Annotated in this window: 36 protein-coding genes and 1 pseudogene; 30 read left to right on the top strand and 7 right to left on the bottom strand. The window is 65.8% G+C overall.

Annotated elements, in window-relative coordinates; genetic code table 11:
* Nucleotides 1-349: 349 nt before the first annotated feature.
* A complete protein-coding gene (mobF, locus tag ACYVLV_RS06360) occupies nt 350-3871 on the bottom strand; it encodes a MobF family relaxase (RefSeq protein ID WP_460808590.1) in 3522 nt (1173 codons plus the stop codon).
* 648 nt (nt 3872-4519) lie between these two features.
* On the opposite strand from mobF, the gene ACYVLV_RS06355 reads away from it, so the two are divergent.
* The 13 genes from ACYVLV_RS06355 (at nt 4520) to ACYVLV_RS06295 (ending at nt 19368) form a co-directional block, all read left to right on the top strand.
* A complete protein-coding gene (locus ACYVLV_RS06355) occupies nt 4520-4876 on the top strand; it encodes a hypothetical protein (RefSeq protein WP_460808587.1) in 357 nt (118 codons plus the stop codon).
* A 500-nt stretch (nt 4877-5376) separates the two neighbouring features.
* The gene (locus ACYVLV_RS06350; RefSeq protein WP_460808586.1) at nt 5377-5829 is read left to right on the top strand and encodes a hypothetical protein; all 453 of its coding nucleotides are present in this window, start codon (nt 5377-5379) and stop codon (nt 5827-5829) included.
* Nucleotides 5830-5854: 25 nt separating this feature from the next.
* Complete coding sequence (locus ACYVLV_RS06345; protein WP_460808585.1) at nt 5855-6529, top strand: SAF domain-containing protein; 675 nt, start codon at nt 5855-5857, stop codon at nt 6527-6529.
* Between the two features lies 1 nt (nt 6530).
* Nucleotides 6531-7298: a hypothetical protein gene (locus tag ACYVLV_RS06340; protein ID WP_460808583.1), complete on the top strand. Its 768-nt coding sequence runs from the start codon at nt 6531-6533 to the stop codon at nt 7296-7298.
* Nucleotides 7295-8791: a CpaF family protein gene (locus tag ACYVLV_RS06335; RefSeq protein ID WP_460808581.1), complete on the top strand. Its 1497-nt coding sequence runs from the start codon at nt 7295-7297 to the stop codon at nt 8789-8791. Before ACYVLV_RS06340 ends, ACYVLV_RS06335 begins: the two co-directional genes overlap by 4 nt.
* On the top strand, nt 8788-9636 hold the full coding sequence (locus ACYVLV_RS06330; protein ID WP_460808580.1) for a type II secretion system F family protein: 849 nt from the start codon (nt 8788-8790) through the stop codon (nt 9634-9636). The genes ACYVLV_RS06335 and ACYVLV_RS06330 overlap by 4 nt, the downstream gene beginning before the upstream one ends.
* Nucleotides 9633-10538, top strand: a complete 906-nt coding sequence (locus ACYVLV_RS06325) for a type II secretion system F family protein (protein WP_460808579.1) — start codon at nt 9633-9635, stop codon at nt 10536-10538. Before ACYVLV_RS06330 ends, ACYVLV_RS06325 begins: the two co-directional genes overlap by 4 nt.
* A gap of 47 nt (nt 10539-10585) precedes the next feature.
* A complete protein-coding gene (locus tag ACYVLV_RS06320) occupies nt 10586-10774 on the top strand; it encodes a hypothetical protein (protein WP_460808577.1) in 189 nt (62 codons plus the stop codon).
* A complete protein-coding gene (locus ACYVLV_RS06315; RefSeq protein ID WP_460808575.1) occupies nt 10743-11153 on the top strand; it encodes a TadE/TadG family type IV pilus assembly protein in 411 nt (136 codons plus the stop codon). Before ACYVLV_RS06320 ends, ACYVLV_RS06315 begins: the two co-directional genes overlap by 32 nt.
* On the top strand, nt 11150-11575 hold the full coding sequence (locus ACYVLV_RS06310; RefSeq protein ID WP_460808573.1) for a TadE/TadG family type IV pilus assembly protein: 426 nt from the start codon (nt 11150-11152) through the stop codon (nt 11573-11575). The genes ACYVLV_RS06315 and ACYVLV_RS06310 overlap by 4 nt, the downstream gene beginning before the upstream one ends.
* Entirely contained in the window at nt 11572-11997 is a 426-nt protein-coding gene (locus ACYVLV_RS06305; RefSeq protein ID WP_460808571.1) for a TadE/TadG family type IV pilus assembly protein, read from the top strand. Before ACYVLV_RS06310 ends, ACYVLV_RS06305 begins: the two co-directional genes overlap by 4 nt.
* Nucleotides 11994-15140, top strand: a complete 3147-nt coding sequence (locus ACYVLV_RS06300; protein WP_460808569.1) for a LysM peptidoglycan-binding domain-containing protein — start codon at nt 11994-11996, stop codon at nt 15138-15140. The genes ACYVLV_RS06305 and ACYVLV_RS06300 overlap by 4 nt, the downstream gene beginning before the upstream one ends.
* 616 nt (nt 15141-15756) lie before the next feature.
* Nucleotides 15757-19368, top strand: a complete 3612-nt coding sequence (locus tag ACYVLV_RS06295) for a DUF3376 domain-containing protein (protein ID WP_460808567.1) — start codon at nt 15757-15759, stop codon at nt 19366-19368.
* Between the two features lie 311 nt (nt 19369-19679).
* Here ACYVLV_RS06295 and ACYVLV_RS06290 read toward each other — a convergent pair whose 3' ends face one another.
* Complete coding sequence (locus tag ACYVLV_RS06290; protein WP_460808565.1) at nt 19680-20414, bottom strand: DUF2188 domain-containing protein; 735 nt, start codon at nt 20412-20414, stop codon at nt 19680-19682.
* 511 nt (nt 20415-20925) lie between these two features.
* Nucleotides 20926-21486 (bottom strand): hypothetical protein, encoded by a 561-nt coding sequence (locus tag ACYVLV_RS06285; protein WP_460808563.1) that lies wholly within the window; start codon nt 21484-21486, stop codon nt 20926-20928.
* A gap of 1003 nt (nt 21487-22489) precedes the next feature.
* Between ACYVLV_RS06285 and ACYVLV_RS06280 the strand changes: the two genes are divergently transcribed.
* Nucleotides 22490-22810, top strand: a complete 321-nt coding sequence (locus tag ACYVLV_RS06280; RefSeq protein ID WP_460808600.1) for a hypothetical protein — start codon at nt 22490-22492, stop codon at nt 22808-22810.
* A 155-nt stretch (nt 22811-22965) separates the two neighbouring features.
* On the opposite strand, the gene ACYVLV_RS06275 is transcribed toward ACYVLV_RS06280, so the two are convergent.
* Nucleotides 22966-24078, bottom strand: a complete 1113-nt coding sequence (locus tag ACYVLV_RS06275; protein ID WP_460808561.1) for a hypothetical protein — start codon at nt 24076-24078, stop codon at nt 22966-22968.
* A 1182-nt stretch (nt 24079-25260) separates the two neighbouring features.
* Between ACYVLV_RS06275 and ACYVLV_RS06270 the strand changes: the two are divergent.
* The 16 genes and pseudogenes from ACYVLV_RS06270 to ACYVLV_RS06195 form a co-directional block, all read left to right on the top strand.
* Nucleotides 25261-25767, top strand: a pseudogene (locus tag ACYVLV_RS06270) (bifunctional DNA primase/polymerase); the annotation flags it as partial.
* A gap of 111 nt (nt 25768-25878) precedes the next feature.
* A complete protein-coding gene (locus tag ACYVLV_RS06265; RefSeq protein WP_460808597.1) occupies nt 25879-26178 on the top strand; it encodes a primase alpha helix C-terminal domain-containing protein in 300 nt (99 codons plus the stop codon).
* Nucleotides 26179-26542: 364 nt separating this feature from the next.
* Nucleotides 26543-27382: a serine/arginine repetitive matrix protein 2 gene (locus tag ACYVLV_RS06260; RefSeq protein WP_460808559.1), complete on the top strand. Its 840-nt coding sequence runs from the start codon at nt 26543-26545 to the stop codon at nt 27380-27382.
* A complete protein-coding gene (locus ACYVLV_RS06255) occupies nt 27375-28361 on the top strand; it encodes a ParB N-terminal domain-containing protein (RefSeq protein ID WP_460808557.1) in 987 nt (328 codons plus the stop codon). The genes ACYVLV_RS06260 and ACYVLV_RS06255 overlap by 8 nt, the downstream gene beginning before the upstream one ends.
* A 34-nt stretch (nt 28362-28395) precedes the next feature.
* A complete protein-coding gene (locus ACYVLV_RS06250) occupies nt 28396-29088 on the top strand; it encodes a hypothetical protein (protein ID WP_460808555.1) in 693 nt (230 codons plus the stop codon).
* A 9-nt stretch (nt 29089-29097) separates the two neighbouring features.
* Nucleotides 29098-30705: a M23 family metallopeptidase gene (locus ACYVLV_RS06245; protein ID WP_460808552.1), complete on the top strand. Its 1608-nt coding sequence runs from the start codon at nt 29098-29100 to the stop codon at nt 30703-30705.
* Nucleotides 30706-30717: 12 nt separating this feature from the next.
* Nucleotides 30718-31008: a DUF6112 family protein gene (locus ACYVLV_RS06240; RefSeq protein ID WP_460808550.1), complete on the top strand. Its 291-nt coding sequence runs from the start codon at nt 30718-30720 to the stop codon at nt 31006-31008.
* A 134-nt stretch (nt 31009-31142) separates the two neighbouring features.
* On the top strand, nt 31143-31457 hold the full coding sequence (locus ACYVLV_RS06235; protein WP_460808593.1) for a DUF6112 family protein: 315 nt from the start codon (nt 31143-31145) through the stop codon (nt 31455-31457).
* A gap of 155 nt (nt 31458-31612) precedes the next feature.
* Entirely contained in the window at nt 31613-32800 is a 1188-nt protein-coding gene (locus ACYVLV_RS06230; protein ID WP_460808549.1) for a TrbL/VirB6 family protein, read from the top strand.
* Nucleotides 32801-32805: 5 nt separating this feature from the next.
* Complete coding sequence (locus ACYVLV_RS06225; protein WP_460808547.1) at nt 32806-34272, top strand: SCO6880 family protein; 1467 nt, start codon at nt 32806-32808, stop codon at nt 34270-34272.
* 170 nt (nt 34273-34442) lie between these two features.
* Nucleotides 34443-35018 carry a hypothetical protein gene (locus tag ACYVLV_RS06220; protein WP_460808544.1) on the top strand — a complete coding sequence of 192 codons (576 nt, stop codon included), beginning with the start codon at nt 34443-34445 and terminating at the stop codon, nt 35016-35018.
* Nucleotides 35019-35228: 210 nt separating this feature from the next.
* Complete coding sequence (locus ACYVLV_RS06215) at nt 35229-35633, top strand: hypothetical protein (RefSeq protein WP_460808542.1); 405 nt, start codon at nt 35229-35231, stop codon at nt 35631-35633.
* Nucleotides 35630-37165: an ATP-binding protein gene (locus ACYVLV_RS06210; protein WP_460808540.1), complete on the top strand. Its 1536-nt coding sequence runs from the start codon at nt 35630-35632 to the stop codon at nt 37163-37165. The genes ACYVLV_RS06215 and ACYVLV_RS06210 overlap by 4 nt, the downstream gene beginning before the upstream one ends.
* Nucleotides 37162-38217, top strand: coding sequence for an ArdC-like ssDNA-binding domain-containing protein (locus ACYVLV_RS06205; protein WP_460808538.1), 1056 nt, complete (start codon nt 37162-37164; stop codon nt 38215-38217). The genes ACYVLV_RS06210 and ACYVLV_RS06205 overlap by 4 nt, the downstream gene beginning before the upstream one ends.
* Nucleotides 38214-38732 (top strand): hypothetical protein, encoded by a 519-nt coding sequence (locus ACYVLV_RS06200; protein ID WP_460808535.1) that lies wholly within the window; start codon nt 38214-38216, stop codon nt 38730-38732. Before ACYVLV_RS06205 ends, ACYVLV_RS06200 begins: the two co-directional genes overlap by 4 nt.
* Nucleotides 38729-40492, top strand: a complete 1764-nt coding sequence (locus ACYVLV_RS06195; RefSeq protein WP_460808533.1) for a type IV secretory system conjugative DNA transfer family protein — start codon at nt 38729-38731, stop codon at nt 40490-40492. Before ACYVLV_RS06200 ends, ACYVLV_RS06195 begins: the two co-directional genes overlap by 4 nt.
* A gap of 314 nt (nt 40493-40806) precedes the next feature.
* Here ACYVLV_RS06195 and ACYVLV_RS06190 read toward each other — a convergent pair whose 3' ends face one another.
* The 3 genes from ACYVLV_RS06190 to ACYVLV_RS06180 all read right to left on the bottom strand — a co-directional run bounded on the left by ACYVLV_RS06190 (nt 40807) and on the right by ACYVLV_RS06180 (nt 45859).
* Entirely contained in the window at nt 40807-43752 is a 2946-nt protein-coding gene (locus ACYVLV_RS06190) for a hypothetical protein (protein ID WP_460808531.1), read from the bottom strand.
* A gap of 980 nt (nt 43753-44732) precedes the next feature.
* Nucleotides 44733-45692 (bottom strand): ISL3 family transposase, encoded by a 960-nt coding sequence (locus tag ACYVLV_RS06185; RefSeq protein ID WP_460808528.1) that lies wholly within the window; start codon nt 45690-45692, stop codon nt 44733-44735.
* Between the two features lie 26 nt (nt 45693-45718).
* On the bottom strand, nt 45719-45859 hold the full coding sequence (locus ACYVLV_RS06180; protein ID WP_460808525.1) for a hypothetical protein: 141 nt from the start codon (nt 45857-45859) through the stop codon (nt 45719-45721).
* Nucleotides 45860-46447: the final 588 nt, after the last annotated feature.

The following is a 46447-nucleotide window of genomic DNA, read 5'->3' as shown; positions in this document are numbered from 1 at the left end:
GGGCTGTAGCGACGCGTAGTCGGCTTGCCCGGGGTGTTGTTTTTCGGCATGAGTCCATCCTCGTTTCAAAACGATGGAGACTCCAACCAACCCAGGGCGATTCAATCAGCGCGACGGGCACCGCCCACTTAAGGCCGCGAGGGGTACGGAGTCGGTCGATGAACATGTTGGTGGGCATGTAGAAGCGGAGGTATCCGTGGAGCGCGGCGCTGAGGTTCCGCATCAGGGTAAACACGATCAGTTCTCCTTCGAGTCGGCTCCACCACCAGTACGCCTCGCCCCGGACGCACGCATCGATGAGTCCCGAGCCTGTGGAGAGGTCGACTCGGGCTGGGGCTGTGGACTTCATCTACCCGATCGCTGGCACCCCCGCTGCCACAGCTCGGGACTCGGGCGACAAGGTCGTCGCGCTTTCAGCCACCGCGCGAGCACGGCGTATCGCGTGCGATGCGTGAGCCGCTCCCCGCTTCTGTGCGTCGGTGCGCGGATCGTCGCCGAGGGCTGTCCGGTCACCGACCCGGTATCGATCTCGGTAGGCGGCGACCGTCCTAGCCTCACGCAGCCATCGCTGGCGGGCGTCCAGTTCGGTGGGTGGCTCACCCAGTCGGCGGAGCCATGGCTCACCGTGCTCAAGGGCTGCCTCGGCCGACGCGAGGGACCGCTCCTCGATGAGTACCTGACGTTCCTCCAGGGCACTGGCCATCGCTCCGCTCATCGGCCCACCCGCGACTGGGATCAACCCTGCGATCAAGTTCGGCTCGACCGGTCGCCTGCCTCGCTTGGGTCGCGACGTGTCGTTCCGGAGCCGGCTGATCAGAACGGCCCCAATGTTCTCGGCGTCGGCGACCGAGCGGCGTGCGACCAGCTCCGGCACCAGTGTGTCGACATCGTGATGGTTCGCCTCCGCGTGGCGAAGTTCTGCGGTGAGTGGCCCGAACGAGTCGGAGTCGAGCACCTGGTCGAGCTGCTTATCGGTAAGCGAGCAGTTCTTCAGCAAGCCGATCCAGCGGCCGCGCTGGGCGACTGCGGCGATGGTTTCGTATTCGGCTGCGATCTGGGCGATCGAGGACCAGCGCTCCTGCTCGGCTGCGATCATCTGGTGTGCGGATAGTTCGGCGCCTGAGTGCTGGAGGACGCCGTAGAGCACGGTTCTTGCGGTGACCTCGAAGGGCTCGGGGGGTGTGTGGGTCTCGTCGGGCTTGTCGAGCGCGACGTACGCGACGTTCGAGGTGCGACCTCGCGTCATCGAGACATAGAGGTTCTCGCGGGTCGTCGCGCCGGAGACGACGACGTGGGAGGTGTCGACGGTGATCCCCTGGGCACGGTGAGCGGTGACCGCGTAGCCCAGGTCGACGTGCTCGGCGACGTACGCCGCAGGGAGTGTCAGCCCTCCCCCGCTTCCAGCCTCGAGTCGCTCGACTCGGATGGACCCATCCCCGTTGACCGCCGATACTCGCCACCGGTCGCCGTTGCGAACCCAACCATCACGCAACCCACGCAGTCGTCGGTCGTTCTTCCGCGTGATGACGAGGTCACCCTCGGAGGCCTGCCCGTCCGCCAGGTCGACCTCGCGACCGGTGACCGTGTCGCCGTCCAAGAGCCGCTCAGCCCGGGCTCGCTGGTTGAGCGCGACCACCGACTGTGTTGCCTCGGTGATGAGAACGCTTTCCAGACCACTGCGGGTGTCGGCGCGCCAGGCGGCGTACGCGGCGTCGATCATCTCGGCCGTCGTTCCCTCGCGGATCCGGTCGCGTCGTTCGTAGGTGCCGATGACCTCGCTACGACCGAAGCGCAGGTCAAGGGACGCGAGTTTCTCCCACTCGTTCGTGAAGCGGTGCACTTCGGTCAGTTCGGGGGTGTCGGGACGGGCGGAGGCCAGGAGCGTGAACGCCCCTCCTGCATCAACGGACTGAAGTTGTGCCCAATCCCCGACGAGGAGCACCTTCGCCCCCGCATCGTTGGCCAGCGCGGTGAGGCGGTCCAGCGTGAGCGTCCCGGCGAGGGTTGCCTCGTCGATGATGACGAGTTGTCCAGGGCGGAACGTCGCCCGCCCGTGGTCGTTGTCGTGGAGCCACTTGGCGGTGTTCTCACACTCGATACCGAGGTCGTCAGCGAGGACCTGCGCGGCGACGGCGCTGGGGGCGAGACCGACGACGCTTCCGCTCCCCTGCTGCATGCGCCAAGCGTCATACAGCGCATGCATAGCCGTGGTCTTGCCGGCTCCCGCCGGACCAACGAGGAGGTCGACCTGACGTCCGGACACCACGATCTGCCTCAGGGTCTCGGTCTGCTCGCTGCTGAGCCGGAGTCCCTGTCCCTTCTGACGGGTGATGTGCTCAATGACATCCAGGTCGATGACCGGGGCTCTGGTGTTGGCTGATCGCTGCAGGAGTCGGCCTTCGGCTGCGAGGAGGTCCTCCGAGGTGAACACCGCCGAATGACGCGGACGGAACACGGTCGTGCCGTCGCTGCGCTTGAAAATCTCAGGACTCACGGCGAGTTCCGGTGGCGTCAAGGTGAGGGACTCCTGCTTGGCCGCATCCACGATCATTCCGACGACGGCCTCACGGTCCTGAATGCTCGCGAACCGCCACCCCATTGTCTGCCGGGATGCCTCGGCCCACAGGTTCCAGTGCCGCCAGGTCGAGCGCTTCTCGCTGACGGCAGCGACGACCGACGATCCGAGGGCGCCGACCGTGTCGAGGGGAATGTCGTCAGCGCGAAGGGTGGGGTGCACGGCACCGGCCGTCGACACCTGGCGTGCCCAAGCGGCTGCATTCGCCCCCAGCACCTGGTCCGCCCGACCTCGCCACTCGTGGGTGAGGTCGGCCAACGATCGGATCTGCTTCTCGGGTCGAGTCGTGAGTGTCGCTTGAGCTCGGAGGCGAATCAGCACATCGGAGGACGGGCGCCGCCCGCGTTGGGCGACGTACCGCTCGATGAGACGGTCGGTCTCGGCGTCGATGTCGCGGGACCTGCTGGAGAATTCCCCGATCAGCTTCTCGTTGACCGGAGCTAGCTCCCAGGCCGGATGGTGGTTCCGACCGCGGTCACGCTGCTCCCAATCGATGCCGAGGATGCGCGTGATGCGGTCTGCGAGGACCGCGTTGTAGTGCTCGGACAACGCGACGACGGCGGCGTGAAGTGGGCGCCCGTCCAGGCTGCGCCAGCGCCCGTCCTCGACGGTTTTGACCTTGTTCGAGATGACGACGTGCGTGTGGAGCTGCGGGTCGCCCATCCTTGAGTCCCAGTGATCGAAGGCGGTCGCGACGACCCCGACGATGTCGGCCTGGGCCACGGCTCCGTCCCCGGCTTCAACGCCCCTGCGCGTCGTGGCGATCTCGCGCTCCATGAACGCGATGACCTCTTCGACCGCTCCGTGGTGGGCTCGGAGGATGAGGGCTTGGGTGCCAGCGTCGGCAACGCCCCAGAGTGCCGAGACCGACTTGGGGACGCTGAAAGTGAAGTCGTAGCCCGCGACCGCCCGCCTACCTCCCGTCGCGACCTCCTCGGCTTCGATCTTGGTGATGGCGGCGATCCGCTGTTCGTCCGTCAGGGCGTCACTCAGCTCAGCAACGCGCGCCACAATTCGTGCCCTGACCGGCGCGTACTGCGGAAAGGACCGACCCAGCGGAACACCGGAGACAGGGTCTCGACCCATCCCCAGCAGGAGGGCGAGTTGCTGCTCGGAAACGAGGTCGTTCCTCTTTATGGCGCCGTCACCCATGGCGTGAAGCCCGGACCCTTGCCACCGTCCTGGCGGAGTCCCAACCTCGGTGTAATACCTCGTGAGCGGGGTCGACAGCTTTCGGTTGCCGTCGCCTGCGGCGACACTCTTGAGCAGGTACTGATAGCCATCGCCGGCTGACATCACACGCATCGAAACGGTCACGGCAGGCCACCTTCCTGACGGACAGGTGGTCAGGGAGTTCCACAGGCTCCCCCGTTGCACGGTCCATCCTCAGGCGAAACCCACTGAGCCCTCCTCGATCTGCAAGAGGTGTAGGACGGGATGAAGCGACGGAGACGGAGAGGCCGTGCGGCACGTGGGAACGGTGCGCACCTACGTCGTACGGGCGGCTTCGGCTACGTGGACCAGGGGGATATCGATGAGCAATGGTTGCGCTTCGGCCAGTAGTAGTGACTCAATGGATGTGACACAGTTCACATTCGCCCTAGGACGGGCGGCCCCGACGAGTCTCGGCTCGACGAGGGAAGCGAGGCACTCGGACCCATGAACTATCCACGACGTATCCCGACGATTGCGACCACAGTTCTGCTGTTGGTCGTCGCGATGTCGTGTTCGGGTGGCCCCGGTTCTTCGCCGAGCCCCAGTCGCCCGCCTAGCGCAAGTCCGCCGGTGAGTTCGCCGCCCAGTTCCACCCCGACTAAACCGACGACTCCGCCGTCTGAATCCGAAATCGCCTCCAAGTCCGCGTCTGAGTTGCTCCCGCGGTATTTCGCGACGGTCGACCGACTCCGTGAAGAACCGAAGCGACCGATCAGGAAGTTGAGAGATGTGGCGATCGGCACTCAACTGACCGCGCTGGAGAAACTCGTTCAGAGCCAACGCAGCGAAGGGCTACGCCAGACCGGCTCGACAACAATCGCCGCGTTCAAGGTGCGGTCGGTCAATCTGGACAACGCTGGCTCCGAGGCGGGCAAGGTGCCCATCGTTGACATCGATGTCTGCTACGACGTGAGCGGAGTCGATATCCTTGACCGCGACGACAAGTCCGTGGTCAGTCCCGACCGTCCCGACAGCGGCTGGGTTCGCTTCACGGTGGCGAACTACACGTGGAAGGCCAACCCACGTGGGGGATGGCGCGTCGCTGGCGGCGCTGATCTCGAGCGGGCGCCATGCGCAGCCTCCTGACCCAACTCTGTGTGGCCGTGACCCTGGCAGCCAGTCTGATCCTGGGTGGCGCGTCACCGGCGGCTGCGGATCCCGTCTGCCAGCAGACCGACACGGCGACCGGTCAGTGTCTGATTTGGGTCGACGTGCCTGGAATCCCTGGCAATCCAGGCACCCCGAGTGACACCGGCAATGACGGTCCGCAGGACACGGGGTCGGGCGCCTCCTGCTATCTGGGCGACAGCTCCCAGGGAGTCACCAACGAGTCCCCTGGGCCAGTCCCTTGCAGCAGTGATGATGGCTACTGGTCGAACAAGTATCAGTGCTACGTCCAGCACGTTGACCCGCAACCACCACCCGGTCACCCCTTCTGGGAAGGCGTCTACATCGACTCGGGCGCGGTCTACCGGTGCTTCCAGCCACAAAATGGCCTGCTTGTCTTGATCTGGCTTGCCGATCCGCCCCCTAACTCAGGTACAGGGCCGACCCCACGTGAGGTCGCCGAGCGTGCGGTCGACCAGATGGACCTGCAGGCCATCACCATCGGGATCACCCCCGAGCCAGGCGACGACAGCATCGGCCTGGTCGGCCTTCCCGTGTGGATGTGGGCGGCAGATCCCGACACTCACACGGTGGGCCCCACCACAGCCTCGGCATCCGCCGGCGGCATCACAGTCACAGCCACCGCACGGATCCACGACATCACCTGGGAGATGGGCGATGGGACCACCGTGACCTGCACGGGCCCGGGTACGCCCTACACAGCGTCGTACGGCAGCAAGGCGTCGCCGGACTGCGGGCACACCTATGAGAAGTCGAGCTCCACCGCGTCGGGCAGGAAGTTCCTAGTCACCGCTACCTCGGACTGGGTCATCACCTGGGCAGGGGCAGGTCAGACAGGAACCATCCGCCTGGATGGTTTGTCGCGTTCGGTCGAGATCGCGGTCGGGGAAGCACAGGTGCTCGTGCAGTAGCGAGCAGACGGAGAGGTAGCGAGCAATGAGTAGTACAGCCACCCGAGACGACAGGACGCACGACCACGAGTCGCGTCCCGCCGCTCCCCCCCTTGCCCCACCACCGAAGCTGAGGAGACGGCCCGCGCTGGCCGCAGGAGCCATTGCGGCCATCTGCCTCGGCGCCCTACTCGCCGCTTGGGCATGGACCGCGACAACGAACACCCAGGAAATTCTCGTCGCCCGTCAGACCATCGAACGTGGCGCCGTCATCGAGGCCGACGACCTCGCTCGCGTCCGGGTCAGCGCCGACCCGGCCCTGCGACCGGTGTCTGCGAGCGAGTTCGACCAGATCGTCGGGCAGCGAGCCGCGCTCGACGTCGCCGAGGGCGGGATGCTGACCAGCGGATCGTTCTCCGCCGCGGTGGTTCCGGCCGAAGGGCAGTCGGTGGTGGGCGTCGCGCTGACACCACCGCAGTCGCCGGGCCTCGATCTTCAGTACGGCGATCGCGTACGGGTCGTGGCAACGCCGGCCCAAGGCGAGGGACCCCCATCTGGAACCCCGCTCTTCACCGACGCCGAGGTGGTCGGTGTCAACGTCTCTGAGGAGACCGGCCAGGCGGTCGTCGACCTGCTCGTTTCCTACGAGGTTGCGGCCGTACTCGCTACTCGCATTGCAACGGGCAACGTCGCCGTCGTCCTGGATTCACGGGAGCGCTGAGATGGCCATCATCGCCCTCGCCTCAGCCTCGGGATCGCCCGGAGTCACGACCACGACTTTGGGGTTGGCACTCCTGTGGCCCCGACCCGTTCTGCTCGTCGAGGCGGACCCGACGGGCGGATCGGGTCTGTTGGCGGGCTACTTCCGGGGAACCAGGGAGTACGACGCAGGGATGATCGAGCTCGCGTTGACCTCGAACAACATCGGCGATGCCCTTGCCGACACCGCACGACCGATCGAAGGAACGCAGGTCTCCTACGTCGCAGGCACACGCTCGCACACCCAGGCCGGCGCGCTGCGTGACCTGTGGCCACCCTTGGCTGGAGCCCTGGGGGCACTGGAGGCAAATGGACAGGACGTCATTATCGACGCAGGTCGCCTCGGACTCCTCGGGTCACCCGAACCCTTACTCGATGCCGCTGATCTGGCGCTGCTCGTCAGTCGTACGACTCTGCCAGCGTTGTCGGCCCTCAGGTCCCGCGCGGACTCGTTGCGACGTCCAGCGCTGGACTGGCACCAGGCAGGGGTCTGGCTCATCGGTGAAGGCCAGCCCTACAGCGCGCGTGAGGTCTCCACCGTGGTCGACCTCCCGGCCGTCGCTTCCCTCGCGGATGACCCAGCATCGGCTGCGGTGTTCTACAACGGCGCCACCCCGCCGCGCCGCTTCGAGAGCGGTGCACTGAATCGGAGTCTCCGCGCGGGGATTGCGGCCATCCACTCGACGATCTCCCGGCGCCGCACCGAACTCCTCGAAGGAGCACCCTCATGACCTCCGAGCGCACCAGCCTCTACCCCGTGGACCTCGACCAGACTCTGGCCGGGCTACCTCTGTTCACCCAGCAACTCCCACATGGGGGGCATCGCGTGACGACGATGGGCTCTGCCGATGACCTCGGGCATCTCGCCACCGCGAACCATCTCCTCACCGACTTGGTGGATTGGTCGCTCGTCGCGGTCCTCCGTGCCCAAGCCTCCGAGCAGCTCAGCCAGGCGGTTGCTGCTGACCGCGGGCGACTCGACAGGGCCGCGCAGGAGGAACTCGGCCGTGCGATCGTGCTCGACCTCATCGAGGCGACCGTTGCTCATCGGGTGGACGCCGGCGGTACCACGCTCTCTGCGGTCGAGCAGGACGGCTTGGCGCGCGCAGTGTTCGACGCGCTGTTCCGTCTCGGTCGGCTTCAGCCCCTCGTCGACGACGACCGGGTGGAGAACATCATCATCACCGGTCACGACAACGTCCTGCTAGAACTCACCGATGGGTCCCTGATCGACGGACCCGACGTGGCCGACTCCGATGAAGAGTTGATCGACTTCCTTGTATTCCTGGCCTCCCGCAGTGAGGTCAACGCACGCGGCTTCTCCGAGGCCCAGCCCCGACTCCACCTTCGTCTCGACGGTGGTTCTCGTCTTGCTGCCGCAGCCTGGGTCACCCCGCGGCCGTCCGTTGTGATCCGGCGCCATCGGCTGATGGAGGTCACCCTGGACGATCTCGTCGCCCGTCAGACCCTGACGCCGGTCGCCGCGTCCTTCCTTCGAGCCGCGGTCCGAACCCGCAAGAGCATCGTCGTCTCCGGCAGCCAAGGCGCAGGCAAGACAACCCTGGTGCGGGCATTGTGCGCCGAGATCGACCCGCTCGAGGCCATCGGAACCTTCGAAACCGAGTACGAACTGCACCTCCACGAGCTACGGGATCGGCACCGCATCGTCCACCCCTGGGAGGCACGCCCCGGTTCAGGAGAACGCGGGCCCGACGGCCACCAGGCCGGGGAATTCACCCTCGACGAGGCGCTCGTCGACTCCTTCCGTTTCAACCTCTCCCGGCAGATCGTCGGAGAAGTCCGGGGGAACGAGATCTGGGCCATGATCAAAGCCATGGAGTCCGGCACCGGCTCCATCTCCACCACGCACGCCTCCGATGCGGTCGCAGCGGTCCGCAAGCTCGTCACCTGCGCGATGGAGGCAGGATCCCACGTCACCCACACCCTGGCGACAAGCAAACTCGCAGCCACGATTGATCTGATCGTTCACCTCGACATGCGCACCACCACCGAGGACGGCGTCGCCACCCGTCAGCGGCGGGTTGCCGAGATCATTGCGCTCGATCCCGGCGAACGTGAGACCGGCTATGCGACCACTCACGTGTTCGCCGCCGGGCTCGACGGCACGGCCGTCCCGGTGGTGCTGCCAGACGAGTACCGCACTCTCGCCTCCTACGGCTTCGACCTGGCCGGGTACGTCGCGCAGCAGGAGGTGCGGTCGTGATCGTGCTGATCCCTGCCTTGGCCGGAGCCATACTCGTTGCTGGCGTGCTCGGGCTCATCGTCAGCCTTCGCCGCTCTGTCGTCACACCCCGACGTCTCCGGATCAGCCGTCTGGGTCGGCTTACTAAACGGACGCGGATCCTGTTGCTCGCCGGTCTCGTCGCGGGGATAGCGGCGCTGCTGATCACCGGTTGGGTCCTGTCCCTCGTCTTGGTCCCGATCGCTTTCGTGGGTCTGCCGATGCTCTTGTCGCCCTCGTCCGCCGTAGTCCGTATCGAGCGGCTGGAAGCGATGGAGGAATGGACCCGATCATTGTCCGGTGTGCTCACCGTGGGCCTCGGCCTGGAACAGGCACTGGTCGCGACCCTGCGCTCGACCCCGGCTGCGATCTCCCCAGAAGTCACACTTTTGGTGGCCCGGCTCCGAGCCCGGTGGGTAACCGAGGACGCCCTACGGTCATTTGCTGACGAGCTCGACGACGCCACCGGGGACCTCATGGCCGCCAACCTGATCCTCGGCGCCCGGCGTCGCGGAGCGGGACTATCGAGCGTGCTGGAGGGCCTCGCGGAGTCAGTGGCCGCGGACGTGCGCGCCCGGCGCCAAGTCGAGGCGGACCGCGCGAAGCCACGAGCCACTGCCCGCTGGGTAACACTCATCAGCGTCGGCGTCCTGGTGGTGCTCGCCGTCTCGGGGTCCTACGTGGAGCCGTATCAGAGCCCGCTCGGGCAAGTCATTCTCGTCGCCTTGCTCTCGGCGTACGTCGCAACCCTGATCTGGATGAAGCGGATGGCCGTCGGCCGTGACCTGCCCAGGTTCCTCTCCCCGTTGGCAGGCGATGTCCTATGACGACCGGACTCCAGCTCGCCCTGGCAGGCGGCGCCCTGATCGGACTCGGCCTGGTCCTGCTCCTCGCTCGTCTCACCCCGGCCGAACCTGACCTCGCCGAGGCGCTCAGTCGACTCACGCCGGCGCACGGCCGGACACGCGGCGGTGGTCCGGTAACCACCGCGCAGGGGAAGGAGCGGATCGGCGTGTGGGCGATCAAGGCGCTGCCGCCAGCGGTCTGGGCGCAGACGCCGACACGTGAGCTGGCGCTGTTGCGTATCCCTCTCGCCCGCTTCTACGGCGACAAGATCGTCTTTGCCTTCCTGGGGCTGCTGATTCCGCCGCTGCTCAGTTTCCTCTTCGGTTTCATTGGGTTCGGGCTGCCGGTGGTGATTCCGGCTGCGGCGTCACTCGGTTTGGCCTCGGTGATGTTCTTCCTGCCCAACTACAACGCGATCGATGATGCCAAGGAGGCTCGACTCGAGTTCGGCCGAGCACTCGGCGCTTACATCGATCTGGTCGCCCTCGAACGGCACAACGGCTCCGGCGTACGGCAGGCCATGGAGTCGGCAGCCGGGATCGGCGACTCCTGGGTTTTCAAGCGGCTCAGCGAAGAACTCACCCGGTCTCGCTGGTCCGGACAGCCGCCCTGGGATGCCCTCCGCTCGTTGGCCGAGGAGCTTGGACTGCCGGAACTTGAGGACTTCGCCGACATCATGCGGCTATCTGGCGAAGAAGGTGCCAGCGTGTACGTGAACCTCCGTGCCCGGTCCGCGGGGATGCGGACCGCCATGCTCACCGACGAGATCGCGGAGGCAAACGCGGTCGGCGAACGGATGAGCATTCCTGGCTCGTTGCTCGGCGTGATTTTTATGGCGCTTTTGGTGGCGCCGTCGCTGCTGCGGATGTTCGGCGCCACCTGACACCAGTCGCCCCCACGGAGGGAACCCACCGAAAGAAGGAACAGCCCATGTATCGATTGCTCGCACTGCTTCTCACCATCCAGCTCGGGATCGTTGATCGGGTCCGAGCCCGCGACGAGCCGGGCTCGGTGACCACCGAGCACGTCTTGTGGGCGGTCGCGGTGATCGCCATCGTCGCCATCGTTGTCGCGGCGGTGAAGGCTTATGTCACAGCGCAGGCCGGCAACATCAAGTAGCCGACGCAGGGAGGAGCGCGGCTCGGTCTCGGTCGAGCTCGTGGTCCTGCTTCCAGTCTTGTTCGCAGTGATGTTTATCGGGATGCAGGCCGCGCTCTTCCACCACGCCCGGACGGTGGCGATTGCCGCAGCCCAGGAGGGCGCCCGCGCGGCCGGTGCGGAGTACGGCCGGGAATCCGACGGCGTCGGTGCCGCCAGCGCTTTCATCTCGACCGCCGGAGGTGACGGCGTCCTCATCGGTGCCAGCGCGACAGTTCGTCGTACAGCCACCAACGTGACGGTGACCGTCACCGGACAGAGCCTCAGCGTGGTTCCCGGCTGGAAACCAGAGATCAAGCAGTCCGCGTCGCTGCCCGTTGAAAGGCTCACCTCCCCATGATCAAGCGCAACGAACGTGGATCAGCCTCGGTCGAGGCGGCCGTCGGCTTGCCTGCGTTCGTCCTGTTCGTCGGGCTCATCATCTTCGGCGGACGCACGGCCACGACCCACGAGGCTGTCGAGTCGGCGGCAGCAGATGCGGCCCGCTCCGCGTCGATCGTCCGGACGGGTCCTGAGGCACGGAGGAGCGCCGAGGACGCCGCACGAGCGAGCCTCTCGAACCAAGAGATCGGTTGCCTGGGCATCGACGTCAGCCTCGACACTTCCGACTTCAACAAGCCTGTCGGCCAACCAGGAACGGTTGCCGTGACGGTCCAGTGCCGCCTGGACCTCTCCGACCTCTCCGTGCCGGGTGTCCCAGGCAGTCGCGTCATCACGGCCACCATGTCCAGCCCGCTTGATACCTGGAGGGAGCGAGGATGAGGACGCGAACCCGCAACGAGCGGGGGTCGATCAGCATCTGGCTGGTCACCTCCAGCTTCGTGATGTTGATGCTCGTTGGTCTGGCCGTCGACCTCGGTGGACAGGTCCACGCCCAGCAGCGGGCTCACGATGTCGCGGCGCAGGCTGCACGGACCGGTGGCCAACAAGTCCAAGCAGCGCCGGCCATCGAAGGCCGCTACCTCGCCGTCGATACCGCAGCGGCGCGACGGGCCGCCGAGGGCTATCTTGCAGCCGCCCGCGTCCGCGGCACCGTGATGATCACCGGTGGGGACACGATCACGGTTGACGTCACCGCCGTCTACAGACCCAAGTTTCTCGGCATCATCGGTATCGGCGACCTGACCGTGACTGGCAAGGCTTCCGCCCGTCTGATCCGCACGCTGGGAGGAACCGAGTCATGAATCGATCCCAACAGTTCAGCCAAAGGCTCAAAGGGCTGGGCGCAACCTTGCTCCTAGTCCTACTCGTGGTCGCCTTACCGGCAACACTCATCGCCCTCGGCTCCGCACCCTGGGATGCCGACCTCGACAAGCTGCGGACCCTACTCACTAGCCCAGATGACGGCACCCTGGCCCTCGTCGCGTTCGCCGTCGTCGCGTGGGTCGCCTGGGCGGTCATGGCCGTCTCCGCCGTAGTCGAAGCGGCGGCGCAACTAGGCGGGGTATCCGCCCCGTCAATTCCGGGCTTCGCGCTCCCCCAGCGAGCCGTGGGCCAACTCGTCTCCGTGGCTGCCCTGCTCTTCTTTGCTGCGCCAGCCGTCGTTGTGGGGTTCCCAGCCCCGCCCGGTCACGCTGACCCCACTCCGCCCGTCCTGGGCGCACACCAGCTAGCGGTGGTCGCGCAAGCGGCGCCCGTCCCGGTGGAAGCCGTGGCGCCCGTCGCGGCAATCGCGAGGGCGGACCGTACGGAAGAAACCGTCAACTACACGGTCAAACGTGGTGACAGCTTGTGGAAGATCGCCGACCAGCTGCTCGGCGACGGCGCACGCTACAGGGAGATCCTTGAGCTCAACCGGGGGGTGCTGGACGGACGTCCGGACTTCATTGTCTCGGGAACCGTGCTGAAGGTCCCTTACGAGGAGGCCGTCCCGAAGGAGGACGGGCGCTCAGCAGAGCGGTACGTCGTAAGGCCGGGCGACACCCTGTCCGATATCGCCGAAGCAGAACTAGGAGATCCGACGCGCCACACGGAGATCTTCGCGGCATCCCGGTCAACGAAACAGGCCGGTGGCGCTCACTTGACCGACCCTGACCTCATCCTGCCGGGGTGGAAACTCACGATCCCTGGCACCGCTCCCATCGAGCGCAGCACGGTCGATGCTCCGGACCCAGTCGAGCCAGGCGTAGCCGAGCCGCCCATCGAAGCTCCACCTGACAAACCACCCGTCGCGTCCTCCTCTACTGAGAAACCGAAGCCGACCTCCGGCGCTACACCCTCAACCCAGGTAACCGCTACAGCCGATGACTCAAGCACCGTTACGAGCGAGTCCGCGCCCGGCTGGCTACTTCCGGGGCTCACGGGCGGCGGCGCGATCCTCGCGGGTTCAGTTTTTATCGCAGTGCGGGCGCATCGCCGCACACAACTTCGCTACCGGCGACCCGGCCAAACCATCGGCGCTCCGCCGCCCGAGCTCGTCGGGGTAGAGAAGACCGCATTCGCCCTAGGGTCCCCGCTCACCAACAGCATCGGACAACTCGACCACCTACTACGCCACCTCGCAGCAACGATGGAAGGCGAGAGACAACCCTTGCCCGTCATCACGGGAGTCACGCTCACGGGGGGAACGGTCACGCTCCAGCTCGGGGAGACCGCCGAGCTCCCCTCCCCGTGGAAGGGCGAAGATCTCGAGTGGGCGGCGAGCCTCGACGACGTAACTCCAGACGTCGACCAGATCCCGCCGTACCCGATGCTCGTCACCATCGGGCAGGACGACACCGGCGGACTGCACCTCCTCAACCTTGAGCATCTCCGCGCCGTCACACTCATCGGCGACTCAGACGCCGCCATGGCGCTCGCTCGTCATGTCGCGGCCGAACTCACCCTCAACCCCTGGTCACGTCTCGTCGAGGTCGACACCGTAGGTATCGGCGAGGAACTGGCCGTTCTGGATGCGATGAACCTCCTCCAACATGTATCGGGATCACCAGTCGTCGGGCCGATCGCGACCGAACTCCGGAAGGCCGAGCAAGCAGGCCTCGGAGAGCCCGAACCTTTCCGGGTTGTCATCACCACATCAGCTGACGACGCGACGCAGCTCGCCGAGAGCCTCGGGTCAGCGAAGAGTCGCCTCGGCGCCGTCGTTGTCGCGGTAGGTAAGTCGCCCGCCCCTGGCTCAGTCGCAATCGAGCTAACCAAACGCGGGCGCTTGCGCATAGCCGACCTTCACCTCGATCTGGCCGCCGCGGGACTTACGAGCGAAGAGGCCACCGCGTGCGCGGCCATCGTCGACCTCACCAGGGAGAGCCCAGCAGTCAACACGCCCGTCTTCACCCAGGCCGCCGACGGCTGGCAATGCCTCACCGATCAGTCGGGAGCGCTCCGCGAAGAGCTGATAGTTGCGCGCCCGAATGGGCCGGTAGGCGAAGGTTCACTACTCCCGAACCCAACCGATGACTACACCACCGCGGGTGCTGCGGTCGCGGCGGACGTTGAGGCCCTGGCCCCGGTCGTCTCCGAGCAGGTTCGTCGAACCGTCGAAAACACCGACCCGCTGCTGGATGAGGATGTGGCCGCATGGTTCGACGAGGAGTGTCCGCTCCCCCGGCTAACCCTGCTCGGACCGGTGACAGCCAGTGCACACGGCACGATCGTCCCAGCCATTGCGAAGCGCAAGCCGTACTTCGTAGAACTACTCGCGTACCTCGCCTTACACCCCGAGGGTAAGACCGGTAGTGCGGTCGCGGAAGCCTTCTCGATCGGTACCTCTCGCGCCCGAACCGACCTCGGTCACCTACGAGCATGGCTTGGAATCAACCCGCGGACGGGACGACTCCACCTGCCCACCGCAACGGAATCACGCACCTACGAGCAGACGGGCGTGAAGACCTATCAAGTCGAGAACGTCCTGGTCGACGTCGACCTCTTCCGTAGAATGCGTGCGCGCGGGGAGGCCCGTGGCGCCGACGGCATCCACGACCTAACAGCAGCGCTCCGATTGGTTGAAGGGCTGCCCTTCGATCACCTGCGCGAGCGCGGATGGAGCTGGCTAATTGACGACGACCGCCTCCAGGAATCGATTGGTTGCGCAATTGTCGACGCAGCACACGTCGTCGTCCTCGATGCCCTCTCCAAGAATGATCTGTCAACGGCCCGCAACGCGGCGGAGACCGCCTGCCGCGCCGCACCGTACGACGACATCGCCCGCCTCGACCTAGTCAAGGTCGCCGTCGTCTCAGGCCACGACGATGCAGCCGACCAGATGCTCACCGACAACGTCTTCACCCGAACCGACGATCACCTGCCACCTATCGACCTACCTCCCAGGACGAACGAGATCGTTGAGCAACAGGGCTGGGGTTCAGCCCGACGTACCGGAACCGACTGACTAACGCCCGTCGGCATGCAGCTACGGCTCATTCACGAGTGGTGCACCACCGGACAGCTACCGATGCCCCGGATGTCGCCGCCCCCGTCCCAAAACGATCACACGGAAGGGTCAAACGAGACGATCGCTCACGTGCAGACCCCGCATCTGAGGTGTCACCACTCAGGGTTCCGGTTGCGGGCATCGGGGTCCTGCGCGATCGGTGGGCGAGCCAGGCTTCAGACCGGCTGGCCCCCAACCCTGTCCTGTCCGCGGGTTCGGCGTTCTCTTTCAGCTGACCTGCCGCGACTTTCAGCACCAGGTTGCACGCCTCGTCGTTGGTGAGGGTCAGCCGCCGACCGTTGACAACGGGTACCGCGATCGTGGCGGCGAACGTCAGTCGCTCATTCCCATCCACCACGTCGTGGCTGCGCGGCCAGCGAGTGCAGCAACGCCGCAGCCTGCTCTTGCAGACTGGGATACGCGCCGCTCCAAGACCCTGTGCTGCAGGTGCGTAGAGTCCGACAGGTATGGACGCGGCCGATCGATGGTGCTATACCCGATCTCCTGGGCGATTCGACAGCGGGGAGGCAGCCATGGGTGTGATACGCAACCTGTTGAACTTGAGGCGCGCGCGGTGACCGAAGAACCTCCTGAGCAGGTGGTGGCCCCGCTGGCGGGGCAGCGCGACGAGCTCGGCGCCGAGTCGGGACTTGAGCTGCGGCTGGCCCTGGCGATGCGTGGCGGAGTGTCCCTGGCCGTGTGGATCGGTGGCGCGATTGCGGAGCTGGACCTCGCCCGGCGGGGCATGCAAGGCGACCAGGTCTGGCCGCAGGGCACAGAGGCCGAGCAGGCGCGGGCGACGGCGTACGCCGCGTTGCTCAGGCAGCTCGGGTACACCGACCTCGTGATCGACGTGCTCGCGGGAGCCAGCGCGGGCGGGCTCAACGCGGCGGTCTACGGCTTCGCCCAGTCGGTCGGCACGGACCTAGAGTGGCTGCGCGAGGTCTGGAAGCAGCAGGGAGACCTGTGGCGGCTCTTCCACGAGCAGTGGGACGCCGACCGCCCGTACCGCACCGAGGCGGTGTTCCACGCCGACCGCTTCTTCTATGGGACGGTGCTGCAGCAGCTCAGTGTGCAGGCGAGGTCGACGCGGCCGGAGCTGTGCTCGGACTACCTCACCGTCGACCTCGCGGCGACGCTTCAGTCCGGACCGCCCCTTCCGGACCGCCGCACCGGTGAGGATCTGCGGCCGCGCACGGCGCACTTCCGGTTCCGTCGTACGCCTTCCGTCCCCGGCGCCTTCAATGACATGCCCGCCGACGAGGGCGACACCGAGGCCCTGCGCCGGCTGGCCTACGCAGCGCGAGCGACCAGCTCCTTCCCTGGTGCGTTCGAGCCGGCTGGTGTCTTCTCGTGGCGACCCGCGCTGGGCGAGGCAAGGCCCCGTCCCCGGGAGACTGGCGACGATGGCCCGGAGAACATGGCGGCGGTCTTCTCCGAGGTAGCCCTTGACCCGACGAGCACCTTCGACGTCATGGACGGCGGGGTCTTCGACAACATCCCGATCGGGCGGGCGATCCAAGCGATCGCCGACGCGCCTGCGGCGAACCCGACGCAGCGGATCCTGATCTACCTTGACCCGAGCCCGCCGCACCCCGGTCAGGCACGCGCGGCACCACCGGCGTTCGAGGGCGATCCGCCACGGCGGCAGATGCGGGCCCGCTTCATGCGCTCGGCACTGACCGCGCTGCGCTACAAGCAGACCATCGAATCGTCGGGAGACGACCTCCGCGAGCTCAACCGCGTGCAAGCGGCCGCCGCCGACCTGCAGACCAGGCGTCGCCTCTTCATCGACGCTCTGCCCGGCGTGCTCACGCAGGCGGTGGACGGGATCACGCTGGACATCCGGTATCGCGACTTCCGGGCCACGACCGACGCCGCCCGGGTCTGCGACCTACTGACCGCCCCCAGCGTCGGGTTCTTGCGCTCACTGGTGGCGCCGCCGGCGCTGGTGGCGGCGATCGGCCCGGACGACATCGACGCTGTGCAATCCGCGCTCAAGGCGCAACTCGGGACGCACGCCGACCACGTCTGCGAAGAGGACGCCACGGCGCTGGTCGCGGCGACCGATCTCTTCATCTCCTGGCTGCGGCGTCACCAGGCGACATCGGGCAGTGGACCGGTCGAGGACCTCGGTGCGACCAAGATGGCGCTCTACCGGGTGCGCACCTTCGGTCTTTACTTGCGGCAGCGGCACGAGCGAGATGCGGTGATCGCTGCGCTTGGGCCGGATGCCGCCGCGCCGGACGGAGAGGGAGTGATCGACACTGCCGCCGTGGCCGCTGCCCTGTGGCCGGCGCCGGCGCCGGCCTCGCCGCAGTTATTGAACGTCGGCTCGGGCGACGGACTCTGGGTGGCCCTCTCGTTGGCCGACGCGACCGATGGGGGGCTGGGTTCCTGGGCGGCACTAGGCTGGCAGGCGCTGTGCGACGCCGTGAACGGGATGCCGGACTGTCCGGCGAGGCGGACCATGCTGCTCAAGGCACAGCTGCCGGACCGCGCCGGGTCGCTGGACTCGACCGACGTCCAGCGACTCGTCAAGTCGGCGAGTGTGGCGCTGGGCAACCTCGGGACAACCGCCGTACCGGACTTCTACACCTTCAGCGGCGACCAGAGCCCCCTGTCGGTGGACCGATTCCCCATCGTCGCCGAGCAGGGCAGGGCCCACTCGATCGACGCCGCCCTGGCCGGGCGTCGTACGCCCGAGCCGATCGGCGAGGAGGAGGCGCTGAATGCGAAGAGCAAGCTCGCGGGCAACCAGCTCGCCAATTTCGCTGGCTTCCTCTCTGCCGAGTGGCGTACGCACGACTGGCAGTGGGGGCGGTTGGATGCTGGCGCTGCATTGCTGCGGACCCTGCGGGACCTGCACGACATGCCCGAGCCGGACCCAGCCGACGAGGTCGCGAAGCTCAACGCTTTTGCCGAGGCCGAGGGGCTCCTCACCGCCGTTGGCGAGGGGTTGGACCGCCGCAAGCTGACCCTTGGTGACATCGCCTATAGTCGTCGTTACGCGCTGGGCGCCCGGCTCCTCCTCGGGTTGCAGAGGTCGCTGTGGCCACTCACCCCGGCCGATCGCAGTCCGGAGGGTCGGCGTGGTCGCGACGTGCCAGCTGTGGTCACCCTGATCGCCCTCCGGCCCCTGCTTGTGCTGCTGCCGCTGCTGCTCCGGCCTGCCGTGCTGACGGGCGTGGTGGTCATCGTGATCGGCGCCAATCACTGGACGAGGGAAGTGAACGGTCGCCCGCTGGGCATGGGGGTGGGGCTGTTTGCGGTAGTGGCCGCTCTGGTGGTCATTCTGTTCGTGGCCAGTGCAGCCTCTAACCTCAAGGCCGCGGGTCGCTGGCGGTCTCTCACCGAGGCGCAGGCCGGCGGGTTTCGCTCCGAGGTGCTCTCCCGATTGAACAAGCGAGCCGGGTGGTCGCTCGCGGTCGCAATGCTGGTAGTGGTGTTGGCAGCGGGGCGACTCGGCCGCTGGTCGGGGCTGGATCCGCTGCACGACCTGCTCGCGCGCGGCTCCGGCTTCGAAGCGGTTGTGCTGCTGGGAGCGACGGTGGCCGCCACCCTGGCCGCCGCGCGAATCGGGGCGGGTGCGGTCGTCCGTGCTCGCCATGATCCGCCTACGGCTGACCGCGAGGGGTGGGCGGCCGCAGTAGTACTGGCCGTCCTCACACTCGGGCTCGCCTGGCTATCTTCCCTAGTGTTCGAAGGCGGCGCAACGACCGGCGCGCGAGTCGCGACAGCGGTCGCGGTCGGCGGAGTGGTATGGGCGGTGCACCACGCCTGGGCCAAGGCCTGGTGGGCAGAGACGATGGCCGTGTTGAGCACGCTGGCGACCGCCGGGCTGCTCTCCGGGCACCTGAAGCTGGGGTTCGGCCCGCAGGGGGAGCTCTTCCGCAGATCGTGGACCCGCAGCGAGTGGGGCCCCCTCCTGGATGTGCTGTTGGTCGTCGTAATCGTGGCGCTGGTCTTCGCGGCTGGCTTGGTGAGTCGTCGCCTGACCCGCCTCTGGCGACAGGCCGGGACGGCGTTGGGTCTGCTGCTCATGCTGGCGGCCTCGCTTTGGGGTGCCTGGCAGGTCACGCTCGCGTGGCCGTGGCTGACCGCAGTGCCGGCCGGTTTGGTCTATGGCAGCGCCGTTGCCGCCGCGACGACGCTCTTCGTGCCCTTCCGGGAGCGGCTTGACTGACCTCGCCCGAGAAGCCCCGGTCTCGCCTAAAGCGACATGGCCGGTTCGGCCTAGCCGACTCGGTAAGGGCTGCGAGGACATCGTCGTTGCCGCCGGCCCCGCCGAAGGCACGATTAGACATTGGCACTCACGCCGGGAACGCTGCTGTTGGCCGGTTTCTGGCGAGCTGCGGTCAGCGTCTTCGACGGGAAGACGAACGCTTCCTGGTGACGCGCAATCCCCGTCCCGACGAGGGGTGGACGTGGATCAGTTCATCGGCAGAAACTCGGGCTTGGTCGAAGGGACCCAGAGCCCCTGGAATCCAGGCTCGGTCACACGAGAAAGTTGTCATCAACGTGAGCGCTTGCGCGGAAGCCGAGCCACGACCCGACGCTAACGCCCAGGAGCACCCCGCCAGGTCCGTATGCCTCAATAGCCGACACGACCACTGAGGCGAGCCAGTTAAGGCCTCCGAAGCCGGTCTGCGGTGTGATCTCCAGGACCCCATGACCGATCACCGCGGCCACGCCCAATGCCCCCGCGTAGCACAGACTCACCGCAAGTATCAGCGGCCCGCAGCCCCGGCCGCCCTTCCGCATGACCACGACCGCGGCGGCGCACCCAACTGTCCAGGTGAAAGTGGCGAACATGAACGCCATCCACCCACTGCCTGCAGCCTCTTGCACGTTCGGGTTGATCAGAGCGCTAACGGCCGCGATCGCGACAAGGGCAATGTCAGCAGCGTCGAGCGCCTTGTTGACGTGCTTACCCTCTTGGGCGATGGTCCGAGCAGTGTTCGTGACGCTTGGGTCATCTACAGCCCCAGCCCCCGATAGGTGCAGTGCCTGAGGCTGTGCCGTGATCACCGAGTCGCTCTGCAGCCGGCCGTCTGCGAAGTGCACACGCAACCGCCCGCCGCCGGACCCGCCCGATAGTTCTCGTGTCGCCGCATCGACGGCTTCGCGCTTGGTCCGTGTGTGTGTCAAGACCTGCTGCGAGCTTCCGTCGAGGACCACCCAGCCGGTGTCGGCATCGTTCGCCTTCACTACCCGCTGCACTGTCGTCATGCTCGCGGCCCTCCGTTTGTCGGGTCCTTGCGAGAGACTAGCGCGGAGGGGCGACTTTCTACAGAACTTCGTCACAGGGCGCCGTCCACTCTGCGGTCTACCAATGAGCGCCCTTGTCGTACACGCGCAAGGCCGGCTCCGAGGTCGGCGCATAGGCCGTCGGGGGAAAGATGCGCACGTGGATGCCGCGGCCGAGCCGCGCCCAGCAGGGGTCCCCCACCCGCGACCTTGCAGGTCGTTGTTTGGTCCGTGAGCACGCTGCCGACCCAGCGCATGACGGTGCCGCGCAACGGCCCGTCTACACCTGGACGACCGTGAATGTTGATGATCTGGTCGGGGATGTCCAGCGCTTGCGCCCATGGGGCCAGGTACCGGTTCGGGATCGGCACGCGGCATCGGCCATCGGGCCGCACCGCCAACTCCGGCCCGGCGCTCCCGAGGACCACGAGGGCATCGCCCGCGATCAGCGGGTGGCTTCGGGATGGCCAGGGCCTGTGCGAATCAGGCCGACCTACGCGCTCGGCTCCGGTCCGACCCACCACTCGACGGTTTCCGCGTCGCTGTTAGGAAGCAAGTCCAGGACAACCGACAGGCACGCGGCCACGGCCTCGACTGCTTGCAGCAACGTCTGGCAATCGCTCGGCTGAAGGTCGAGCCAGCGGTACAGCCAGTAGTCGGCGCCGATCTCCTCGGGCGTCTCGGCGCCGAGATCCCTGATCGCCTCGAAGTTCTCGTCGTGTTCGAACCAGTCATCAACCGCAAACACAAGCAGTTTCCCACTTCCGTCAAGGAACTTATCGGCGGCTACTTCGAGACGCAAGATCTCGTCCAATCCGGACTGATCCGCAATCGAACCGAAAGTCATAAACATTGCCGAACAAGCAGCTTCCTCGCACTCGTCGGGGATCCAGTTCACAGCTTCCTCCAACTGTGCTCGCCACGGTAATTCGCCAGCGCCAACAGTCGAGGCTGCGCGACGGACGCCGTCGCTGGAGCCAGTGAGCTCACGGGCACGGCCGAGCAGCATCTCCGCACACTCGATGACCTTTCGCCGCACCGGCTCCCTCGCCATGCTGACGAACGGTACCCCTGAACCGGACCGATCGGGGGTTCAGTTCACCGTGCGTCCCGCGTGCCGATCGGTCACTGGGTCGCTCCGCGCGCCGATTGGTCAGCCGGCACTTGGCTCGGCGCTGCTCGAGAGGCCAGGAGCAGCCCGATCACCGTCATGGCTACTCCTCCCGCAAAGCAGCCAGCTTGCCACCACGACGGGTTGAGGTTGTCGGCACACTCCGCCGGTGGCCAGCAGACAATCTTGCTCGGCGTCTCGAATAACGGGAGGAGCGAGCCGAGCAGTACGCCGATAAGGGCGGTCCGGATCCCCCAGTCCCAGTTCGTGGGCCGGAGATAGGCGCGCCCGAGCGCGACGGCAAGCCAGAGCGCCAGCGAAAGACACGCCCCGGTCACGAGCACTACGGGGCCGAGCTCGGCGTCCCAAAGCAAGATTCCGGCCACGGGCAACGCAGTTACCAGGCCTGTCACGCTTACCGGGAGCAGGACCAGGACCAGCGCCGAAGCGACGGCCCTGATCGGCGGCGTGAGGTCTTGATCTGCACTGTTTGAATCCGAATCTGACGCCACGGGGCAGGAGGCTATCGGAGGCGGGGCCGACCAAGGAATTCCTCGCGGCGGTCGGCCTTGTAGGCGGAGCGAACACCGCGGAGGACCTCGGGCAGCCCGACGCCGGCCGTGCAGACATCGGTCACCGGGTGGCTAGTGAGCGGATCGTCAGCGGCGCTGGATGCGCACAGCGTGCGAGAGTGGGCACGTGACTCGCATCGTAGGCAGATCGGCAGTGCTCCCTAACCTGATGGACGTTGACCGCCTAGTGGTGGCCGCAAGCGCGGGCATGGACCCGAGGACGGAAGGCTGGGAGGGTCGAGTAGTTGAGGGGGTCTGCTGCACCATCAGATGACAGCTTTCGTGCGAGGCCTCGAAGGCAAATGGCACGCGGGACATCGCCGGCGTCGCCGGTGAGGTGGCCGAGAGCGGCCGTCTCGTCCGGTAGGGGTTCGGTGACCGGCCGAGGATGGAGCGGCGAAGACCTCGAGGCGGTCGCGCTTGCGATCAACATTAGGACCGGCAAGGTCCTGGACTGGAAGGCCCGGCGGAGGTGTTCAGCGAGCAGATGCGGTCGCTCCAAGACCCCGGTGTTGCATGGACTGGATGAATTCGCCACCTACACCAGCTGGGTCTTCGGGCACCGGTTGCGTGAGTCCGGGCTGCTGGGGTTGATGGGATCGATCGGCGACTGCTTCGACAACTCAGTGGCCGAGAGCTTCTTCGCCACGCTGCAGACCGAGCTGCTCGACCGCTCGACCTGGCCGACCCGCTAGGGCCCGGCGAACGCGATCATCAGCTTCATCGACGGCTCCCACACCTCGCCGACTACGAGGCCAGCGCCAGCACTCGGTTCCTGCTGGACCCCCGACCGAGACCCCAGCATGATCGATCCCGACCAACCCCACCAGTCCGAAGATGCCGGGGCATTTCATTCGGAGTTAGGCAGCTGGACCTCAACGTTGCGAAGAATCCGCAGAAGTACTTCGTACTGCTCTGGGCGCAAGGCAACCAACGCCGAGGGCTCCGTTAACGGGTCATCTGCGGGGAGGTCGAACACGATGAACTCGCCGGGTGATGCCTTTTCTATGTCACCCACTAGCTCCCGGAATCTACCGGGCGTTCCGAGGTGCCGCCCCGGCTCCTTCTCCGCAAGCTCGAGAAGCGCGTCGATTAGCTGTCCCATAAGGACCGAGTCATCCCCAGCGTCTCGATGCCAAAGCCCGTCCAACACATCCTCGCCATATCCGCAGAAGAGGAGCAGTGCTCTGGCCTCTTCCTCGCTGACCACGAGCCGGCGCCGGATCTGTCCAATCGTCCACTCTTCGCGAGACCTAACAAAGCGCACCAGGCGCCGTGGGGGCACCTCAGTCGGGAGCTTGCGCGCCTCACGTATAGACCACAACGCGGCCGTGGCGCGCCGAAGTTTCTCTAGAAGCGATGTTGACTTGTCGAACGTCTCTGAGACTGTGAACAGCAGTGCCGCCAGCACCAACATGTCCCTCCATGCATCCGGTGGCAGCATCACCGAGTAGCTGGCGCTCGTGCCCACTGGACTCGGGTCGAAAACAACAACCAGTTTGGAAGGGTCGACAGCCAAGTGCCCTTCGTCAAACGACCGCTTCAGATCGCCCATAGATGTGCTCATGTGGCGTTGTCGCCCGGTGCGTTCCCAGATGACCGCGCCGGATACGGACAGTCCTACAACCGGCTCGCGGTCTGGCATCTGGGTTATGCCCTGCCCGCGGTCAAACGTCCAGTAGCGGTGCAACCACACGTTGTCCTCGTGCAGGCGAGGTACGTCATTCTTGAGCGGGACCCGTTTCGGGCGACCGCGACTCTCTAGGTGTCCGCACGTCTCGATTAGGTCGTTGACAACCTGCGAGATCGGCGTCGCTGCACTCGCCTCAATGGTCAGTTGTCCCAGATCCGCGTAGTAGACGGCTGACCTGTGTGCCAAAGGTGCTTTGGCGCGGTCGACGAGCCGGGCACGAGCGGACGACTCACGACGAAAGAGCCGCACCTTGATCGTAAGCGCATCCATGGAGGCATGCTAGGTCTTGGTTGTCTTGCTCCCGAGAGCGACGCTCGAAGCGGGAAGGTTGCGCGGAATCGTGCATTGGTGCTGGCCGCACGCAAACTTGCACGACCACGTTGATGAACTGCCTCGCGAGCGCCCTCTTGGCAAGACTCAGACCGTGACGGCCCCCAACACGCTGCGCTCCTTGATTGACACGCGGAACTCCTTGTGGTCGGCGCGCAGGTCGGTTCGGACGTTGGCGCCGATGATGATCGCGGCGGTCGAGGTACAGGAACTCCTCGCCTGACGGCCTCGGGGGGCCTCGTCGGCGGCGCTGTGCAGCGCCTCGGCGCGGGTCCCAGAACGCGTTCCGGCAAGCCGAACGGCACGCGGAGCGTGCCACAGAGGGAACCCGTTCCGGTGAACGATCGGCGCGGCAGAGGCGCAAGTTGGCTCGTTTGCCCCCCCCAGCATGGTCGGGCAGACCTAGCCCGGTACCTTGCGGTCCGCGGCTTCTCCCCGTCATTCGTGCTGTACTCGGCCGGTGCCCAAACCCAAAACCACTAGGACTCACCCAGAGTCCTGCCCCAAGTGTGCGGCCCCCAAGACACTCAGGACCTACCCCGCTAGCAAGCAAGCCCAGATTTCTAGTCCCGCGCAACTATCACGAACAGTCTGTACGAACGGCAGCTGTTCCGAATCTAGGTAGCTCGCCGCCCTTCAGGGTGCTCAGCCGCCGTCGCTCAGCGGCCCACGCGGTTGGCGAAAATCCCGAGTCACCACCTTAAGCACCTTTCAAGAATTATCTGGATTAACATTGAGGACGGCGCGAACGCTCATCGGCTACTTGATCGGACGTCCCGCGCGCCCATCCTCTTTCGGCACCGTCGGTTCGCCCGAGACTAGATCGCTCCGTCAACGGGGTCCCATAGATGGCCTCGCGTAGCGTCCACTGCTTGATCTGCAGGCCTTTTCTTCAACGAGTCCGGGCAGCAACTGGGACAGGCTGCGCGTGACTCGTCGCACTGATCACAGTTGCACAACTCCGCGGAAGCAGCCTCCGGAAATTTTTCTGAACTTTAAGATGGGCGGTCGCTGACCTGCGATAACGCACACGTGATGCCCCCGCCCGTCCCCCGCCCGTCCTAGGACGGGCGGTTTGAGGACGGGCGTTTTTTGGTGCGCTCGCTGAGGATAGTCGTGGGCATGTACCCCCTATCGCCACAAAGTCGCTCGGCAGGACGGTGGAGTTCTGAGCTCGCACACGAACTCACGAAAGCACCGGGGCTGGTCGCCGCGGCCGAGATCCTCGTCGACCGTGACATCCCTGTGTTTCCGTGTGTCCCTGGTGGCAAGCGCCCGCTGACCGTGCACGGCTTTCGTGACGCGAACACCAACCCTGTGGCCATCGCCTCGTGGTGGAGCCGCTGGCCCAACGCCAACATCGGAATCCCAACGGGAGCGGTCTCCGGGGTGGATGTCGTCGATGTGGACGTCCATCCGATCGGCACCGGCTTCCCAGCGTTCGAAAGGGCCCGTAGAGCAGGGCTCGTCGAAGGCTGGGCGTGGCTCGTCCGGACCCCGTCGGGTGGTGTCCACGCGTACTTTCCTCGCGAGGCCGATAGTCAGCAGCGCTCCTGGCAGAGTTCCGGCCAGCACATAGATTTCCGCGGCGACGGTGGATACATCGTGCTCCCGCCCTCGCGCATCACCGGGAACGACGGTGTGAGCAGGCCGTACCGGCAGATAGCCGTCGCTGAGCACCATCAGTCCGGACCTGTTGACGCGGCAGAGCTACGAGGCTTCCTCGATCCCCCTCGACCCATGAGACCACCGACCGGTATGCCAGCGATCGGGTCCCGCCCGGACAACCTCGCCGCATGGGTCGCAGCCCGACCCGAAGGCGGACGCAACGGCGGGCTGTTCTGGGCCGCTTGCCGGATGGCGGAAGAAGGGCACGCGCTCAACGCCGCTTCCTCGGTTCTGGGCGACGCGGCCTGCGCGGCCGGCCTCCCGGAGCGCGAGGCACTGACGACCATCCGGTCGGCCTACCGAATCAGGGCGCGACTCGGCTCGGAGAACCCGCCACGCCGGGTGAGCGCCGTTGAAGGGGTGGTGTTGTGAACACGTCAGAGTCCTACGAGCGACACCTTCACCGCACACTCCCCCAGACGACCCCGACGGCAGGGCGAGAGAGTCCCGTTGCGGAACTTGCGGTTCATCGTGATCCTTCGCTTCCCGCCACCGCCCCCCCGGTGGCACCTGGGCGAGCCCTGCCGACGGTTGCGTGGGTTCGTCCCAGTGAGTTGTCGGCTCAGGTTGCTGCCCCCTGGGTTCGTCGGGGTATCGATCTCCAGGCCGAACTGACTCGCCGGGCGCGCCGTACGCCTATGACTGCTGCGAAGGCAGGGCGACGGCTCTCGAGGACGGCCATCGAGCAGCCCAGGGCGGCACCGTCGTCGGCCAGCCCAACCGAGGAGATGGGGCTATGAGCACCGAGCCTGTATTCGCGACGACCGAAGGCCTTCGGTTACTTCTCGTCCGACTTCAATACTCGGGTCCGCGAGGGTGGGAGGACGACTCGGAGGCTTCGGCGTTGATGACGTTCGCCATGCGCAAGTACGCCGCGTTGGCCCACAAGCACGGACTCGAACCGTCGGACGCAGCAGTGGCCGCCTTCGACGTCATGCGGACCCGGGCGGCCCGGGTCGCCGATGATCCCTGGGCAGTCGTCACCCGCGCCGTCCAGCTCAGCCTGATCTACGAGGCCCGTGCTCAGGGCCTGCTCTGCTCACCCCACCAAGCACGCCGAGCCGCGTTAGCAACGTGCCACGACGCGGAGCGGTTCAGCGACCGCGAGACGGAGTTGGCCGAGTATCACCCGGCGTTCCGGGTCGAGGACGACCTCAAAGAGATTGACGGGCCCGCGCTCGTCGGGACGGAAGAGCCGACCAATGCCTACGTGGCGCTGGACGCTGCGGTTGTCCTGTTCGTCGAGCTCGGCTGGCCAGAGAGTGCCGCTCGGATCGGACTGGAGTACATCTGTTCACGAGTGATGAGAAGCGGTGATAGGCCTGCCGCCTACGAGGCGCTCCGTCGCGATCAGAACCTCAGAGCTCAGCTGGAGCTCGATCAGGAGTCGTGGCTGGACGTGCTTCGCGTCGTCCTGGGCAACCCCGGTCCGGACTACACGGGTACCGCCGCTGGCCGCGGAATCCTCCTACGCCTCCTGATCGGTCACCGAGTCGACGAGCTGTTCGGCGACATCGACGTGGCCGATGCGATCGAGAAGGCAGCCACCCAGGTGGTTGGAGGCAGTCATGTCTGACGGTGGCCATATCGAACTGGAACGTCAGGTCGACTCGATTCACGTGGGCGTCCGCCATCGGACCGAGTTGGGCGACCTTCGCCCCCTGATGGATTCCATCGGCCGGCTCGGCTTATTGCAACCCGTGACGATCACCCCCGACGGCGTCCTCATCTGCGGCAGGCGCCGACTTGAGGCGGTGAAGCGAATGGGGTGGAACTCCCTGCGCGTTTGGGTGCGGACCGGGCTCTCCGACCACATCACCCAGCTGCTCGCTCAGCAGGACGAGAACGCCACGCACAAGCCCCTCGCACCGCTGGAGGCGGCCGCGCTGTTCAGAGAGATGAGAGTGCTGCTCGCCGAGGACGCGAGCCGCCGGCAGAAGGCGACTCAGTTCGGAGCCGACAGCGACATAACCGCAGCTCAGACCGGTGACGGTGAATCACCGTCACCGCACCCTAAGGGGATGGGCGAGGTACGGCGGCAGGCCGCGACCCTCATCACCCAGAAAGACTCACACCAACAGCTGGAGCGGATTTCAGAGATCGAACGGGTCGCAGCGGACCGGGGCCGGCCCGCGTACCTCCGCCAGATCGCCGAGGACGAGTTGGAGGCGATTCGCAACGGAGGAGGTGTCGACCCGAGCTTTCAGCGGCTGAAGGCCGCGATGGAGCTCGCGCCGCTCCGGACTTCGCCCGCGGATGAGGAGGAAGTTGTTGTTCAGGCCACGCAGACACTCGCACGGGCTCGAGCCGACCACGCCCGACAGGTCAAGGAGAACCGAGCCAAGCGGGCTTCAGCCGCCGCCAGTGCCAAGCGCTCGATGCGTTCCTTCACGTTGATGTGGGCAGAGCTGGATGGCTGGTCGAAGCACTACGACACATCAGAGATCGCCGGAGAGCTCAAGGTCGACGACTGGGAGCTATTCCTGCGAGTTCTAGACGAGACCAAGTCGTTCGCCGAGTCCGTCGATCTCGCTCGGGAGTCTTCCGACACCTGAGTCGTGTCCCCCTCCGACGCAGAAGGCAGCTGACATGTTCTCTAGGATCACTTCCACTGACGCCACTCGTCGGCGCCGTCGTCTGGTTGTTGTTGCGGGAGCGACGTTGCTGATCCTCGGCTCCGCTGCGACGTTCTCGCTGTTGACGCGGGGGTCTGCCGCCGAACGGCCTCCTGTCGAGTCCGGACCGGCATCCGCCCTCCTCAGCAAGGCCGATCGGCCGGCATCGAACCCCTCGCCCACTTTTCCGCCGGTTCTGATCGGTTCCGATCCGGAGGCCTTCGCGCGGCAGGTGGCGGAAGCACTCTTTGTTTGGGATACCGACAGCATGACCACGCCGGTCGATCTCATCGGACAACTGGTCGGGGTGGCTGACCCGACAGGTGAATCCTCCGCCGGTCTCGTGGCTGACGTTGCGAATTATCTCCCAACGCTCGACGCGTGGGCCGAGTTGCGGCGCTACGAGACCCGCCAATGGATCGAGATCGTGGCCACAGAAATCCCGAGTCTCTGGCCCACCGCCGTCCAGCAGGCAGGGCCCGATGGGTTCCTGCCTGGTACTACGGCGTACACGATCCGGGGGGTTCGTCACCGCTCGGGAGTCTGGGAGGGCGAAGCGGTCAGCACGGCACACGAAATGGCCTTCACTGTCTTTGTCGTCTGTGGGCCGTCGTACCCCGAGTGTCATCTGCTCCGGTTGTCGCGACCTGATGAGCCCCTGGGTTGAGGTCCAACGATGCGCAAGGCGATGGTCCTCGGGTTGGTCCTGCTCGCCTTCGGACCCGCGAGCTGTCTGCTGGGCATGGGAGTGCTGATGAACCCGGCCGCCCAGGCATCCTGTCTGACCCGTGGTTCTGGCGGGCTGGCAGCGGTCGGGACGATTCCCGATGGGCTCACGGTTGCCAGGAGTGACGGCGTCCGCGTTCAGCTCGACCAGCGCCAGCTCACTCATGCGGCCACGATCATTGAAGTCGGAGGCCGGACCGACGGAGTCGGACGCGATGGGGTCACCGTCGCGTTGATGGCTGCGTTGACCGAGTCCAGCCTTCGGATGCTGTCCAACACCAGCGCGCTGCCAAGCTCCGCAACATTTCCTAACGACGGCGACGGCGGAGACAACGACAGCCTCGGGATGTTCCAGATGAGACCGAGCACGGGTTGGGGAAGCGTCCCGGAGTTGATGGATTCGCAGTTTCAGGCACGAGCATTTTTCGGCGGCGTTTCGGGACCTCACCGCGGTTCGCCACGTGGCCTGCTGGACATCACCGGCTGGCAGTCGCTCCCGAAAGGCACTGCGGCCCAGGCTGTGGAGGTATCCGCCTACCCCGACCGATACGCGCGATGGGAACCAGCGGCGACGGCGATCATCGACGCCCTGACGCGAACGCCGTCACAAGGATCACCGATGCCGGAGTCCGGACGAGTCGTCTTCCCGCTCCCGAGTGGGACCTGGGTCAAGACGAGCGAGTTCGGTACGCGCGTGGACCCGATCACCGGAGTCCGCAAACTACACACAGGGGTTGACCTCGCAGCCCCAAGCCAGACCCCCATCCTCGCCGCCGCGGATGGTCGAGTCGCGTTCGCTGGCACTGCGTCGGGCTACGGCAACCTGATCCTGATCGAGCACACCTTCACCGGTCAGCGGGTGACCTCTGGGTACGCACACATGAACGCCGACTCCATCCGCGTTCGCGTCGGCGACACAGTCGCCGCCGGCCAGACCATCGCTGCTGTGGGCATGGTGGGCAACACCACCGGACCGCACCTCCACTTCGAGATCCGCCCCGGCAGAGCGAACGCTGCCCCGGTCGATCCCGAGCCATGGCTGGCATCGCAGGGGGCGGCCGAACTCCGGAGCGACCAAGACGCCTCCGACACCGGGTGCGGCGCTGAGACTGAGAGCGGTCCGGCCTCGTCGTACCCCGACAAGAACCCCGATGGAATGGTCGATGACCCCACCACCGACGGACAGATCACCGGGCGGACCGCCCACGTTCTCACCCAGATCCAGGCGCGCTTCTTTTCAACCCGATGGTCTTGCTGGTCGTCGCGGGTTGGCACCCAGTCGGAGCACCCCCTTGGCCGCGCTTGCGACGGCACGTTCGGCAACTCCATCGGCACCGCCGCAACCGGGAGCGCCCTCGACCTTGGGTGGAAAGTCACCGACTGGCTCAAGGCCAACGCCCAGACCCTCGGCGTCGAGTACCTGATCTGGCAGGGACGGATCTGGTCGGTGGCTCGCACCTCCGAAGGCTGGCGCTCCTACAACGGCGGAGGGATGCACGACCCCAACAACGTGACCGGTGGACACTACGACCACGTTCACTTCACGGTCGTCGGTTAGCACCTGACTGACATGAACACAGTTCCCTCCCCCGTCCCTTTCGCCGGCCCCGACTTCGGCGCCGTTGGCGGCTCGAGCCAGCTCCGGCAGATCATCGGCGCGTTGTTCACCTACGGACTCATCGTGGCCGTGCTCATGATCGTGGTCTGTGGTGCGACCTGGGCTATCGCGTCGGCTGGGGGCAGTTGGCAAACCGCCAGCAAGGCCAAGGCTGGTCTGTTCGTCGCGCTCGGCGGTGCAGTGCTGACAGGTGGTGCGCTGGTGTGGGCGAACTGGCTGCTCGGCATCGGCGCCTCGCTTTAGCTATGGGCAACGACTCCGCGACCGAGGTCTGGTTCACCCGCCCTCCTCAAGCCCGATCGGGGTAAAGCAAGGAGCGGGGAGGCGTCGAGCACCTGAGCAACAGGAACCCATCCCGCACCTCAGGAGTCATCGTGATTCAGATCGCCATCCCGCATTTGTTCGTCCATCTGCTGGCGCAGAACATCGAAATCAACCCGAACTCCAACGGCCTGCCCGGCATCAGTCAGCTGCGGAACATCGTCGGTGCCACGATGACCGTGGGACTTATTCTCGCCGTGCTCGCCCTGATTATTTCCGCCATCGTGTGGGCCCTCGGCGCCAACTCGTCCAATCCGCACTTGGCGGGTCGGGGCAAGTTGGGTGTGCTCGTTGGGGTCGGGGCTGCGGTCATCACCGGCGCTTCGGTCACCCTCGTCAACTTCTTCTGGAACGTCGGCCAGTCCGTTTAATCCGACCTTCAACGAGAGGCGTCACTGCGATGGTCGATGTGTGCAATGTGCCGGTGATCTCCGGCGTCTGTGACACAGCAGGTGAAGCCGCCGGGAGCCTTGTGAAGGCCCCCTTCGATTGGCTCGCGGAAGGAATGGGCAACGCAGCGGCCTGGATGTTTGAGTCGGTATGGACCGTCTTCGACTCCACCACCATGGTCGACGTCACCAGCGATGAGTACACGAGCGTCTACAACATCCTCTTCGGTGTTGCCGTCTTCGTGATGCTCGGCTTCTTCATGCTCCAAGTCATCGGCGGCATGATCCGCCGAGAGCCGACTGCGTTGTCTCGGGCGCTCCTTGGATTGGCGAAATCGATCCTCGGCTCGTTCGTTGCGTTAGCGCTCTTGGCGACCGCTTTGGAGGTGACCGACCAACTGTCCATCGGGATCGTTCATGCCGCCGGTACGAACATGGAAGAGATGGGTAACCGGATCGCCATACTCGCGGCCGGGATCGGCACCCTCAACATCGCCGCTCCCGGCGCCGGGGCAATCCTCACCATCTTCATCAGTGGGCTGATGATCACCGCAGCCGTCATCGTCTGGATCAGCTTGCTCACCCGCAAGGCGCTGTTGCTCATTGCAATCGTGTTCGCTCCCCTGGCGCTCGCCGGGTCAAGCTGGGACCAGACCCGTGGCTGGGTGGGCAAGTGGGCGCAGTTCGTGATCGCGCTGATCCTCTCCAAGGTCGTCCTAGTCGTGATCTTCCTGCTCGCCACGGCACAGGTCTCCGCACCGATCGACAGTGACCTCGAGTCCGTCAGCGAGCCGATCGCCGGGGTGGTCCTCATGCTCATGGCGGGATTCGCGCCGTACCTGACCTACAAGGCCATCAGCTTCATGGGCTTCGACACCTACCACGCAATGTCGAGCGAGCAGGAGGCGAAGTCGGCGCTCAACCGCCCGATGCCGATCCCGATGAGCCGGTTGCCCGGCTCCGAGGCGAGCAAGGTTCTCGACGGCGCAGCGTCCTCGGGTTCGGGTGGCGGAGCCCCGGCACCAGCGACCTCGACTGGTTCCGGTGGAGGCGCCGGGCCGGGTGCTTCGGCCTCAGGTGCTTCGGCCTCAGGTGCTTCGGCCGGCGGGAGTGGGGCCGCGGCTGGAGTGGGCGGACCCGTGGCTGTAGGCGCGGTCGTGGCTAAGGAGTCGGCCACGGCCGGGGCCCGTAGCGGGAAGGCCGTGGGTGCGGCGGCCTCGCAGCAAACTGATGCTGCCGACCAGTCCGCGCCGGCGTCGGGTCCTCCGATGGCGCCGCATGTGGCTGACTCCGTCCCCGGATCGTCCGGTAGCGGCAAGGACTGACCCCGGTGAGCACCCAGGCATCGCGTATCCGCGACTACGAGCTAGCACCGGTGAAGTTCTCCAGGCTCACCCGACGCGGGGTACTGCTCGGCCTGTCGGGCTCTCAGCTGGTCGTGGTCGGCATCGGTGCGAGCACGCTGATAGTTGTGCTCTACCTCGGCGGCGGAAGGTCGTTCGTGCTGGTCGCGCCGCTGCTCCTCGTTTGCGCCGCGCTTACCTGGGTCAGCGTGGGTGGAAGGAAGCTCGTCGAATGGCTCCCGGTCTTCGTGCACTGGTTGTGGCGCTCCACGGGAGGTCAGCTCGATTTCCGTCGCCGCATCGTGAAGCCCCGTCCAGCAGGAACCCTGTCCCTGCCCGGTGACGCCGCACGGTTACGACAGTGGCTCGACCCGGAGAGCGGAGCGGTCATGGTCCATGATCCGCACCGGGCAACGCTGACCGCGATCGTCGGCGTCACGCACCAGGCGTTCATTCTGCTCGACCCGATAGAGCAGCAGCGCCGCGTCAACGGCTGGGGCCGCGTGCTCGCGACCGCCTGCCGCTCGGGACGGATCGCATCCGTGCAGGTCATGGAGAGGACGCTGCCCGACTCCGGTAGGGGTCTTGCGCAATGGTGGTCGAAGCACGGGCTACAGGACGGCTCGTGGACGGCGACAACGTACGGCGAACTAATCGACCGCGCGGGTCCCGCCGGCGAGCGCCACGCAAGCACGATCTCGATCTCGCTCGACATGAAGGCAGCGGGTCGGGCGATCCGCGCCGCTGGTGGGGGCAACAGGGGTGCTGCAGCCGTCATGCGGCAGGAGATGTCGACGATCACGGCTGCACTTAGGTCCGCCGACCTCGCACCATCCGGGTGGTTGGAACCTGGAGACCTCGCGGTGATCCTTCGATCGGCCTACGACCCAGTCGTGGCCGGCGCGTTGGAACGTCACGGCGACCTGGGCCGCGACCTCGCGACCGCCGGCCCGGTTGCCGTGAGCGAAAACTGGTCCAGTCTGCGTAGCGACTCAGCGCACCACTGCGTGCTCTGGGTCAGCGAATGGCCCCGATCCCTCGTCTACCCCGGCTTTCTCGCACCCGTCCTCCTCAGCTCAGGGGTACGCCGCACCTTCACCCTGCTCTACACCCCCATGCGAACCGACCAAGCCGCGCGCGACATCCGCAAGAAGAAGACCGAATACATCTCTGATGCCTCCCAGCGCCAAAGGATCGGCCAGATCGAAGATGCCCAGCAGAGCGCCGAGTTCAACGACGTCCTGCAACAAGAAGCCGACCTGACCGCCGGCCACGGCATCCTTCGCTGCACGGGACTCATCGCCATCAGTGCACCCGACCCCGACGAGCTCGAGCGTGCCGTAGCCGACATCGAACAGGCAGCCATACAAGCCTCGTGTGAGACACGACGGCTCTGGGGCCAACAAGCGCAAGCATTCACAACAGCGGCGCTACCACTGTGCCGCCCCGTGTGAGAGGACGGCATTGCAGGAATCAGGTGTCGTGCCAGGTTCAGGCACGTGAGCGGCCCGGCATATGCGAACCTTCGGACGTGGAGGACAGCAACGGAAGGAACCCGGGCGAATGGCCGGGGGTAGTGGACCGCGCGGCTTACAAACCCTCCCTCGTTGACGCAGTCGACCGCTTGTCTGACGCTGCGAAGTCCGGCAACTGGCAGGCGGTCATTCGTGTTGTCGACACCGATCAACGGCTGGACGTGAACCAGTGGCGGATCGGCGGCCGGTCGTGGTTCACCCCCTTGCATCAGGCGGCCTGGCACGGCGCAGACGTCAGCGTCGTCACGGACCTCCTCGACCGTGGGGCGTGGCGCTCCCTTCGCGATGCCAACGGGAGGCAACCGATCGACCTCGCCCAGGACCGCGGCCACTCCCACCTTGCTCTCCTCCTGCAGCCTGACCCCATCAGCGAGGCGCAACGCACCATGCACGGCGTCTGGGATGACTACCTCAAGCACCTGGTCGAGTCACGGGTTCAAAACCTGCCGCCGCTTCAATTGCGGCACGTCAACACCGAGGTCGTCGCCCAGGAGAGGCTCCGCCCCCTCTGGTTCGCCATTCCTGGAATGTACGGCGGGTTCTCCATCGAGATCTTCAATGGCAGGCTGTGCGTAGAAAGTTGGAGCCGAGTGGTCGGCGGCTCTGGCCAGGCGCACGTGATCACAGACAAGGGATGCGTCCTGGTCGAAGAGGGGTTCGTGTAGCCCCCAGATCGTGTCGCAAGATTTTCTAGACATCGGGGCTCTCACCGGCCACCATCGTCGTCGTTGACACCGCACGCGACCCGAGACTCGGGCGGGGTCACCCCATGTCTCGGCTACCAGCCGAACTGCTACCAGTAGCACGGACTTCTCGTTCCACGGCGCCGTCGGCGCACCTCCTTTGCGACACACCAGTCGTAGAGGAGGAACGACATGCCCACGTTCGACAACGCTGCTGAAGACGCCGATGAGGCTTGCGAGGCCTTGCGCGGGCTCGCACACGCCACCCGTTCGATGAACGATCCGCGCCAGATCTACCCCGTGCTCGGGTCGCTGTCATCGGCGGCCGCGTCGTTGAGCCAATCGCTCCACCAGATCGCGTCGTTCCAGGACGGCCAAACGAAGAATGGCGCCGGGGTGCCGGGCTCTCGTTCCGAGCGGGCTACGACGTACCACGTTTCGTGGGAACTTCACCGCTGCGCCGAGATCTTGCGACAGGTCGCGGAATCGATCGACCATGCGCATGAGGCTGAGAGCGTCATCACCTATGGTCACCGTGACATTCCTGGCGTGGCTGACTCTCCGTGCAGGGTTGCCGATCACAGGGTCGGATTATGACTCGCCGGGACGAAAGCCGGATGCACAGTGCGGTCCTCGTCTCGCCGGGTCGCGAGCGGCGCCGGGACCGGCGTACGCGTGGCGCTGGGGCCAAGGCCCTTTTGGATGAGGACCGCGAGTCCCGAAAGGCCACCGCGAAGGCGAAGGTCAACGAGGTTGCTGCGGAACGCCGATCAACGGTGGTCCTCCCCCGGGCTGGCGAGCCGGGGCCGGCCGCTCTGCGGACACCCGGTCGCATGCGGCTCCCCCGCCATCAGGACACCTCGGCCACGCTCGCCGGCGCCTACCCGTTCCTCGCCGAAGGGGGAATCGGTAGCGACGGGGTCTTCGTCGGTCAAGACCTCTACAGCGGCAGCTCGTTCGTCTACGACCCGTGGGTGCTCTACTCACGTGGCCTGATCACCGCACCGAACCTGGTCCTCGCAGGCATCGTGGGGGCCGGGAAGTCCGCGCTGGCCAAAAGCCTCTACACCCGCTCGATCCCCTTCGGGCGGCGCGTGTACGTGCCTGGGGACCCGAAAGGTGAGCACACCGCGGTCGCCCAAGCCGTCGGCGGTAAGGCCATCGCCCTGGGGCACGGGATGGCGAACCGGCTCAACCCACTCGACGAAGGACTGCGGCCAGGTGGGCTCGACGACGCCCAATGGGGGGCGCAGGTCACCGCGAGGCGTCGCGACCTGGTGGGGGCACTCGCTGAGACAGTGCTCGATCGGCGCCTGACTCCCCTGGAACACACCGCCATCGACGTAGCGCTGGTGGACACCGTCCGCACCGCGGAGGTTCCAGTCCTTCCGATGGTGGTCGACCGGCTGCTCTGCCCCGACAAGACAACTGACATCGACGGTCGGTTGGTCGAGGACGGGCGCCTGGTCGGGCATGCGCTGCGACGCCTAGTGGCGGGTGACTTGGCCGGGCTCTTCGATGGGCCGAGCACCGTGCGGTTCGACCCGACGCTGCCGATGATCTCCCTTGACCTGTCACGGGTGACCGAGAACGCGACCCTCATCTCGGTCCTGATGACGTGTGCGTCCGCGTGGATGGAGTCGGCTCTCCTCGATCCGGACGGCGGACAACGGTGGGTGATCTACGACGAGGCGTGGCGGCTGATGTCCCATCCGGCTCTGCTGCGACGGATGGATGCGCACTGGCGACTGGCGCGACACTACGGGATCGCGAACATGTTGATCTTTCACAAACTCTCTGACCTCGATAACGTCGGCGACTCCGGCTCAGCGATGCGGGCCCTCGCCTCGTCCCTGCTCGCCAACGCCGAGACTCGCATCGTCTACCGCCAGGAGTCGGACCAGCTCGGGTCCACCGCGACCGCTCTCGGGCTCACCGGTACCGAGCAGTCGTTGCTGCCCACGCTCGGTACCGGCCAGGGGCTGTGGCGGATCAAGGACCGATCCTTCGTTGTCCAGCACCAGCTCCACCCGGCCGAACTCGCTCTCTTCGACACCTCGGCACGCGCTTCGGGACGCTCCGCCCCACTGGCCGGCGAGCAACCGACGCCTGGAGGCGAACCACGATGAAGACGCAGACCATGGATGTCGCCGCGCGAGAAGCGAAACTCGAGGCGCTCCAAGAGCTACTCGCGGAATCCGTCAGCGCTCTGGTGACCGGTGAGGACTGGACGCGCGCACTGGAGTTCGCGGCAAAGTTCCGCTCACGGTCCTTCAACAACACCATGCTGATCTACGTCCAACACAACGCTGCCCACCAAGAGGGTCGTGTCCCCGAGCCGATGCCGACGTACGTCGCGGGGTTCAAGCAGTGGCTCAGCCTCAACCGTCACGTCATGAAGGGCCAAAGCGGGTACGCGATCCTCGCCCCCGTCACCGGCCGCTTCGCCTCCTCAACCCCGGAAAACGGCGGGTCCTGGCGTCGCCTCGGGCGCGGCGAGCGACCACAACCAGGAGAGTCCGTGCGGTCACGTCTCATCGGAGTCAAGCCCGCGTTCGTCTGGGACACCTCCCAAACCGACGGCGACCCCATCCCCCAGCCACCACGACCCGCATTGCTGAAAGGCCAGGCTCCCAAAGGGCTGTGGGACGGCCTCGCCGACCAGATCGAAGCGCACGGCTTCGGACTCAGACTCGTCTCCAACGCAGCGGCCATTGGCGGGGCGAACGGACTCACTGACTACCTAACCCGCGAGGTATCAGTCCGGATGGACATGGACGACGCCGCTCAGGTGAAGACCCTCGCCCACGAACTGGGCCACGTCATGCTCCACGGTCCTGACAATGCCGACGCCGCAATGCACCGAGGGATCGCCGAGGTCGAAGCCGAATCGGTCGCACTCATGACGGGCGCGGCGCACGGACTCGACACCACGTCCTACACCGTCCCCTACGTCTCATCCTGGGCCAGCAGCGTCCCCGGGACATCCCCCGTCGACGTCATCCAGGCCACCGCACAACGGGTCCGAACAGCCGCGGTGTCCATCCTCGACAAGCTCGACACCGAGCAGATCGGTGACGGCGACCCACCCGGCCTCGACAGAGAGTCGCTGGCCGGTCAGCGGAAGACCCCTGCTGTAGAGAGCATCCCGCGACGCAAGGTCGAGGTGTTGGGGATATGAGCCTGCTTCATGCGACGACCCCGTACCGCCGAGACGAGCGCCCCTCGCTCCGGGTGCCCGTTGTGATGCCCCTGGTCGAGGTCACCGTCGATGAGCGCGGCTACCTCGACGTACTCCTCGACAAGGAGCCGTATGCCGCCCCCGGTGCTCTACGGCGCGAGGACCTGGAGAAAGCTCTCGCCCACATAGCCGTCGACCTCGGCGTCCCAGTACGAGTCGAAGTGCACGAAGCCGACGGAGTCAGGTTCACCGACATAGTGACTCTCTCAACCTCATCGGCGCGATCCTCGGTCCAGATCGGGCCGAGAAACACATCCATCGGCGACGTGTCCGGCAACGGCTTCACCCCCCACGAGCAAGTCGCTGTCGCTGTTGTCGTCGCACATCAAGTCGCGGGTCACGATGGAACCACTCGGCTTCGACTACCTCCCGCCCTGCTCGAAGCACACCCAGGGCTCGTCGTGCTGATGGGACTGACCTCCGGCGCCGTCATCACCAGCGGCGGGGCGCAATGAATCCACGAGGCCAGTCGGTTGACGACGACCTCCTCAACCTCGGCCTGATCGCGGCCGCTGTCCTCGGCCTTTTGGCCGGAGTCCTCCGCGCGGCAGGAAGTGCTGCAGCCGCGTTGTCTGGAACTCAACAACCCACTGGAGGATGGGAGGCAGCCTTCCGCATTCTCAGCCGACCCGAGGACCCTGCCACCGCGCTCGGCTCCCGCGGCCTATCCGCCTGGATCTACTGGCTCGTCCTGGTCCTGATGGTGGCGACCGTCGCTGCCGGCGCAATCGTTGTCTGGCGGACAGCCGGGGCGTTGAAGCACAAGACTGAGCACGACCCTCGTCGCCTCGCGGGGGTCGCCACCGGACGTGAAGTGCGAGTCGCCGCCTCTCAGCAGGCGCTCATCGCACGCGGCCGGACCCTGCGTCCCTCCCTCGAACGGCCGGATCCCTGCGACGTCGGCTACCTACTCGGACGATCCCAAGGTCAAACAGTATGGGCCTCGGTCGAGGACTCGATCCTGCTGCTCGGACCACCGCGCTCAGGCAAGGGCCTGCACCTCGTCATCAACGCGATCCTCGACGCACCGGGCGCGGTCGTCACCACCGCCACCCGACCCGACAACGTCGCCGCCACGATCACCGCCCGGCAACGCCGCGGACCGGTTGCGGTCTTCGACCCACAACGCCTGGCCGAAGGGCTACCAGCCGGACTTCGCTGGTCCCCCGTCCGTGGATGCGAAGACCCGCTCACCGCCATGATCCGAGCGACTGGACTTGCCTCAGCAACCGGGCTCTCCAGTGGGGGCGTTGAGTCGGGCGGCTTCTGGGAAGGCAAAACGCGCACCGCCCTTCAAGCGCTGCTACAAGCCGCGGCCCTCGATGACCGCAGCCCCAGCGAACTGTTCGCCTGGACACTCTCACCGTCAGCCGCGTCCGACGCCGTTGCCATACTCTCGAGCCATCCGAAAGCTGCGGCCGGATGGGCCGACTCACTGGAGTCAATGATCCACTCCGACCCACGCACCCGCGACTCGATCTGGATGGGCGTCTCGCTCGCTCTGTCTTGCTTGGCCGACCCGCGAGTGCTCGACGCCGTCTCACCACAACCCGGTGAACACTTCGACCCGGTCGATTTCCTCACCAACAACGGCACCCTCTACCTGTTGGCGACGGGAGCGGGAGCCGGGGCATCCTGGTCGCTGGTGGCCGCCTTCATCGAGGACCTCGTCGAAACCGCGCGACACCTCGCCGCTGCCTCCCCCGGCGCACGTCTCGACCCACCCCTGCTCCTTGCGCTCGACGAGATCGGCAACCTCTCACCGTTGCCTTCACTGCCAATGCTCATGGCCGAAGGCGGAGGCACCGGCATCACCACCATGCCCGTCCTTCAATCCCTGTCCCAGGTCCGGGACAAGTGGGGAGACCACGCCGCCGGCGCCATCTGGGACGCCTCCATCGTCAAGATCATCCTCGGAGGTACGTCCTCAGCCCGCGACCTCCAGGACCTCTCCGCCCTCATCGGCGAACGCGACGAACGCACCGACACGATCTCGATCGGCGACCACGGCTCCCGGTCGGTCCAACGGTCCATGCGCCGCGTTCCCGTGATGCCACCAGAAGTCATTCGAACGCTGCCGTTCGGCACCGCGTTGATCCTGTTGCGGAGTGCACCTCCGCTGGTCACCGACCTCCGGCCCTGGGTGGATCGAAGCGACGCGCAGGCGATCCTCGACCAACGTTCCGACATCGAACGTCAACTGCGCCGTCGGTAACTTGCGCTCTTCCCTCAGCCCCCAAAACGGTGCGTCCTACCGCCCACTGTGACGTATCTCGTCTGAAGCAAGGTGGCTCGGACGAACCTAAGATCCTGTACCCGTCGAGGTCTCTCAGGTGGAAGGCGTAGGAACCTCCACCTCGGCAGACCTCGACGTCTATCTGCCCATCGACGCGTCGACCGTGAGACCGGGTCGCACACCCTCAACTGTGAAGAGCCACATTGATGAACGCGTCGCCATCGACGACCTGGGATCACGAACGCGGGTCGCTCAGCCGGACCCGATCAGGGACTGTCACCGCCTCGCCGAAGCTAGCCCTTCCCTACGCCATCAAGCTTTGCTTGTCGAAGACGTGGGGCGAGGGGATGGGTTCGATGTTCCGAGAGCCAGGCCCGTACCGCGCTGTGCACCCACTCAGTGCATGCCAGCTCAGTCTGCTGGACCAGACCACTGAGCAGCGAAATCGCACGTGTCTCGGTCCCATACTCGTTGAGCCAGGCCCGCACGGCGCTCTGCACCCACTCAGTGCGCGCCAGCTCAGCGTGCTGGAGGACGACCCGAAGTAGCGAGTCCGCAACCGGCTCGGTCCCGTGCTCGGTGAGCCAGGCCCGTACCGCGCTCTGCACCCACTCAGTAGGCGCCAGCTCTGGCTGCTGGACCAAACCCCTGAGAAGTGAGTCCGCACGTGTCTCGGTCCCGTACTCGGTGAGCCAGGCCCGCACGGCGCTCTGCACCCACTCAGTAGGCGCCAGCTCTGGCCGCTGAACCAACCTTTTGAGCAGTGAGTCTGCAACGGTCTCGGTCCCGTACTCGGTGAGCCAGGCCCGCACGGCGCTCTGCACCCACTCAGTAGGCGCCAGCTCTGGCTGCTGGACCAAACCCTTGAGCAGCGAGTCCGCGCGTGTCTCGGTCCCGTACTCGGTGAGCCAGGCCCGCGCCGCGCTCTGCACCCATTCAGTGTGCGCCAACTCTGCCTGTTGTAGCACGACCCGAAGTAGCGAGTCCGCAACCGGCTCGGTCCCGTGCTCGGTGAGCCAGGCCCGTACCGCGCTCTGCACCCATTCGGTGTGTGCCAGCTCAGCCTGCTGAACCAACCTTTTGAGCAGTGAGTCTGCAACGGTCTCGGTCCCGTACTCGGTGAGCCAGGCCCGCACGGCGCTCTGCACCCATTCGGTGGGCACCAGCTCAGCGTGCTGGAGGACGACCCGAAGTAGCGAGTCCGCAACCGGCTCGGTCCCGTGCTCGGTGAGCCAGGCCCGCGCCGCGCTCTGCACCCACACGGTGCAATTCAGCTCTGATCGGCTACTTAGGTCGGTGAGCAGCGGCAAGGCGGCGCTCTCGTGACCGTGCTCGGTGATCCAGGCCCGCACAGCATCGAGCATCCACTCGTATTGCGTCGACTCTGCCTGGCCCCTGAGCACACCAAGCAATCGGTGCGCTCTGAGCGTGGTGCCGTGCGAGGCCAGCCAGGTCCGTACCGCGCTCTGCACCCACTCTGTTCGCGCCAGCTCCGCCCTCCGGACCAAACTCTTGAGCAGCGACTCAGCGGTGGTCTCGGTGCCGTGCTCGGCGAGCCAGGCTTGCACCGCCATAAGCACCCACTCGGTACAAACTGAGTCTGATCGCCAGATCAACGAATTGAGCATAGGGCAGGCGGCGGCCTCGGTGCCGTGCTCGGAAAGCCAAGCCTGCACTGTGGCCGTCACCCACTCTGTGCGCGCCAAGTCCGGCCGTCTCACTAGCCCGGTGAGCACTCCGTGCGCACCAAGCTCCTGGCCGTGGGCGAGAAGCCAGCCTCGCAGTGCGTCCAGTACCCAATCTGGTTGTGCTACCTCTGGCCGCCTAACGAGCGCGGTGAGAACCTGGATTGCGGTTGGCTCAGAAGCGTTCACTTCGAGCCAGCCCTGCGCTGCGTCCAGCACCCATTCCGTCTGGGCCAGATCGCGGCGCTTCAACAACCCGGTGAGTAGTGAGGTGGCGGCGGGTGTGGCCCCGTGTGGGGCAAGCCAGTCCTTCACCGCAGCCAGCACCCACGTGGTTTGAGCCAGGCTCGACCGCTTCAGCGTGGCGGCGAGCACCGGAAGGGAAGACTGCTCGGTGCCGTGTGTCATCAACCAAGCGCGCGTCGCTGCGGGTACCTCCTCGCTTTGCGCCAAGTCCGCCCGACCAAGGAGCCAAATGAGCATGGGCGCAGCTGCTCGACCGGTGCCGTGCATCGCGAGCCATTCCCATTCAGGGTCGCCGACGGCGCGAGCCCACGAACGCCTAGACAGGAGCCTAAGCACGCTCGTCGCAATGGCGCCGTCCGGAGTTTCGATGATTCGTTGGCGGATGCGCACGGCTGCTCTTTCGACCCAATTGTCGATGGATTCGGCTCTCTCGGACGCGGAGAATCCGGAACTGTCGTCGGGGTCGGTCACGTAGCGTCGCAGATTCGCGATCAGGCTTTGGAGCGCATGGGGCTGGCCAAGGCATCCGTCAAAGACTGCGGCACGCATTGCCGTGCTTCCGTTGTGAATATCGCTGTCAACGGTCTCGGTTACGAGATGATCAACCAGAGTATCGTGGACGGCCAATATCTGGCCATCAGTCTCAGAAAACCAGCCCAATTCGAACAACTGTCGTTTCGTGCGCTCGGCAAAGAGATCCGGTTCGTGCACTCGCATCAACTCCGCAGCCGACGCGCAGTTATGGTGAACAATTCGACCGCGATTCGGTGTGACAACTGCTAGGGCTGCCGCCACGCATAGTGGCGTGGAAAGTTCTCGCAGATCGGCGATCCTCCGAGGACGGTGGCTTGTGTATCCGTCCTCGTCAAGCCGCTTTCGAAGCCAATCGGTTAAATGCCCGCTGCGTATTCTGTCGGTGTTCGTCGGCGTGAGCTTCCCACTCAAGGCCCGCCTCTCGAGTTCGCGGGCGATAATTGTCGCGACCATCGGACGCTTCCCAATTAGACGACGGAACTCCAGGACGCCGAGCAGGCCAGCAGCGGTGGGCGCTAACGCTAAAGCGATCGAGAGCGCAACGTGCTCTTGATGCTCGTCACTGTCGTCCAAAGGAACCACGTTGCATGCCCCAATAGATGGCGACGAGGCAATCCATCCAGGGCGTGCTGCAGCCAATATCGAGATCCGATTCCCCGCCTCGAGAACGTCGGGAACTATCTGGTCCGCAAAGTCCGCGAGCTCGATATCGTCGAGTTCGTTAGGATAGTCAATGACGACCAACACAGCCCGATCGCTCGCGAGCGCGGCCATGCTGAGTTCTGCGGCTGACGCTACGGGACGCCGAAGAACGTGGATGACGTGCCACCCGACGCCGCTGGCCTGAGACGCGACCTCAACCAACAGCCGCGTCTTTCCCGAGCCGCCAACTCCTTCGAGAAGGATACATTCACCGTCGCCACTCTTCAGTCTCGCCCAAAGATTGTATGGATGTGCCGGGTGATCAATATTCGGCGCGATATAGTGGTGTGCATCTAACGCGGGCGCCCCCTGACGCCTCCTTAACAGCGACAGGTATCGCCCGTGACTAGCGAAGGCGCGCGACGTCCCCTGAAGTATCGATGTCGAGAGTAATTCTTCAACGAGACCCACGGACGTCCGAAGTTTCGTGATATCCGCTAGTATTTGCCGCTCTGGCCAACTAGCGAAACGAAGCGAAGCATTTCTAATGCCCTCCCGGAGGTAGGCGCCGACCCTAGCCGCGTCTTGGGCGTCTAATATTCCTAGCGATTTTAGTTGATCATCGGCAAGGTGTTCCGATAGATCATATTCTCCGCCACGATCAATCCAAGCAATGAATTCCGGTTGCTTAGCGACCTTTAAAGCGGTAGGGCTGGCGCGAGAAAGTGATAGTTGCTCAAACTCTTCAATTATAGCGACCCGAAAAGCACGATCCCGTAGGGCGTCACGAATTGATGCGGACCCCTCGCCGCTCGCAGCGCCCCATCCAAGATTGATGGCCTCGGCAACGTCGAATGCCAATCCCACAGTGCCTCCCAGCTCGGCTGACCAAAGCGCGGTACCTCGGCAGGATAGCTGAATCCTTACAGTCTGACCGAACACCACTGAGTTAAGCGGCTCTTCTTACTTGAGGTTGGGTGGCTGAGTCCGCCGCCGATCAGGAGCATGCGTAGTCGGTAGTTCTCGCGGTTGCGGAACCGGCGTGCGACTAGGCGGTGGAGTTCGATCAGACCGTTGATCGCTTCGGTGCAGCCGCTCGATGATCGGCCGGTCTAGAAGTAGGCCAGGAACGCGTGGCGCCATTGCTGCAAGGTGCGTCCGAGGCGTGCGATCTCGGGGATCGGGCAGGACGGGAAGGCCTCGATAATCTTCTCCGCGATCTTCCTGCCCTTGGCGGTGTCGCGGTGCTTGTAGGCGGCGCGCAGATCCTGGGCGCACGACCACGCGATCCAGACCTGCAGGTGGGCTGCTTCGTTGGCAGCGATGGCCTTCTCGAACCTGGCCCACTGCTTGTCGGTGAGCTTTTGCGCCCCGGCGCGCAGGAGCTTCTGGATGCCGTAGAGCGGGTCGCCCTTGCGGCCGCGGTGCCCGAGGGTCTCCTGCTGGACCCGGCGCCGGCACTCATCGACCGCAGCGGTGCCGAGCTTCACGACATGGAAGGCATCGAGGACCGCGACGGCGTCCTCGAGTTGGTCGTCGATCGCCGCCTTGTATACCTGGGACGGGTCGAGGGCGGCGACCTTCACCCCGGGCCGACACACGCCCACGCGCTCTTCGAGCCAGTCGGCGTAGGCCTTCCCGGACCGGCCCGGAACAAGGTCGAGCAGTCTGGCTCTCACCTTGCCCTGCTGATCTTTCGAGAGGTCGATCATCCCGGTCAGCTCCTTCGGCCCGCGCCCGCCGTCCTCGACCGGCTTGGTGGAGACGTGGTGCCAGATGTGCTTGTCCACGCCCAAGGACGAGACGCCCTCGAACCGTGCGGGGTCGGCGGCCATCTGCTCGAGCAGCGGCTGGATCGAGCGCCACACCGTGCGCCACGTCGTGCCGAGCTGGCGCGCCAGGCCGGCCACGGAGGCGTGCTCGCGGCGCAGCTGGTTGATCGCCCACCAGCACGCCCGGGTCGTCAGCAACGCCCGCGGGCCGGCGAGGTCGTCGTGCTGCTCGGTGAACGAACTGGCCGGGCACTTCTGCTCGGCGCAGCGCCACGTCCGTTTGCGCCAGATCAGCCTCACCGGGCGCCCGAAGCAGGGCACGTCGATCAGACGAACATCGCGCCGGCCGTGTGGCTGTGCGCGATCACCCCACAGACGCGGCACACCATCAGCTGCGCCGGTGTTTCGACCACGACGTGGACCACGCCGGCGTGATCGGCTACGTCGATGACGTGGAACCCAGCCAAGCCGACCAGGAGGTCGCAGCGGTCGCAGTAACAAGAGCGTTGAGAACGTGGGCGCGCGGTCGCACGCCGTAGGCTCGGACATCGTCGAGGCCTTCCGGGTTGAGCGGCTTAGTCACTGCCGATCTTGCAAGGCCCCGACCCCTATCCGGGTCCAGGCGCTCAGGTCGTGTCGCTCACTACCCCAACCGCAGGTAAGAAGAGTCGGAAACCCATCCGTGTAATTTTTCGTTGCTAAGTGCGTCTTTTCCCCGCGTATGGGCGCAGCTGAAGTGCACGGATCTGCCGATGTGCGTGTGCCCATGCAGTCGGGTCGTGTGCCTGACAACGACTGACCGATCGTGCTCGAGCACACAACCCTGCAGACATGGCAGTGACAACGAAGTAGGCCCACCCGAGAGTGGAGTCGTGTGCCTCAGAACGCATCATGGACCGTCTTGAGGCACACGACCCCACGCCTCGGATGACAAACCCGGACGCACACGGTTCTGCCGCCGAGAGTGCGCACGCGGCCATCCGATGCTGCCGCTGTTGGGGTAGGGCATCGTCCCGATTACGTACCCGACTGGCCGGGCTCGTACGACTCTGACT

Source organism: Nocardioides salsibiostraticola, assembly GCF_054783655.1.
Note: the sequence above shows the minus strand (reverse complement) of the source record. Positions and strands in the feature narration are given on the sequence as shown.

What these genes read in the sequence shown, in the direction of transcription:
- ACYVLV_RS06340 (WP_460808583.1), top strand. Translation starts at nt 6,531, where the DNA reads ATGGCCATCATCGCCCTCGCCTCAGCCTCGGGATCGCCCGGAGTCACG.
- ACYVLV_RS06345 (WP_460808585.1), top strand. Translation starts at nt 5,855, where the DNA reads ATGAGTAGTACAGCCACCCGAGACGACAGGACGCACGACCACGAGTCG.
- ACYVLV_RS06320 (WP_460808577.1), top strand. Translation starts at nt 10,586, where the DNA reads ATGTATCGATTGCTCGCACTGCTTCTCACCATCCAGCTCGGGATCGTT.
- ACYVLV_RS06250 (WP_460808555.1), top strand. Translation starts at nt 28,396, where the DNA reads ATGTTCTCTAGGATCACTTCCACTGACGCCACTCGTCGGCGCCGTCGT.
- ACYVLV_RS06230 (WP_460808549.1), top strand. Translation starts at nt 31,613, where the DNA reads ATGTTTGAGTCGGTATGGACCGTCTTCGACTCCACCACCATGGTCGAC.
- ACYVLV_RS06210 (WP_460808540.1), top strand. Translation starts at nt 35,630, where the DNA reads ATGACTCGCCGGGACGAAAGCCGGATGCACAGTGCGGTCCTCGTCTCG.
- ACYVLV_RS06350 (WP_460808586.1), top strand. Translation starts at nt 5,377, where the DNA reads ATGGACCTGCAGGCCATCACCATCGGGATCACCCCCGAGCCAGGCGAC.
- ACYVLV_RS06335 (WP_460808581.1), top strand. Translation starts at nt 7,295, where the DNA reads ATGACCTCCGAGCGCACCAGCCTCTACCCCGTGGACCTCGACCAGACT.
- ACYVLV_RS06325 (WP_460808579.1), top strand. Translation starts at nt 9,633, where the DNA reads ATGACGACCGGACTCCAGCTCGCCCTGGCAGGCGGCGCCCTGATCGGA.
- mobF (WP_460808590.1), bottom strand. Translation starts at nt 3,871, where the DNA reads ATGTCAGCCGGCGATGGCTATCAGTACCTGCTCAAGAGTGTCGCCGCA.
- ACYVLV_RS06215 (WP_460808542.1), top strand. Translation starts at nt 35,229, where the DNA reads ATGCCCACGTTCGACAACGCTGCTGAAGACGCCGATGAGGCTTGCGAG.
- ACYVLV_RS06260 (WP_460808559.1), top strand. Translation starts at nt 26,543, where the DNA reads ATGAGCACCGAGCCTGTATTCGCGACGACCGAAGGCCTTCGGTTACTT.
- ACYVLV_RS06285 (WP_460808563.1), bottom strand. Translation starts at nt 21,486, where the DNA reads ATGGCGAGGGAGCCGGTGCGGCGAAAGGTCATCGAGTGTGCGGAGATG.
- ACYVLV_RS06190 (WP_460808531.1), bottom strand. Translation starts at nt 43,752, where the DNA reads ATGGCCGCGCTCGCGAGCGATCGGGCTGTGTTGGTCGTCATTGACTAT.
- ACYVLV_RS06205 (WP_460808538.1), top strand. Translation starts at nt 37,162, where the DNA reads ATGAAGACGCAGACCATGGATGTCGCCGCGCGAGAAGCGAAACTCGAG.
- ACYVLV_RS06245 (WP_460808552.1), top strand. Translation starts at nt 29,098, where the DNA reads ATGCGCAAGGCGATGGTCCTCGGGTTGGTCCTGCTCGCCTTCGGACCC.
- ACYVLV_RS06275 (WP_460808561.1), bottom strand. Translation starts at nt 24,078, where the DNA reads ATGGATGCGCTTACGATCAAGGTGCGGCTCTTTCGTCGTGAGTCGTCC.
- ACYVLV_RS06310 (WP_460808573.1), top strand. Translation starts at nt 11,150, where the DNA reads ATGATCAAGCGCAACGAACGTGGATCAGCCTCGGTCGAGGCGGCCGTC.
- ACYVLV_RS06240 (WP_460808550.1), top strand. Translation starts at nt 30,718, where the DNA reads ATGAACACAGTTCCCTCCCCCGTCCCTTTCGCCGGCCCCGACTTCGGC.
- ACYVLV_RS06300 (WP_460808569.1), top strand. Translation starts at nt 11,994, where the DNA reads ATGAATCGATCCCAACAGTTCAGCCAAAGGCTCAAAGGGCTGGGCGCA.
- ACYVLV_RS06200 (WP_460808535.1), top strand. Translation starts at nt 38,214, where the DNA reads ATGAGCCTGCTTCATGCGACGACCCCGTACCGCCGAGACGAGCGCCCC.
- ACYVLV_RS06290 (WP_460808565.1), bottom strand. Translation starts at nt 20,414, where the DNA reads ATGACGACAGTGCAGCGGGTAGTGAAGGCGAACGATGCCGACACCGGC.
- ACYVLV_RS06265 (WP_460808597.1), top strand. Translation starts at nt 25,879, where the DNA reads ATGAGACCACCGACCGGTATGCCAGCGATCGGGTCCCGCCCGGACAAC.
- ACYVLV_RS06255 (WP_460808557.1), top strand. Translation starts at nt 27,375, where the DNA reads ATGTCTGACGGTGGCCATATCGAACTGGAACGTCAGGTCGACTCGATT.
- ACYVLV_RS06315 (WP_460808575.1), top strand. Translation starts at nt 10,743, where the DNA reads ATGTCACAGCGCAGGCCGGCAACATCAAGTAGCCGACGCAGGGAGGAG.
- ACYVLV_RS06195 (WP_460808533.1), top strand. Translation starts at nt 38,729, where the DNA reads ATGAATCCACGAGGCCAGTCGGTTGACGACGACCTCCTCAACCTCGGC.
- ACYVLV_RS06305 (WP_460808571.1), top strand. Translation starts at nt 11,572, where the DNA reads ATGAGGACGCGAACCCGCAACGAGCGGGGGTCGATCAGCATCTGGCTG.